The organism is Actinomadura sp. 9N215, from assembly GCF_044326345.1.
GTDB lineage: Bacteria > Actinomycetota > Actinomycetes > Streptosporangiales > Streptosporangiaceae > Spirillospora.
In genome coordinates this window covers 57,672-114,516 of sequence record NZ_JBIRBA010000027.1, presented here as the reverse complement: position 1 = coordinate 114,516, position 56,845 = coordinate 57,672, and the positions used below count along the sequence as shown (strand labels likewise).

Below are 56,845 nucleotides of genomic sequence, written 5' to 3'. Positions count from 1 at the left end.
CGCTCCGCACCACCGAGCTCAACGAGATGATCCGCCTCGCGCACGTCGCGGGACACCAGCTCGGCGTGCACGTCACCGGCGACCGCTCCCTCGACGCCGTCGTGGACGCGCTGGAGGCAGCGCAGATCCAGCACCCCCGCGACGACCCGCGGCACTACGTCATCCACGCCGACCTCCCGGGGCCGCAGAGCCTCCGCAAGCTCGCCGAGCACCGCTTCGGCGCGAACATGAACCCGGCGATCAAGTGGACGATCGTCGACATGCTGGCAGAGATGCTCGGCCCCGAACGGGCCGCCTACCAGTACCCCGTCCGCTCGGCGCTGGACGCGGGGATCCCCGTGACCGCCAGCTCCGACGCCCCCGTCACCTACCCCAACTGGCGGCAGGGCATCGCGGCGATGATGCTGCGCGAGTCGAAGGCCAGCGGCCGCGTGTACGGGCCGGAGGAGCGCGTCGGGCTGCCCGACGCCGTCCGCGCGTACACCAGCAACGCCGCCTGGCAGGACTTCGCCGAGGACTGGAAGGGCACCCTCGAACCCGGCAGGGCCGCCGACGTCACCGTCCTCGACGGCACCATCACCTCGCTCGACCCGCACGACCTCCCGGACGTCCCCGTCGCGATGACCGTCTTCGACGGCGGGGTCGTCCACAGCACCGAAGGTCTCTGACATGCGAAAAGCACATATCGCACGGATTCTCACCGCCGCCGTCGTGGCGCTGCCCATGGCCGCCTGCGGCTCCGGTTCAGGTTCCGGCTCCGACTCGGGGCCGATCAACATCGGGTCGGTGTCGACGCTGAGCGGCCCGGTCACCTTCCCCGAGGCGTCGCAGGCCGCCCGCGCCGTGTTCGACGACGTCAACGCCAACGGCGGCATCAACGGACGCAAGATCGCCTACACCGCGGCCGACGACAAGGGCGACCCGGCCAGCGCCGCCCTCGCCGCCCGCGACGTCATCCAGAACAAGAAGGCCGTGGCCCTCGCGGGCGGCGCCAGCCTGGTCGACTGCCAGGTCAACGGCCCGCTCTACGAGCAGAACAAGATCACCGACGTGCGCGGGATCGGGGTGGACCCGGGCTGCTTCAGCTCGCCGAACATCTCGCCGGTCAACACCGGCCCGTTCTTCGGCTCGACGGTGTCGCTGTACTACGCGTCCGAGACGCTGAAGCTGAACAAGATCTGCGCGTTCTTCGTCATCATCGGCAGCACCGCGAACGCCTACAAGGAGGGCGTCGACCGCTGGTCCAAGATCACCGGCAAGAAGCTGCTGATCACCGACCTGAGCCTGTCGGCGAACACCACCGACTTCACGCCCTACATCCTGCGGGCGCGGGACGCGGGCTGCGAAGCGGTCCTGTTCAACGGCGTCGAGCCCATGCTGATCGGCTGGGTGAAGGCCGCGCAGGCGCAGCGGGTCAAGGGCATCAAGTGGCTGTTCCTCGCGCCCGCCTACACCGTGGAGGCGTCGAAGGCGCTCGGTCCCGCCGGCAAGGACGTCTACGCGCTGTCGGAGTTCGAGCCGTACACCGACGAGAAGTCCACGGCCAACAAGGACTGGCGAGAGAGCATGACCCGGCACAAGCTGCCGCTCACCGCGTTCGCGCAGGGCGGGTACCTGTCCGCCCAGCACCTCGTCACGGTGCTGCGCTCGATCAAGGGCGACATCACCCGCGAGGCCGTCACCGAGGCGATGAAGAACCTCAAGCCGCTGCCCACGGAGATGACCGGCCTGCCGTTCGCGTTCGGGTCCGGCAAGGCCCACGCCTCCAACCTCGCCGCCAAGTTCGTCCAGCCGGACGGCAAGGGCGGCTGGACCGTGCTCACCGACGACTGGATCAAACTGCCCAATGGTTGAGGGAGCGATAGCGGGACTCGCCGGCGGCGGCGCGTACGCCGCGCTCGGCCTCTGCCTGACGCTGATGTTCCGGCTGGTCAGGGTCGTCAACTTCGCGCAGGTCGCGATCGGCGTGATCGGCGTCTACACGATGGCGGTCACGTCCGAGCACGGCTGGCCCTACGGGCTCGCCGCGCTCGCCGGCCTGCTCGCGGCGACCCTGACCGCCGCCGCGCTCGGCTGGGTGATGGGCAAATGGTTCGGTGAGTCGGGCCCCGACCAGCGTTCCGCGATCTCGATCGCGTTCCTGGTCAGCCTGCTCGCCGTGTCCTACCTGGCGTTCGGGACGGACCCGCGCCGCATGCCCGGCAAGTTCGGCGGCTCGCTGTTCACCGTGAACGACATCACGATCACCCAGGCGGCGGCCGTGTGCGTCGCCGGGTCGATCGTGGTGGCGGCCGGGGCGTGGCTGGTGCTGACCAGGACCGTCCTCGGGCTGCGGCTCCGCGCGCTGTCGGAGCGTCCGACGACCGCGGAGCTGCACGCCATCCCGTCCCGGCGCCTCGGCGTCGGGATGTGGGCGGTCACCGGGCTGCTGTCCGCGGCGGTGCTGCTCGTCATCGCGCCGCAGCAGACCAGCGACCAGACCTCGCTCGCCCTGATGATCATCCCCGCGGGGGCCGCCGCGCTCGTCGGCGGCTTCCGCAGCCTCGGCCTCACGGTCGCGGGCGGGCTCGGGCTCGGCGCGCTGCAGGGCGCGCTCGCGCACGTGTCCGAGCTGCAGCAGTACCGCGACACGGTGCCGTTCCTGGCGATCCTCGCCATCCTGATCTGGTCCCAGCGACGGGAGGTGTGGGATGTCGCGCGTTGATCTCACCTTGTTCAGGCAGCCGGGTGCGGCGCTGGCGGTCGTCGTGGTCGCGGCGGTCGTCGTGCCGCAGTACTGGCTGTTCCTCGCGACGTCCGCGCTGGTGTCGGCGGTCGCGCTGCTCGGCCTCGGCATCGTCGGACGCGCCGGCATGAACTCGCTGTGCCAGCTGTCGTTCGCCGCCGTCGGCGCCTGGACGGTCGCCCAGCTCAACGTCTGGAACGCCCCCGGGACGCTGATCCTCTGGACGATCGCCGGCGGCGTCGTCGCGATGCCGTTCGGCATCCTGATCGGCCTCCCGGCGCTGCGGCTGCGCGGCGTGCACCTCGCCGTCGTCACGCTCGGGTTCGCGGCCGCGGCCGCCGTCGTCGTCTCCGCGGTCAACTTCCCCGGCGTCGACACCTACCAGCAGGTGCTGCGGCCCGAGTTCATCGCCACCGACCGGCAGTACTTCGTCTACGCGGGCCTGCTGTTCGTCGTGCTCGCGCTCGGCGTCGAATGGGTCGGACGCACCCGGATGGGCGCGGCGTGGCGGGCCGTCCGGTTCTCCGAGCGCGCCACCGCCGCGGCCGGGACGAGCGTCGCCCGCGCCAAGCTGTCGGCGTTCGCGCTCAGCGCGTTCGCGGCGGGCCTCGCGGGCGGGCTGCTCGCCGGGCAGGTCGGCATGATCACCGCGCAGAACTTCGGGGTGATCGCGTCGCTGGCGCTGTTCGTCGTCGCGGTGATGGCGGGCAGCGAGTACATCTTCGGCGCCCTGTTCGGCGGCTTCCTGATCATGCTCGTGCCGGAGTTCTTCCGCCGCGCCGGGATCTCCCAGGACTGGGCGAACGTGCTGTTCGGCGTCGGGGCCGTGCAGGCGCTGTCGCAGGGCAGCAGCATCATGGAGGGGCTGGCGCGGCGGCTGCGCGCGCGGCGTCCCGCCCCGGTCCCGCCGCCGCGGGACCAGTCGGACGGCGGCACCCCGCCGCTCGGCACGAAACCGCTGCTGCGAGCGGAAGGGCTCAGCGTCCGGTTCGGGCAGGTCGCCGCGCTGCAGGACGTCGACCTCGTCGTCCCCGAAGGCACCGTCATGGGCCTCATCGGGCCGAACGGCGCGGGCAAGTCGACGCTCACCGACGCGCTGTCCGGGTTCATCAAGGACGCCGCCGGGACCGTCACGCTCGACGGCCGCAGCCTGGACGGCCTGCCCGTCCACCGCCGCGCCGCCGCCGGGCTCCGCCGCACCTTCCAGCAGGACCGCGTCCCGACCGGCCTCACCGTCGGCGCCTACCTGCGCTTCGCCGCGCACCGCACGGTCACGCGGGACGAGCTGGAGGACGTCCGCGCGTTCCTCGGCTGCGCGCCCGCCGCCGCGCACGTCCTCGACCTGGACGTCGGCAGCCGCCGCCTGCTGGAGGTGGCCGCCGCGATCCTCGCCAGGCCCAAGCTGATCGTGCTGGACGAGCCCGCCGCCGGCCTCGCGCACGCCGAGTCGCTCGCGCTCGCCGACCGGCTCATCGAGGTGCCGGCGAGGTTCGGCGCGTCCGTGCTGCTCATCGAGCACGACCTGGACATGGTCCGGCACGCCTGCGCGACGATCGTCGTCCTGGACGCGGGCGCGGTCATCGCCGCGGGACCGCCCGCCGAGGTCCTCGCGAAACCGGAAGTGGCCCGCGCCTACCTGGGAGACGAGGTGGCCCTCACATGAAAGAGCTGAAGCTGGAGGACGTGTCGGTCGGCCGGGGCGGCGCCCCGATCGTCCGGGACGTGACCCTGACCGTCACGGCCGGGGAGGTCACCGTCCTGCTCGGCCCGAACGGCGCCGGGAAGACGACCCTGCTCGAAGCCATCGCGGGCGTCCTGCCGATCACCTCAGGGAAACTGACCGGGGACGGCGACGACCTCACCGGGCTCGACCGGGTCACGCGGGCCAAGCGCGGCATCGCGCTCGTCGAGCAGGGCCGGACGGTCTTCAGCGGCCTCACCGTCGCCGAGAACCTGCGCGTCGTGCGGCGCGGCACCGGAGGCGACCGGGCCCTGGAGCTGTTCCCGGAACTGACGAAGCGCATGGACGTCCAGGCGGGCCTGCTGTCCGGCGGCGAGCAGCAGATGGTCGTGCTGGCCCGCGCCCTGTCGATGTCGCCGACCGTGCTGCTGATCGACGAGATGTCCCTCGGCCTCGCACCGGTGATCGTCAAGCGGCTGCTGCCCGCCGTCCGGGCCCTCGCGGACGCGGGCGCCGCCGTCCTGCTCGTCGAGCAGTTCGCGACGCTCGCCCTGGAGATCGGCGACACCGCGCACGTCCTGGCCGGCGGGCGGCTCACCCACAGCGGCCCGGCCGGGCCGCTGCGCAAGGCCCCGGACGTCCTGCACGCGGCCTATCTTGGTGAGCCTGCGGGCCAAGGCTAAGGGCCACAGCTAAGGAGATGGAATGCAACGGGTTCTGATCGTCACGGGCGGGGGCAGCGGGATCGGCGCCGCCGTCGCCAAGGACGCGGCCGGACGCGGCGACACGGTCGTCATCTGCGGGCGCCGCAAGGACGCGCTGGAGCGGGTCGCCGCCGAGACCGGGGCCGAGCCGCGCGTCTGCGACGTGTCCCGGCCCGAGGCCGTCACGGACCTGGTCGACGGCGTCGTCGCCGCGCACGGACGCCTCGACGGCGTCGTCGCCAACGCGGGCACCCTCCGCAACGGCGGCGTCCTCGACCTGTCGCCCGAGGACTGGGACGTCACCGTCCAGACCAACCTGACCTCGGTGTTCCTGCTGGCCAAGGCCGCGCTGCCGCACCTGATCGAGACGAAGGGCTCGATCGTCGCGGTCTCGTCGGTGGCGTCGCTGCGGGTGCCGCTCGGCTGCGCCGCGTACGCCACGTCCAAGGCCGGGCTGACCATGCTGACCCAGACGATCGCGGTCGACTACGGGCCGCGCGGCATCCGCGCCAACGTCGTGTGCCCCGGCTGGATCCGCACCGAGATGTCCGACCTGGAGATGGGCTACTTCGGCGAGCCGCACGGCCTCGGCCGGGAGGAGGCGTACGACGAGGTCACCCGGCTCGTCCCGCAGGGCAGGGCAGGGACGTCCGAGGAGGCCGCGGCGGCGGTCATGTGGCTGCTCGGCCCGGAGGCGTCGTACGTGAACGGCGCCGTGCTGAGCGTCGACGGCGGCACCGCCCTGCCCGACCCGGGCACCATCCCCTTCAACTTCCAGGTCAGGCCCCGCTAGGCCGGGCTGGGCGCGAAGCTCTCCTTGTACAGGTCGGCGAGGATGTCGTAGGAGCGCAGCCGGTCGGCGTGGTCGAAGACCTGGGTCACCACCATCATCTCGTCCACGCCAGTCCGCTCGATCAGCGCGTCCAGCTGCGTCCGGACGGTCTCCGGCCCGCCGATGACCTGGTCGGCGAGCCGCGAGTCGATCATCTGCCGGTCCAGCGCCGTGTACGGGTAGGCGGCGGTCTCCGCCGGCGACGGCAGCGGACCGGGCGCGCCCCGCCGCAGCCGCAGGAACGCGAGCGCCTGCGGCTGCGCCATCTCCCGCGCCTTCTCGTCGGTGTCGGCCGCCATGACCGACACGCCGATCATCGAGTACGGCTCGTCCAGCGCCCCCGGACGGAACGACTCCCGGTACAGGTTCAGCGCCGGGACGGTGTTCTGCGCGCTGAAATGGTGCGCGAACGCGAACGGCAGCCCGAGCAGCCCCGCCAGCCGCGCGCTGTACCCGCTGGATCCGAGCAGCCACACCGGCGGCTCGTTGCCCGCGGCCGGGGTCACCTTGCTGTCCGCGCCGAAGTAGCCGCGCAGCTCGACGACCTGCTCGGGGAAGTCGTCCACCGACAGGGCCTCGGGGGAGCGGCGCAGCGCCAGCGCGGTGGCCTGGTCGGTGCCGGGCGCGCGGCCGAGGCCGAGGTCGATGCGTCCCGGGTAGAGCGCCTCCAGCGTCCCGAACTGCTCGGCGACCACCATCGGCGCGTGGTTCGGCAGCATCACCCCGCCTGACCCGACCCGCATCGTGGCCGTCGCCGCCGCGACCTGCCCGATCAGCACGGCCGTCGCGGAGCTGGCGATGCCGGGCATCGCGTGGTGCTCGGCCAGCCAGTACCGGTGGAAGCCGAGCCGCTCGGCGTGCCGGGCCAGGTCGAGGGTGTTGCGCAGCGCCTGGCCTGACGTGGAGCCGCTGACGACGGGCGCGAGGTCCAGGACGGAGAAGGGAACGCTCATAACGAGCGTCAACCCCCGACGCCCCTGTCCTCTTCCCGTTACGCGGACAGCAGCAGGCCGGCGCCGGCCACGAGAGCGATGAGAGCCGGGACGCCGGGAACCGCGATGCACACCCACGACCAGTTCACCAGCGAGCGCGCCCGCGCGGGATCCGCGGCGAACACGGTCTCCGCCCGGGTGTAGAGCATCGCGGCGACCACGAGCAGCGGCAGGAACGCCAACATGGTGAGGACGCCGAGGACGAACGCGGCCACCTGCCCGAACCGGGTGTACGTCCCGTCCTCGCCGATGCCGATCGCGGTACCGGAGGAGGCGGGCGCGGGGACGGAGGCGGCGGAGACTGCTTCTGTCATCGGTTTACCTCCGAGGAGACCCCCGCATTCAGGCGAGGGATGAGTCGGACTCTGTGGAGCAGGGCAAGGGCGGGCGATTCGCCGTTGAGGCGAACTGCCGTCCACCCCGTAAGGGGTGGGGCCTAACAGCTAGCGCGGTAAAATGTGAGGCATGGCGCGCACAGTGAAGCGGGCGTTCAGGTACCGCTTCCACCCCACTGACGAGCAGGCGGCCGAACTGGCCCGCACGTTCGGGTGTGTGCGGTTGGTGTACAACAGGGCGCTGGAGGAGCGCACTCGCGCCTGGTACGCCGAGCGGCGCCGAGTCTCCTATGTGGAGTCCTCGGCTGCGTTGACGGCCTGGAAGAGGACCGAGGAACTGGCATTTCTGGGCGAGGTTTCGTCGGTTCCGTTGCAGCAGGCGCTGCGGCATCTGCAGGCCGCGTTCACCAACTTCTTCGCTCAGCGCGCCAAGTACCCGCGGTTCAAGGCGCGCAAGCGGTCGCGTGACTCGGCGGAGTACACCCGCTCGGCGTTCACATGGCGCGATGGGTGCCTGACGCTGGCGAAGATGTCTCTGCCGCTCAACATCGTGTGGTCGCGTCCCCTCCCACAGGGTGCCATGCCGTCCACGGTGACGGTGTCTCGCGATGGCGCAGGCCGCTGGTTTTGCTCGATCCTGTGCACCGACTCTGTGCCTCGGCTGGACCCGGTGGACCAGGTGGTGGGCGTCGACGCGGGGGTGACCTCCCTGGTGACGCTGTCGACCGGGGAGAAAGTCAACAACCCCCGGCACGAGCGCCGCGATCGGCAGCGCCTCGCCCGGGCGCAAAAGGAACTGGCCCGCAAGGCCATGGGCTCGGCGAACCGGGACCAGGCCAAGGCCCGGGTCGCGCGCATCCATGTCCGGATCGCCGACCGGCGCCGCGACTTTCTGCACAAGCTGTCCACTCGGCTCATCCGTGATAACCAAACGGTCGTGATCGAGGACCTGAACGTTCGCAACATGGTGCAGAACCACTCGCTGGCCCGCGCCATCTCTGACGCCGCGTGGCGCCAGCTGCGGACGATGCTTGAGTACAAGGCTGACTGGTACGGCCGTGAACTCGTGGTGATCGACCGATGGTTCCCCTCCACCAAGACTTGTTCGCAATGCGGAACCATCGCCGGTCACATGCCCCTCGATGTGAGGGGATGGGAGTGCGGCGCATGCGGTGCCCAACATGACCGGGACACCAACGCCGCCCGCAACATCCTGGCCGCCGGGCTGGCGGTGTCGGCCTGTGGAGCCGATGTAAGACCCAAACGGCGCAAGCCCGGCGGGCAATCGGCTGTGAAGCAGGAAACCCAACCCGTGAGGGCTGGAATCCCCCGTCTTCAGACGGGTGGAGGAAGCCAATCGAGCACACCGATCATCTAAAACCTAGCTACTAGCGAGTGATCTGGATCATACGCTTCGTGACTGTCCCGCGCGAGAGTTGACCGCCGTTTCCTGGACGGTCGGCCCAATAGGGCTCGACGCAACAGCAGGCCCAGCGGCACGGGGTAGTGGTCAGATCAGCACCTCCACCGCGTCCTTAGCCGCATGGGCGTTGAGGCACCGACGCGAGCGGGGTTCCTCGATCCGGCCGCGAGGGGCGCTGATCGCCTTCGCTTCCTCACGCGGCCGGCGTTGCGGCAACCCTGCCCGTCGCTCTGACCATCGTCGGCCCCCGGCTCTGCCGCTGGCCGCGCCGTCTGGGCCCCGGCGGTCAGGACGGTCGCGAGCGCTGCTGCTGCTGTTCGGCGCATGGGCGGGAAAGCACGGCCGCGCGCTCGGCGGCCCGCGAACCAGTAATGAAGACTCCACCAATTTGCACTGGCTTGTCGGATTCTTGGGGCGGGCTTGACCGATGGGGCGGGCGAAACGCCGTCCGGTCTGGCCTCGATATGCGGCTGGAAACCGCGCCAGAGAACGACAGTGCGTCAGAAAACGACAGAGGGAGAGCCCGTGGCCGAGTCGCCGGTCGGATCCGAGTACGCCCGCACCCGCGACATCGTCGTCGTGTTCGCCGTCCTGATGATCCTCACGGCGGTGCTGGTGATCGTCCTCGTCCAGGCGTGGCCGCCGGGGCCGCGGACCGGGCCCGACGGGCGCACCGAGATCGTGCCGGTGTCCAAGACCCTGCACCTGCCGGGCTGGTCGCCGGGCATGTCCCGCGAGACGAGCCTGTTCGTGGTCGTCATGGCCGCGGGCGCGCTCGGCGCGATCGCGCACGTCCTGCGGTCGTTCTACTGGTACGTCGGGAACCGCGCGCTGCGCCGGAGCTGGCTGATGATGTACCTGCTGCTCCCGTTCGTCGGCGCGCTGTTCGGGCTGGTCGTCTACCTCGTCGTGCGCGGCGGGCTGACGTCGCCGCTGGGCGGCCCGTCCGACGTCAACCCGTACGGCGTCGCGGCCATCGCCGCGCTCGTCGGGCAGTTCTCCCGCGAGACCGCCGAGAAGTTCCGCGCCGTGTTCGCGACGCTGCTGGCGCCCGCGCGGCCGGGTCGCGACCACGCTCCCGCGCCGGCGATCAGCGGGATGGAGCCGGTCAGCGGCCCGGCCGGAATCGCGGTCGCCATCCACGGCAGCGGGCTGGCGTCCGCGACGGCCGTCCGGTTCGGCGGGGTGCGGGCCTCGGTCATCGACGCGACGGACACGCTCGTCCGGACGACCGTCCCGGCGGGCGCCACCTCGGGACCCCTGATCGTGAACGCCCCCGGCGGCACCGCCGTCAGCCCGGAGCCGTTCACGGTGGAGTGACCCGCGCCGGGGCCTGAGTCGGGCCTTACTTCGGGTCCTGCCAGTGCTCGTGCCAGACGTCGTACGCCGCGCCCGGGAACACGCGGGGCAGCTCCGACGTGGGCAGCCGCCCGAGCTCGGCGCCCGTCCTGGACGCGCCGAACTGGCGCTCGGTCGCGTACGCGGTGCGGCGCAGGCTCTCCGGCCCGGCGACGAGGCACGTGTAGCGGGCGCCGGGGAGGTCCTCGTCCGGGATGGCGGCGCCGACCGCGAGGCTGTTGGACACCGTCACCCACGTGCCGAGCCCCGCGACCTGCCGCTCGGCGCCCTGGTCCTCCCAGCGGTGCTCCAGGATCGGCTTCGAGAAGATCGGGACGAGCAGGTGGGAGACGCCGCACGACTGCAGCTCGCGTTCCCAGCCGATCGAGCGGCCGAGGTCCTCGCAGATCAGGACGGCGAGGCGGCCGAGCGACGAGTCGAGCACGCTGATCCGCGTGCCGGGCCGCGCGTACTCCACGGCCGTGCCGGACGGCGGCGCGTCCGGCAGCCGCCACAGCCGCATCTGCTCGGCGTCCAGCGTGAAGCCGGACAGCTTGTCCTGGACGAGGAGCTCCTGCCCCGTCCAGCGGTCGAGCAGCACGGAGCGGTTGGGCGGCGGGTCCGCGTCGCCGAGCGGGCCGCTGCCGAGGAGCAGGAACCGCAGCGGGCGCTGGCCGCGGTCGCGTCCCGCGGTGTCGAACGCGACCTCCTTCCAGAGTTCCAGCAGCGCGTCCGACAGCGACGCCTCCGGCATCACGGCGAGCTGCGCGCCGGACTCGTCGAGCCGCCGGACGATCGCCTTGACGCGGCTGCGGAGGCCGGAGGAGTCCATCGGGCGGAGCCGGTACACGGTCATCCCGTGCCGCTCCTCGAACCGGATGTCGACGTCGTCGAACGTCTCCAGCACCGGCGCGCACCCGACCGCGACGGGCTCGTCCCGGCTGAAGTGCGGGTCGTTCACCGCGGGCAGGACGCGGTGGTCGATCTTGTCCCACTCGGCCTGCGGGACGCGGTGGACGCCGAAGAACTCCGCCTTGGTGCGCATCCCCAGCGGCCGCCCGGGGAACGCGCAGCGGGGGAGCAGCGCGCCGGTCGTGCCCTGCCCGTTCAGCTTCCCCTCGGTCAGGTAGTTGACCAGCACCGGCGCCAGCGCGGGCGCGCCGTGGTACGGCCCGTACGGGCTGGCGTGGGCGAGCGCGACGTCGAGCCCGAGCATGATCGTGAAGCGGCCGAGGTCGCCCAGGTCGGCGACGATCTCCGCGGTCGCGGCGGGGTCGAGGACGCCGTCGTCCAGGACGATCTCGGCGATCTCGTCGGCCTGCCGCCGGACGCGCTCGTCGGCGTACCAGCGCGTGGCCGTCCAGTCCTGGAAGACGTCGTCCGCGATCGAGTCGTAGAGCCGGACGAAGAGATCAGCTGGTTCGGCCGGGTGGTCGGCTGCGGCCAACTGATCCGTCATAAGCGCCCCCGGGGGATTGACACGCGCGGTTACGAGTGGTGGCTCGATGCTAACTCTCACCGGCGCTCGATTCAGTGTCGAACGCAACAGAGGCCGCGCGCCGGCGGAGGGATCCGCGTCACTTGACATTCACTTGGCATGCGCGGATGCTGGAGGGGTCCGGCGGTGCTCGTCGACCCTTGGAGAGTGACCATGAGCGCTGTTCCCGCCTCCGCCCGCGACCGCCGGACGGAGGTCCGGCGCCTCATCGACTCGATGGAACACGCCAAGGTCATCAGCGACGGCCACTTCAGCGCCCTCGGCATGCTGATCACCGACGCCTCGCTCAGCGCCGACGAGCCCGCCCTGGTGGAATGCCAGGACGGGCTCCAGTGGCTGCACCGCCACTACCTCGACGTCGACGTGCTGGACGGCCCGCAGCGCGAGCAGCGCGGCCGCATCCTCGGGCTGATCGACGTCGTGCACTGGGCGCTCAAGCGGCTCCCGTCCGGCCTCCAGCTCGCGCTGCAGCCCGACGGCCACGCCGCCCGCTTCCTCCTCGCCGTGTTCCACCGCCAGGGGCTGTCCAACCGGGAGCTCGCCGCGGAGCTCGGCACCGACGAGACGGAGATCAGCCGCGTCGGCCGCAGGCTGCTGTCCGCGGGCGTCGTGTGGCGCCGGAAGGAGTGGCGGCACAACGCGTGGGACCTCACGCCCCGCGGCCGCCAGTACCTGGAGACCTCCGGCCTCCTCGTCCAGGACGCGCTCGCCCAGGACGCGCCGTCCGGCCGTTCCGCCCGCCGCGCCGAGCCCGTCCGTCCCGCCGAGGCGGAGACGGGGGCCGGTTCCGGGGACGGGTCCGGCGCCGCGCCGCGCTCGCCGGACGCCGTCCCGCAGCGGCAGGACCTGGATCGTCCGCACCGGAGCCGCCCGCCCCGTCCGCCGGAACCCCCGCGCCGGGGAGCGCACGGCTAGCGCGTCGCGCCGAGCCGAACGTATCGGAGACGCGAACCAGGCCCTCGGCTTGTATGCCGAGGGCCTGGCCGCCGCCCGCACCACCGGGAACCCGCGGGCGATCGAGGCCGGCCATGGAGGACATGGCCGGCACGCTGTCCCCGACCGGCCGCCACGAGGAGGCCGTGGCCTCACCCGACATGGCGGCCCGCCGTCCGGGACGCCCGCCCGGCGTGCCCCTCCCCGAAGCGGAACGCGGCGGCGTCGACCGGATCGAGGGGCGTCTCAGACGCGGTCGGCGGCGATGAGCAGGTACTGGAAGCTGCCGCCCTTGTAGGCGTCAAGGAACGCCGACTCGATTCCGGTGGCCAGCGAGGACTTGGCGCGCAGCTCCCAGTACGGGATCGTCGCCGCGGTGAGGTCCTCCACGCTGATCGGGACCAGCCGGTTCGCCGCCATCTCCTTGAAGTACGTGCTGCGCGGGTGGATGTCGCAGATGTAGTGGGCGTTTATCTCGCTCACGGCCCGCGAAGGCAGCCCGTAGGCGTCGTTGTAGCAGCCGGTGATGCACACGTACCGGCCCCCGCGCCGCAGCAGCCGGGAGTGCTCGGCGAACAGCAGGCCCAGCTCGACGTACATGGTGCTCTCGTTGTTCCAGATGGCCTGGAAGGCGCCGGTCTCGAAACCGGTGTCGAGCATGTTCCTGTAGTGGAAGCGCACCTTGCCGTCCACGGCCAGCCGCTCGGCCTGCGCGTTGGCGAACGCGACCTGCGACTCGGAGATCGACACGCCGTCCACCCGGCAGCCGAACCGCTGGTGGGCCAGCATGCTGGAGCCGCCGCGTCCCGACCCCGCGTCCAGCAGCCGGTCGGTCGGCTGGACGCCGCCGAGATGGCTCATCAGCAGGTCGGCCTGCGCGGTCTCCAGCCGGTGCAGCTCGGCGATCGTCCGCTCCTCGCGGGTGGCGGCCGGGCCGTCGAGGACGGACCAGTCCACGGCGCCGATGCCGTAGTGGTGGTGGTAGAACCCGTCCACGTCGCCCAGCCGCAGATTGACCGGGTTCTTCTCGGCGTTCCAGTAGTCGGCGACCGAGTGCTGGTAGAGGCTGCTGAGAACCGCGGTGCCCTGGGTGGAGCCCATAGGTGGAGATCCTTTCTCGACGGGTTTCCGGGATTCCGGGATGAACGGGTCGTCACTTGTAGCGGTCGGTGGATCCGTGCCATTCGAAGCCGCCGGCCATCCAGCCCTGGACGCCGAGCAGGAACCGCTGGAGCTCGGGGGACGGCAGCGCGGCGAGCTCCTTCTGACTGGCCTCGAAGCCCCGGACGAAGTGGTTGTGCATCGCGACGGCGGTCTCGACCGCCTCGCGCAGCGGGCAGCCCTCCTCCTCGGCGATCAGCAGGACCACGTTGCAGTCGGGCAGGTCGTCGGCCGCCTCCCGCTCCGCCGAGTGCAGGTCGTTCACGATGACGGAGGCGGTGCCGGCCTGCATCACGGCGCGGTGGACGCGCGGCTCGGCGAACAGGTTCGCGTCCAGCTGGTAGCCGCCGACGATGTCGATCAGCGTCATCGAGGTGTAGAAGCTGTCGTGCTGCCGCGCGGCGAGGTAGCGCCACACCGGCGGCAGCTCGCCCAGGTGCCGCCAGGCGGCGTAGGCGGTCCAGCTCACGTACATCTGGGAGGTGATGGTGCAGATCCGCATGACCTGGGACGGGGTGGCGAGCCGCCGGCAGTGCTCGGTCGCCGAGCGCAGCGCCACCAGGACGGGGTCGGACCGCACCGCGTCCTCAAGCTGGGCGGTGTACTTGCCCGCGGAGGGCGGCGGGTCCATCGCGGACGTCACCAGCGCCAGCCGGGGCGGGAGCTCGGTCGGGCTGGCGCCGAGGTCGGTCTCGTCGGCGTAGTAGTCGTCACTGGCCCACCAGGCGGCGTTCATCTTCGCGCCGAACAGCAGCGAGTCGACGTCGTCGGACTCGGGGTGGGCCAGCACGGCGAGGCGTCCCCACCCGGTGTCGCGGAACTGGTCGAGGCGGTCGGCGTAGATCCCGACCTCGCCCGCCCAGGCGACCAGGCGGTCGTTGACCTCGCAGGCGAGGTCGTCGTCGATGCGGGCCGTCAGTGGGCAGTAGAGCGGGGGGAACGAGCCGTCGCCCCATTCCCGTTCCGCGTATCCGGGGGAGAAGTGGCCGCCCTTGCGCGTGGGGCTGGGAAGGCGGGTCGCCGGAACCGGGAGCAGCGATTCCTGCGCGGCCGGGACCGCCGCCTCGGATGTGAGCGCCGTCTCGGACGCGACCGCCGACGTCTCGGACGCGAGGGCCGCCTCGGACGTGGGCGCCGCCGCCTCGGGTGCGATTGCCGCTGCCCTGGGTGCGGCCGTCTGCGTCTCGGGCGGGAGGGTTTCCGGTGCGGGCCGGGCGGGCGCCGCCGGGCGGGCGGCCAGCGCGTCCGTGATGCGCGCCGCCGACGTGCCCAGGCCGGTCGGGCCGGACAGGAGCCGGTTCACCCGCTCCGCCAGCTGTTCGTCCATCGTCGGTCCCCTCGCTGATCAAGCTGTGGTGGCGTGTCCCTCCGGAGAGCCGTGGGGCTCCGGGGAACAGTTACTCACAGCTTTGCCACTGCTACAACCGGCTATGACCTTGCCTCATGGTGACAGGATGTAACCGCACTTCCGCGCGGCGGGAACCGCTGCTAGACGGGCACGGTGAGCAGCAGGACGGCCGCGCCCGCGCCCACGAGGCCCGCCGCCTGCGCGGCCGACAGCCGTTCGCGCAGCGCGGTGACGCCGAGCAGGACGGGCACGACCGGGTACAGCGACGACAGCACGACCGCGATGACGACGAGCTGCTCCCGGGTGGCCAGCAGGTAGCAGACGAGCGCCGCCGCCGCGAGGCCGCCGTTCGCCGCCGACCAGAGCGCGGTCCTTCCGGTGGGGATGCGGAATCCGGGCGTCCAGAGCAGGGGCGCGATCGCGAGGACGGCCGCGACCCGTCCCGCCGCGACGGGCCAGACCCCCGCACCGTCGCCGGCCTGGGCGAGGGCGAGGTACTGGATCCCGATCCCGGCGCCGGCGACCAGGCCGTTGCCGATCGCCGCGCGCACCCGGCCGTGCTCGTCCGAGTCCGACCGGGACACGAGCCACAGCGCGGGCAATACCACAGCGATGCCGGCCCAGGCGGGCATCGAGGGGCGGTCGCCCAGCACCGCGACGCCGACCACGACGGGCAGCGCGACGCCGCCGACCGCGCTGACCGGGACGACCACGCTCATGTCGCCGCGACCGATGCCGCGGTAGAGGAAGACCATCGCGAGGCCCGTCCCGACGCCCGACAGCGCGCCCCAGCCGAGGGACGACGCGTCCATGCCGTCGACGGGTACGAACAGCGCGGCGACGACGGCGCAGACCAGCCCGCCTACCTGGCCGAGGAGCGCGACGGATCTGAAGTCGGCGCGGCGCGACAGCAGTCCGCCCGCCACGTCGGCGACGCCGTAGGCGAGCGCCGATGCCAGGGCCAGGAGGACGCCGGTCACGTGCCCCCTGTCGCGTCGCGTTCGGCCTGGCCGACCGGGCACACCGCGCCGGTGACGCAGCAGTGGCGATCGCACAGGCGGCACATCACGTCCGCGTCGCCTACCTCGGAGTACAGGCGGGCCAGCAGCTTGGCCAGGAGGGCGGTGAACGTCTCGCGCTCGTCGGCGTCCAGGACGCTCAGGACGCCGTCCAGCGGGGAGCCGCGCGCGTCCAGCATGTCGCGGACGGCGTCCTCGCCCGCCGGTGTTAGGCGCACGCGGACGGTGCGGCCTTCACCGCGGCGGCGTCGTGCGAGGCCGGCGGCCTCCAGGCCGTCCACCATCCGGGCGGCGGCGGACTGGGTGAGCCGGACGCGCCGCCCCAGTTCGGTGACGCCGAGGTCGGGCGCGTCCGCCAGGACGATCAGGGCGGCGGCGCCGCTCGCGCTCACCCGTCCGGCCTCCGTGGTCCCGGCCAGGACGAGGTCGGTCACCGCCAGCGAGGCGGCGCCCAGCAGGTTCGCCAACCGTCGTTCATGCATGACTCATGCATTATAGCTCCGTGGGATGCTGGCCGGTAGCGCGCGCGTGGAAACCCGGAGGTCGCCTGATGGATCGTGAAGCCCAGCCCGCCGACGGGCGCCGCCGGATCGCCCGCACCGACGTGCTGCTCGCCGACCCGCGGCGTCGTGAAGGCGGCCGTCGTCGCGGCGCAGCGGCGGGCCAGGGCGGGCGAGATCCCGCCGGACGCGGTGGCCGACGCGGCGGTGGAGGCGCTGCCGCCGACCGCGGCCGGACTGCGTCCGGTGATCAACGCGACCGGCGTCCTGCTGCACACCAACCTCGGGCGGGCCCCGCTGTCGGACGCCGCGCGGGACGCCGTGGCGGTGGCGTCCGGCGCCACCGACGTCGAGCTCGACCTGGAGACCGGCCGGCGGGCGCGGCGCGGACGGTCGGCGCTGGCCGCGCTGCTGGAGCGGGTGCCGCGCGCGGAGGCGGCGCACGTCGTCAACAACGGCGCGGCGGCGCTCGTGCTGGCCGCCACCGCGCTCGCCGCCGGCCGCGAGATCGTGATCAGCCGCGGCGAGATGGTGGAGATCGGGGACGGCTTCCGCATCCCCGAGCTGCTCGCCGCGACGGGCGCGCGGCTGCGCGAGGTCGGCACGACCAACCGGACATCGCCGGACGACTACGCCGCGGCCGTCGGGGACGAGACGGGCTTCATCCTCAAGGTCCACCCGTCGAACTTCCGCATGACCGGCTTCACGCGCGGGGCCGACGTCGCCGAGCTGACCGGCCTCGGCGTCCCGGTCGTCGCCGACATCGGCTCCGGCCTCCTCGCGCCCGAGCCGCTGCTGCCGGACGAGCCCGACGCCGCGTCCATGCTCAAGGCCGGGGCGCAGCTCGTCACGGCCAGCGGCGACAAGCTGCTCGGCGGGCCGCAGTGCGGGATCGTCCTCGGCGACGGAGAGCTGGTGCGGCGGCTCTCCCGGCATCCGCTGGCCCGCGCGCTGCGGGTCGGCAAGATGACGCTCGCGGCGCTGGAGGCCACCGTCCGCGGCCCGCGCGCCCCGGCCGAGGAGGCCCTCCACGCGGACGCGGACGCCCTGCGCGAGCGCGCCGAGCGCCTGGCCGCCCGGCTGCGGGACGCGGGCCTGGACGCGCGCGCCGTCGAGAGCGAGGCGGCGGTCGGCGGCGGGGGAGCGCCCGGCGTCGTCCTGCCGAGCGCGGCCGTGTCGCTGCCCGAGCCGTACGCGGCGCGGCTGCGGCGGGGCGCGCCCGCCGTGATGGGACGGGTCGAGGACGGCCGCTGCCTCCTCGACCTCCGCTCCGTGCCGCCGGACCAGGACGACGACGTCGCCGAAGCCGTCCGCCGCGTCGCCCGCTAGGGCGCGGGAGCCTCCGCTAGACCTCGGTGCCTGTCTGGTCGGTGATGCCGGCGCGTTCGCGGTACTCGCGGACGAACGCGTCGGCGGCGGGGCCGCGCGGGCGCCTGCCCGGCCGGATGTCGCACGACAGGGCCTTCGCCTCCTGGATGTGGGTGTTCGGGTCCAGGGAGAGGTGCAGCAGCTCGTTCGCGGCGTCGCCGCGGCTGTAGCCGTTCGGGCCCCAGTGGTACGGCAGGCCGACCTGGTGCAGCGTGCGGCCGTCCACGGTGAGGGGCGACATCCGGTCGGTCACCAGGACCCGCACCTCGACGACGGCGCGCGGGCTGACGATCGTCGCCCAGCCGCCGTGCTCCAGCCCCCGCAGCGCCGCCAGCTCAGGTGACACCTCGCAGAAGAACTCCGGCTGCAACTCGGCCAGGTACGGCTGCCAGCGCGACATGCCGCCCGCCGTGTGGTGCTCGGTGAGCCGGTACGTCGTCGCGACGAACGGGTACACGTCCGCGCCCGGCTCGCCGTCGCTCGGCCCGTACCGGTTGTCGGGATGCGGCGCCGGCAGATGCCGGACGGGGTTGCGCTGCTGCCCGTACAGCGGGTTCGAGAACGGCGACTCCTGCGGCTCGTAGTGCGCGGGGAGCGGGCCGTCCGTCAGCCCGGCCGGGACGTAGAGCCAGGCCTTGCCGTCCGCCTGCATGATGAACGGGTCGTCGCCGGCGAGCGCGTCCGGGCCGGTCGCGTCGGGCGGCGGCCGGTGGCCGGGCGGACGGTCGGCGATGAAGTCGGGCACGTCGTGGCCCGTCCATTTGCCCTGGTCGGCGTCCCACCAGACGAGGGCCTTGCGTTCGCTCCACGGGTTTCCGTCCGGGTCGGCGGACGCGCGGTTGTAGATGATGCGGCGGTTCGCGGGCCACGCCCAGCCCCATTCGGGCGCCACCCAGTTCTGCTCGCGGCCGGGCTTGCGGCGGGCGGGCTGGTTGACGCCGTCCGCGTAGCAGCCGCAGTAGATCCAGCAGCCGCACCTTGTGGAGCCGTCGTCCTTGAGCTGCGTGTACGACGACAGCGGCGCGCCGTCCCCGTCGAAGCCGTTGATCTCCGCGAGCACCGCTTCGGCGTCCGGCTCGTCCAGGGGGCCTTCGGTCGGGTAGTCCCAGGTCAGGTCGAGCACCGGACGGTCCATCTCGTCGGACGACCCGGCCAGCTTCTCCCTGATGATCCGGCCCAGGTGGTACATGAACCACAGGTCGCTGCGCGCGTCCCCGGCGGGCTCGACGGCCTTGTGGTGCCACTGGAGCATCCGCTGCGTGTTGGTGAAGCTGCCGTCCTTCTCGGTGTGCGCGGCGGCGGGCAGGAAGAACACCTCGGTGCCGATGTCCTCGGTGCGCAGCTCGCCCGTCTCGATCTCCGCGCCGTTCTGCCACCACGTCGCCGACTCGATCAGCGAGAAGTCGCGGACGACGAGCCAGTCCAGGTTCGCCATCCCCAGCCGCTGGATCTTGGCGTTCGCGGACCCGACTGCCGGGTTCTCGCCCATCAGGAAGTAGCCCTTGCAGACCCCGTCGATCTGCGCCATCGCCGTCTCGTACGTGCTGTGCGAGCCCGTCAGACGCGGCAGGTAGTCGAAGCAGTAGTCGTTGTCCTCCGTCGCCGCGTCGCCCCAGTACGACTTCAGCAGGCTGACCATGTAGGCGCGCATGTTGCCCCAGAAGCCCTTGTGCGCCGACTCGGCCTGGACGAACGCGTCCAGGTCCTCGTTGGTGTGCGCGTGCGGCATCGGGATGTAGCCGGGCAGGAGGTTGAACAGCGTCGGGATGTCCGTCGAGCCCTGGATGGACGCGTGGCCGCGCAGCGCCAGGATGCCGCCGCCCGGACGCCCGATGTTGCCGAGCAGCGCCTGCAGGATCGCGGCCGTCCGGATGTACTGGACGCCGACGGTGTGCTGCGTCCAGCCGACCGCGTAGGCGAACGCCGTCGTCCGGTCGCGGCCGGAGTTCTCCGTGACCATTTCGCAGACCGTCTGGAACTGGTCGCGCGGGACGCCGCAGACCCGCTCGACCATTTCCGGGGTGTACCGCGCGAAATGGCGCTTGAGCACCTGGAACACGCACTTCGGATGCTCCAGATCCGGGTCGCGCTCCGGGACGCCCTCGCCGATCGCCGCGCCGCCGGACCCGTGCGCCTCGCCGCGTCCCGCCTCCGACACGGCCTCGACGCGCTCGTCCCACTGCATGTCCCGTTCCCCGGCCGCGGACTGGACGTTCATTCCCGCGTACTGCCACGTGCTGTGGTCATAACTGCGGGTTTCGCGATTCAGGCCGGAGAAGACGCCGTCCAGGTCTTCGGTGTCGCGGAACTCGTCGGAGACGATCACCGGCGCGTTCGTGTACGCGAGCACGTAGTCGCGGAAGTACTTCTCGTTCTGCAAGACGTAATTGACGATCCCGCCCAGGAAAGCGATGTCACTGCCCGCGCGCAGGGGGACGTGAACGTCCGCGAGCGCGCTCGTGCGCGTGAACCGCGGATCGACATGGATCAGCTTCGCCCCGCGCGCCTTCGCCTCCATCACCCACTGGAACCCGACCGGATGGCACTCGGCCATGTTCGAGCCCTGGACGACGATGCAGTCCGCGTTCTGCAGATCCTGCTGGAAGGTGGTCGCGCCGCCGCGTCCGAACGAGGTCCCCAGACCGGGAACGGTGGACGAGTGTCAAACACGCGCCTGATTCTCGATCTGCACCGCGCCGAGCGCGGTGAACAGCTTCTTGATCAGGTAGTTCTCCTCGTTGTCGAGGGTGGCGCCGCCGAGGCTCGCGATGCCCAGGGTCCGGCGGACCCGGACGCCCTCGTCCTCCCACTGCCAGCCGCTCCGGCGCGCCTCGATCACCCGGTCCGCGATCATCTCCATCGCCTCGCCGAGGCCGAGCCGCTCCCACCGGGTGCCGTGCGGCCGCCGGTAGAGCACGCGGTACTCGCGGGCCGACCCGGTGGTCAGCTGGAGGCTGGCCGAGCCCTTCGGGCACAGCCGCCCCCGGCTGACCGGTGAGTCCGGGTCGCCCTCGATCTGGGTGACCTCGCCGTCCTGGACGTACACGTCCTGCCCGCAGCCGACCGCGCAGTACGGGCAGACGGACTTCACGACCCGGTCGGCGGCGCTCACCCGCGCCTCGATCCGCTCGGTCGCCGCGCTCTTCGCCGCGGCGCCCCGGCCGAGCGGGTCGTCGCCGGTGAACTGGCGGTAGACGGGCCATGATCCGATCCACGTGCGAACGCCCACGTCACACCACCCCTCACCCTCGGCGCGCCGGTGCACCTACCCGGCGCCCGCCCCCCAAAACACTCCTGTCCTGGACGCGCGGACCAGATGGCGGCACCGCGGGCGAACCAGACGAGGTCACCGTGCGTACGAGCCAGTGGGGTGGTCCGGGCGGGACCCCAGACACCGGGACTGTGCATGGACAGGGACCGTAGGGCGGATGACGCGGCCGGCCATTTGCTGCGGCTCCTCGAAGCGCTCGAATGCGACTGCGCCGAGTGCGCCGGGACCGGCAGGACACGGAACGCGCAATGGCGGGAATGGCACCAGCGCGCCACGGAACTGATCGCCGTGGCCGAGGCCGCGCACCGCGCGTACGAGTTACGTCCCGCCCAGGTCCCCGACACCATTCCGGACGGGATCGGCGGCCCCGCCGTCGTCGCCGTCGTGGAGCGTGCCATCGAGGATCACATGAAGGCCCGTCCCGCCGAGCCGGAGGAGACCGCCTGCGACGCCTGCCGGGGCACCGGCAGGCAGCTCACCCCCGCCGGCCACGTTTTCGTCGACCTTCTGGCGCGCCATGGTTTCGTCCGCCGGCAATGACCGGAGCCGGTAGCGTCGGTCCATGACGATCGCCAGAGTGTGGCGCGCGACCGCCACCGCGGAAGGCGCGGCGGCCTACCGCGAACATTTCACCGGCTCGGTATTGCCGGCGCTTCGCGGCCTCGGCGGCCAGCGGGGCGCCTATTTGTTCCAGCGGGAATCGGACGGCCGGGTCGAACTGGAAGTCATGACCCTCTGGGATTCGCTTTCCGCCATTCGGGCCTTCGCCGGAGACGACCTGACGACGGCCGTCGTCGAGCCGGACGCGCGCGCCGTGCTCCTGGATTTCGACGAGACGGTCAGTCACCGGACGGTCGTCGTCGACACCGTCAACCCCCGGCCGTAGACGACAGTCGCGGGGGGCCGAGCGCGGCTCGCGTCGCCGGCGTCCTTCGCGGCGATGGAGAGGTCAGGGGGAAGGGGCCTTGGCGGCGAGGCCGTCGAGGAGGACGTCGAGGGCCTGGGCGGCCTGGTCGGCGGCCTGGGGACGGTCGGGGGCCGAGATGACGACCTCGCCCGCCCTGCGGACGGCGCCGTAGAGCGCGGCCGCCATCACCTCCGGCTGGAAGGACCGGACCTCGCCGGTCGCGGTGGCCTCCTTGAGCTGGGCGTGGAGCAGCGCGTAGGAGCTGCCGCGGTCGGCCTGGCCGGGGAAGATCTCGGGGGCGTCGATCAGGATGATCCGGGCGAAGTCGTCCTCGACGCACAGGTCGAGGAACAGCCGGATGCCGGCCCGGATCCGCGCGAGGGGCGAGTCGAGCGCGAACAGGGCGTCGCGGCGGTCGTGGAACGCCTCGTCCACCAGCTCGAAGACGGCGGCGAAGATCTCGCGCTTGCCGCCGGGGAAGTAGTGGTAGAGGGCGCCGCGCGCCATGCCGGCCCGGTCGAGGATCGCGGACACCGTGGTGGCCTCGTAGCCCTGCTCGGTGAAGCACCGCCGGGCCGCCTCCAGGAGGCCCGCCCGCGATGCCTCCGCCTGTTCCTTGCGCCGCACAGCGCCAGGATAGCCCCACCCCGTTCGTTGACCGACTGTCGGTCAGTGTTCTAGCCTGCTCCCATGCTGTCCGTCGAGGACCTCTGGTTCGGTTACCCGGGCGGGACGCCAGTCCTGCGCGGAGCCTCACTGCGGCTGGAACCCGGGCTGGCCGTGGGCCTGCTCGGCGCCAACGGCAGCGGGAAGTCCACGCTGCTCGGCGCCGTCACCGACTCGATCGAGGGGAAGCGGGAGGGCCTGATCAAGGCCGACCCGGACGCGGCGGGGCCCATCGGCTACGCCACCCAGGACGTCGCCCTCTACCAGCACCTGACCGTCGCCGAGAACCTGACGCACGCGGCCCGGCTCGCGACGCGCCGATGGCGGATCGCGGACCTCGTGGAGCAGGCGGTCGACGACTTCGACCTCGACGCGCTCCGGGACCGGCCCGCCCGGTTCCTGTCGGGCGGGCAGCGGCGGCTGGTGCACCTGGCGTGCGCGTTCGTCCACCGTCCGGCGGTCCGGTTGCTCGACGAGCCAACGACCGCCCTCGACTTCGAGACCCGGCAGAAGCTCATCGGCCTGGTCGGCGAATGGCGCGCGCAGGACGTCGCGATCCTGGTGACCGCGCACTACCCGGAGGACGTCGAGGAGCTGTGCTCGTCCATCACCGTCCTCAGCGACGGCCGGACGTACGACCTCGGCCCGCTCGGCGGCTACCTCGCCCGGCAGCGGCGCCTCGGGTACGTCGAGCACGTGACCGACGACGGCGCCGTCAAGCTGACCGAGCTGCACAGCCCGCTCGGCTCCATCGACGACCTCCAGCGCGCCGCCGCCGAGGCCGGCATCGGCGGCGCCGACGCGCTGCACTCCGTCCAGGTCAAGGCGCCCTCGCTGCGCGACCTGCTGCGGCGCGACCCGTCGCTGCGCGCCGCCGTCGCGGAGGACCCCCGGTGATCGCCGTCATCGGCAGCTTCGCGCAGATCGAGTACCGCGCGCTCGTCCGGGCCAAGTTCCCGTTCGTGTGGTTCGTGCTGCTGCCGGCCGTGTCCAGCGCCATCCTCGGGCCGGCGGTCGCCGGGCTCAGCCAGGCCGGCGCGACCGGACGCGTCACCGTCGGATTCGGCGTCATGTTCTCCTACATGACGGTCAACTACGTCGGACGGGCGCTCTACCGCGAGTTCGACTCCCACACATGGCGGCGCACCGCCACGGCCGCGCCGCGGAAGGTCGCGTACCTGCTCGGGAAGTGCCTCCCGGTGCTCACCATCGGGATCGGCCAGCTCACCGTGTTCGCGGTCTTCGCCGTCACCGTGCTCGACCTGCCGCTGCGGGCGGGCGCCTGGACCGGGACGGCCCAGCTCGTCCTCGTCCTGGTGCCGTTCACGATCACGGGCGTGGCGACCGGCGCGCTCCTCTACACGATGATCAGGCGGGCCGAGCTGTTCTTCTCGCTGACGTACCTGATCCTCATGGTCCTCGGGGCGCTGGGCGGCGCGATCGTCGCCTCGCCGCAGCTCCCGGAATGGTCGCAGACCGCCGGCTACGCGACCCCGCACTACTGGGCGATGCGGGCCGTCGACGAGGCGACCCTCGGGGCCGGACGGTGGAGCGTCGTGCTGGAGAGCTCGGCGCTGCTCGTCCTGTTCGGGGGGGTGTTCACCGCCGTCGCCGTCGCCCGGCTCGATCCGCGCAAGGAACGCTACTCCATCTGAACGCTACTCCGTCTAGACGACGCTCCCGGAAGAGAGGCCAATGTTCGAGCGGCTGGGAAGGTGGGTGCACCGCCACCGGAGACTCGTGCTCGGCTGCGCCCTCGGGGCGGTGCTGTTCGCGGGCGTGTGGGGGACCCGCGTCTTCCCGGCCCTGGCCGGCGGCGGCTTCGACGCCCCGCACAGCGACAGCGTCCGCGCCGCCGAGGCGATCGCGGACCGGCTCGGCCGCGATGACGCCGACGTGCTCGTCCTGTACCGCAGCGACCGCGTCACCGTCGACGATCCCGGGTTCCGGGGCGCGGTCGTCTCCGCCGTCGGCGCGCTGCCGCCGGACGCCGTCCAGCGCGCGGTCACCTACTGGAACAGCGGCTCCGCCGACCTGGTGAGCGCCGACCGCCGCGCGACCTACGCGGCGATCACGCTGCGCGGGGACGAGGAGCGGCGCGAGGAGTTGTTCGAGCGGATCGAGGCCGGCCTGCGCGTGCCCGGCCTCGACACCCGGATCGGCGGGCTGGAGGCCATCGACCGCGACATCAACGACCAGGTCGCCGAGGACATCGCGCGCTCGGAGCTGCTGTCGGCGCCGGTGCTGCTGGTGCTGCTCGTCCTGATCTTCCGGGGCCTCGTCTCGGCCGCGCTGCCGCTGGTCATCGGGGCGACCGCGATCCTCGGCGCGTTCAGCGCGCTGCACGCGCTCACCTACGTGACGTCCGTCTCGGTGTACTCCGTGCAGATCGTCACCATCCTCGGGCTCGGCCTCGCGATCGACTACGCGCTCTTCATGGTCAGCCGGTTCCGGGAGGAACTGGGCAGAGGTCTGTCGGTCGAGGAGGCCGTGGCCCGCACCTCGGCGACCGCGGGGCGGACGATCGCGGTCTCCGGGGTCACGGTGGCGATCTCGCTGTCCGGCCTGCTCATCTTCCCGGAGGGGTTCCTCAGGTCGATGGGCTTCGGCGGCCTGGCGGCGGTGCTGATCGCCGTCCTCGCCGCGGTCGTCGTGCTGCCCGCGCTGCTCGGGACGCTCGGACATCGGGTCGACGCGCTCGCCGTCCGCCTCCCGTTCGCCGCCCGCCGCGGGCGCGTCCGCGTCCGCGGGGCGCGGAAGGCCGCTGCCGGTGACGGTGACGGTGACGGTGTTGGCGACGGTGCCAGGGACGGCATCGAGGACGGCAGGTGGTACCGGCTCGCGCGGGGCGTGATGCGCCGGCCGGTGCTGTTCGCCGTGGCCATCACCGCCGTGCTGATCGCGCTCGGGCTGCCGTTCCTGCGCGTCGAGTTCGGCGGCGTCGACTACCGGGCGCTCCCCGCATCGACCGAGAGCAGGCAGGTCGCCGAGCGCATCGACCGCGACTTCGGCGGCGGCGCGTCCTCCCCGATCCAGGCGGTCGTCACGCTCCCCGGAGACGCCGCCGCCCCGGCCGGGAAGGCCGCGCTCGCCGCGTACACCGCGTCGATCGCCGGTCTGCCGGACGTCCGGGAGGCTGAGGTCAGCGGGGCGGCCGGCGACACGGCCCGGATCACCGTCGAGTACCGGAGCGACCAGCTGTCGGCGCGCTCGCGGGATCTGGTGCGGCAGGTCCGGGCGGTGGAGCCGCCGCCGGGAGCCGTCGTGCTGGTCGGGGGCAAACCGGCGGAGCTCGCCGACATGCTGGACGATCTCGGCGCCCGGCTGCCCTGGATGCTGCTGATCATCGCCGGGGTGACGTTCGTGCTGCTCTTCCTGGCGTTCGGGGCGCCGCTGCTGCCCGTGAAGGCGCTGGCGCTGAACGTGGTCTCGCTCGGCGCGTCCTTCGGCGCGGTCGTCTGGATCTTCCAGGACGGCCACCTGTCCGGGCTCCTGGACTTCACGGCGACGGGGACGCTCGACGCGACGCAGCCGATCCTCGTGCTGGCCATCGTCTTCGGCCTGTCCATGGATTACGAGGTGTTCCTGCTGTCGCGGATCCGCGAGCGGTACCTCGCCACCGGCGACCCGGAGGACGCCGTCGCGACCGGTCTCCAGCACACCGGGAAGATCATCACCGGCGCCGCGCTGCTGCTCATCGTCGTGATCGCGGCCTTCTCGGCGTCCGGGATCGCGTTCGTGAAGCTGATCGGCATCGCCATGATCATCGCGGTGCTGCTCGACGCGACCGTCGTCCGGGCGCTGCTGGTGCCCGCGACGATGGGGCTCCTCGGCCGGGCCGCGTGGTGGACGCCCCGCCGGCTCCGCCGGGTGCGCCTTCCGATGGAGGACGCGTCCCCGCCCGCGGCGCTCTCGTCAGCGGCCCGCTCCGCTGACGAGACGTCCGCGGGGTCGTCCGCGCCCGCCGCGCCGCCGCCCGCGCCGCCGCCGCCCGCGCCGTCGCGCAACGCCAATCCGTGACGGGCGCTTAAGGGCCCCGCCCTGTCACCGTGCGGCTGCATTCCGCGCCGGGCGGCTCAATTCGCCGACTGTTGACGAGTATCGAATTTTCTGTTGATGTCGAAATGCGGGCTTGGACCGGGAAGATTTCGGGCAGAATAATCATGGTGCCGCGATCTGTGCGGCCGCCGTCCCGGGCATGTGGTTGCCATAGTGGGCCACTTTTCGGCCGGTAATTACGGCGACAATCGGCCTGCTGTTTTCCGGAGGCTCGGCGAAACACCTGGACAGCGCCCTGAATATTCTTCACATTCGGGTGGGCGTGACTTCTTTTTGGTCATCGGACCAAGTCCGAAACGAGTGAAAGTCAAAATCTTGGCAGGATGTGGTCAACCCAAATCTTGACGCAAAGTTCCGGAGAAGTTAGCTTGCCAGACACGAAGAGTTGCAGGCGGTCGGAGCCAGGGGGCCCGAGATGATCGAATCGAGTACCGGAGCGCGCACTCCGCACGAACCTTTCGTGGCGCGGACGCCGGCCGAGGAAAGGCTCTACCGAAAGCAGCGCCTCGCCGTGGCTTTTCGTGTCTTCGCGCACTACGGGTTCGACGAAGGCGCCGCCGGATACATCACGGTACGCGACCCCGAACGCACCGACTGCTTCTGGGTGAACCCATTCCCGATGAGCTTCAGGCTGGTCCGCGTCCGCGACCTTCAGCTGGTCGACTCGGACGGGAACGTGCTGGTCGGCGACTGGCCGGTGAGCCGCTCCGCCCTCATGATCCACTCGCAGGTGCACGCGGCGCGCAGCGATGTCCTGTGCGTCGCCCACGCCCACTCGATGTACGGAAAGACGTTCGCCTCATTGCATCGCCCGCTCCGTCCGATCACGCAGGACGCGTGCATATTCTTCGAGGACCACGGCGTCGGCACCGACGAAGCCGGACGCGTCGCGAACAACGAAGAAGTGGGCAAGCGGATCACCGAGGCTATCGGCGACAACAAAGCCGCGCTCGTCGGCAACCACGGAATCTTCACCGTCGGCCAATCCGTCGACGAGGCGGCCTTCTGGTTCATCAGCATGGAGCATTCGTGCCAGGCGGAGTTGACCGCCTCGGTCGCGGGGGTGCCCGAACTGATCCCGCCGGAGACCGCCCGGATCATTCGCGGTCACGTCGGATTCCCACTGGCCGGCTGGTACAGCGCACAGCCCATATTCGACTACATCATCGCCACTCAGCCGGATTGCCTCGACGAGGGCTGACGGCCGCGGCGACGGCGCCGGGACTCCAGGGGGACGCGATCAGGGGAATTGCGTCGAGTCCCGACCGGAACACTAAGGGGGCATCGTGTCCACCAATATGGTCATGACGGGGAACCGCTCGTTAGGTGCGGTCGACCCGTCCGAGGCCGACCGTTTCAGTTCCAGGCTCACCATGAGCCCGCGCAAATGGGAGTTATACCGGGACGAACCCTGCTTCAAGGTCGCCTGCTGCAGGCTGCTCGCCGAAGTGGGCCCCGCGGTCGTGGACTCGCTGCAGCGCTACGCGATCCTGGCGGTCAAGCCGGAGGGCTGGATCGACGGGGTGTTCCCGCGCGTCGCCGCCTTCCTGCCCCGGCACGGGTTCGAGATCGTCGGCATGTTCCGCAGCCGGCTCACGCCCATCATGATCCGCGAGATCTGGCGCTACCAGTGGAACATCGCCCCGGTCGAGCGGATCGAGCTGAGCGAGCTGCTCCTGTCGCTCGGCCCCCTGTACGGCTTCCTGCTCCGCGACACCGCCCCGGTGGACGGCACGCCCGCGTCGGTGCGGCTGGCGAGGCTCAAGGGCCCGGCGATGCCGGCGCGGCAGCGGCCCGGCCAGCTGCGCCGCGAGCTCGGCGCGCCCTGCCGCCTCGTGACGTACGTCCACATCCCGGACGAGCCCGCCGACATCATCCGTGACCTGTCCGTCATGCTCGACCGGGCCGAGATGGTCCGGCTGCTCGCGCGGACCCTGGACGGGCCGCCCGCACCGCTGCGGATCGATCCGGCCCGGCTGTCCGACGTCGCCCGGGTCGACGACTCGCTGCCCGCGGGCGGCCCGGTCGGCGCGCCCGGCGACTCGCTGTGGCGCCGCGCCCTCCTCATGAAGGCGGCCTTCGCCGCCCACCTGCCCGCCGACCACCTGCCCGCCGACCACGGGGACGGCGGCGGGGCCGTCCGGCTTCCGCGCGACCTGTGGACGGCGATGCTCGACCTCTGCGCGGACGTCTCGGAGCTGCCCACGCCCGGCGAGAAGCGCGTCGAGCCCCTCGCCGACATCCGGCCCGAGCCGCCGGACGAACTCAGACCAGAGCCTCTGGCCGGCAGCAGGCCCGAGACCGGCGCGGCGAGCCCGCGCCAGGACGGGGGAGAGTCATGAGCGGGTCCGTGCACCACGGCGACCCGAGCCGTCCGGGACGGGACGCGGGCCCCGGAGGGTGGGGCGAGGTCCTCGCCGCCGGCTGGCCCGCCGCGCCCGCGCCGCCCGAGCTGCCACCGCCGGACGCGGGGCTGACCGCCGCCGAACGGATCCTGGCGGCGGCGGCCGGCGACCCGGCCGTCCTGCCGATCCCCGAGGAGTTCGGCGGGGGCGGCGGCGACCTCCTTCAGGCGGCGTCGGTCCAGCGGAACATGGCGCTCGCCGACCCCTCGATCGCGGTCGCGCTGAACATGCACATGCTGTCGGTGGGCCTGATGACCGACCATTGGCGGCGGGAACGCGACACGTCCTGGATGCTGCTGGAGGCCATCGCCACCGGGCACGAGCTGGTCGCGTCCGCGTTCGCCGAGCCGGGCGGCAGCCCGAACATCCTGCGCAGCACGACGCGCGCTGAGCGGACGGACGGCGGCTTCCGGCTGACGGGCGTGAAGTTCCCCTGCTCGCTGTCCACGACGGCGAAGCTCTTCTGCCTCTCCGCCCAGGTGGTCGGGGAGGACGTGACGATCGTCGCGCTCTGCCCCGCGCAGGCTCCGGGGCTGAAGGTCACCGGGGGATGGCCGTCGCTCGGGATGGGCGCGTCCGACACGGCGCGGGTGGAGCTGACGGACGTCGAGATCGACCGGCGCCTGGTCTTCCACGAGGCCCCGGCGGGAACGATCGACGACGTCGTGGTCGGCGGGCTGGTCTGGTTCGCCGTGCTGATCAGCGCGACGTACCACGGGGTCATGAGCGGCCTGGTCGAGCTCGCCGCCGCCGCGCCGCCGCGCCTGCCGGAGCGGGTGCGGGAGGCCGCGCTGACGGCGGCCGCGGGCGAGCTGCGCGCGTTCGGCTCGTCCGCCCAGGGCCTGGGGCACGCCTGGACGAGCGGCCTCGTCGCCGGTGACGCGGCGCTCGTCTCGGCGGCGGCGCTGCGGCTCCAGCTCAGCGCGGTCACCGACCGGGTCCTCGCGGAGCTGCGGCCGGTGCTCGGCGCCGCCGCGTACACCGCGGGCGCCCCCGCGTCGGCGCGGGTCCTGGACGCGCTGGCCGCGCACCACCACCCGCCCTCCCTGCCGCTGTGCGAGTCGCTGATCGCCGCCGCCGGCGGCGGTCGCCCGCTGTCGCTGGACCTGCGCTCATGAACATGACACCGGCGGTGGCGCCGGCCGGACCCCCGACCACCGCGCCCTTCGATCCGCTGCTCGCCGAGCGCCACCACCTGTCGCCCGGGCTCGCCCTGGCGCACCGGATGGCGGGCGGCGGCGCCTGGGAGCGGGAGGCCGACGGCGCCTGGGTGACGCTCTCGGACGGGCGGCGCCTGCTCGACCTCGGCAGCTACGGCGTCACGCTGCTCGGACACCGGCATCCGGCCGTGACAGCCGCCGTCGCCGCGCAGCTCGGCCGGCTGCCCACCAGCACCCGGTCGCTGGCGAACGAGGTGACGCCGCGTCTCGCGTCCCGCCTGGTCGAGGCGCTCGGCGACGGACCGTTGCGCCGCTGCTGGTTTGGCTGCAACGGCGCGGACGCCGTCGACCTCGCGCTGAAGCTCGCGCGGGCCGCGACGGGCCGGCCGCGGGTCGTCGCGGCCGTGGGCGCGTTCCACGGCAAGACGCTGGGCGCGCTGAGCGCCACCTGGTACGACCGGTACCGCCGCCCGTTCACCGACCATCTTGCGGCGACGACGCACGTCGACGCCGCCGACCTCGCCGCGCTCGACCGGGAGCTCGCCGCGGGCGACGTCGCCGCGCTGATCCTGGAGCCCGTGCAGGGGGAGGGCGGCGTCCGTCCGGTCCCGGCGGAGGTCCTCGTCGGGTGGGGCGAGCTGGCCCGGCGGCACGGCTGCCACTTCATCGCCGACGAGGTGCAGACCGGGTTCCGCAGGTGCGGCGGCATGTCCGTCGCGCTGGACGCCGGCGCGCCGGTGTCTGCCGTCCTGCTCGGGAAGGCGCTCGGCGGCGGCGTCGCGCCGATCTCCGCCGTGGTCGGCACCGACGACCTGTTCGCGCCGCTCCTGCGCGACCCGTTCCTGCACTCGACGACGTTCGGCGGTCATCCGCTCGCGGCCGCGGCAGCGCTCGCCGCGCTGGACGTCGTGGAAGGGCTGCCCGACCGGGCGCCCGCCTTCGCGGCGATGCTGGCGCGGCTCCGCCGCGCCCACCCGGAGCTGATCGCGGACGTGCGCGGCCGCGGGCATCTCTGGGGCGTCGAGCTGCGCGACGCGCAGCTCGCGGGCGCGCTGCTGGTCGAGCTGGCGTCGGCCGGCGTGATCGTGTCGCCGTGCCTCGGCCAGCCGGAGGTGATCCGGCTGCTGCCTCCGGCGATCCTCTCCGGCGCCGACCTGGACATCGCGGAGGCGCGGCTCGGCGCGGCGCTTCAGGCCACCCACCGCACCGCGCCGAGCCCTGGAGGGCAGCACCGATGACGCAGCCGACGATCCCGCCCGCGCCGCGTCCGGCGCCCCGGCCGCACGCCGTGGCGCCCGAGATCGCGCTCAAGGCCGTGGACGCCCGCGTCGAGGACGTCCTCGACGCCGTGGCGCTGTACGACGGCGAGCCGTACCTGGTCGGCTCGCTGGCCGCCGGGCTCGGCGACCACCGGTCCGACATCGACGTGCACGTGGTGTCCGGCGGCGACCGGCCGGCCGCGCTCGACGGCCCGGTGCTGGCCTTCACCCCCGCCGGGACCTGCGTCGACGTCCGGTACCTGGACCGGTGCACGATCGACCGGGTGGTCGGCGGCCGGCGTCCGGGCCATGGCGCGCGCCCCGCGGGCCGCGGCGACGCGTGGCTGCTCAGCCGGTGGCTCAACGCGGTGCCGCTGCGCGCCGGGGCGCCGCCGCTGCTGGACGGCGGGCAGCGCGCCCAGGCGGTCGGCCTGATCACCACGTCGCTGCTGGCGGACCTGACCGCGCTGACGGCCTTCGCGGCGCTCGCGGAACGGGCGGGCGCCGACCGCGCCTGGTACCTGTGCCGCCGCGCCGGGACCGCCGCCTGGGAGCTGGCCGCCGTCCTGTCCGGCCAATACCACCTCGGCGAACGATGGCTGCCGGCGCGCTCGGCCGCCCCTGAGGTGGCCGCGCTCGCCCGCGACGCCGGGGCCGCCCGCCGGGCCGCCGACCTGGACGGGGTGCTGCGGCGGCTGGGCGTCGACCCGGCCGCGGCGCCCGGCCGCGTCGGGCTCCGGGTCAGTCCGGAGGCCGAGCGGTGGACGCTGGCGGGCGAGCCGTTCCTGCTGGTCGCGGGCCGCCGCCTCGTCCCGGCGGTGCCGTCGGTGCCCGCGACGGTCGCCGACGCCCTGGACGGCGACGCGGCGGCGGTGTTCGCCGGGCTCGTCAACGGCGCGCTGCGCTGGACGGTCGACGTCGGCGGCCTCACGCCCCGGCTGGAGCCGACCCCATGAGCACCGAGCGGGACGCGAGCATGAGCACCGAGCGGGACGCCCACTGGTACGCGGCGGAGGGGATCGCCGCGGCGGTCGCGCACGCGATGCTCGTCCAGCCCGGACGGGACGACGTCACGGCGGCGATCGAGCGGGACGACTGGCCGCGCGCGCTGGCCGCGGCGGGCGAGTGCCTGCGGTGGATCGCGCTGTGCCGGGAGGTCCTCGGCGGCGGGAGCGCCGCGCGGACGGGCCTGGAGGTCGACCTCCTGATCGCGGGAGGCGCCCGCCCCGGCCCACCGGCCGCACCGGCCGCGCCGGCCGAAGCGGGCAAACCGCCCGCGCCGGACCGGGCGGATCCGGCGGACCCGCTGGAGGCGATCCGGTCCATGACGCCGAGCACGGTCGTGACCCGGGCGGACGCCGAGCGGGCCGCCGCCGCCGTGGCCGCCGCGGACGCCGGGCTCCGCGCCGAGCTGCCGCTCCGGATGCCCGTCCGGCGCACCCCGACCGGCAATCAGCCGGCGGCGGAGACCGTCTCGCAGCTCGAACGGCTCAGGCACCGGCTCGGCCTCCCGCTCTTCGACTGGGAGGCATGGATCGGATGAACGCGATGCAGCTACGGACGAACGCGATGCACCTACAGACGAACGCGAAGGGGCAAGGAGGGCGGCATGCCGCAGGTTCAGGTTGAGCTCAGCATCGCCGCGGACGTCGACGCGGTCTGGCAGGCCGTCCACGCCGTCGAGGCGTATCCGCGGTACATGGAAAGCGTGCGAAGCGTCGAGGTCGTCGCCGACGACGGGACGTCCCGGACGACGGCGTGGTCGGTCCTGCTGAAGGGGTCGGTCCTCGAATGGACGGAGGCCGAGCGCGTCGACGAGAAGCGCCGCCGGATCGAGTTCAACCAGCTCGACGGGGACCTCGACCGGTTCGACGGCCACTGGCAGGTCACGTCCGAGCCGGGGGGCGGCACCCGGGTGGAGCTGGACATCGCCTTCGAGATCGGCATCCCGCTGCTCGCGCAGATGCTCGACCCGGTGGCGGTGCGCGCGATCCGCGACAACAGCGTGCAGATGCTCCGCGGGCTGGAACGCAGGGCGGTCACCGGATGACGCGCGTACTGCTCACGGGGGCGACGGGGGTGCTCGGCTCGGAGTTGCTCGGGTCGCTGCGCCGCCGCCGCGGTGTCGAGGTCGTGGCCGTCAGCCGGCGGGGGGCGCCGGGCGACGGCGTGCTGCGCTGGCGGATGGGAGCCGAGCCGCCCCCGGACGAGTTGCCGCGCCGGTTCGACGCGGTCGTCCACGCGGCCGCGACGACACGCTGGAACCAGGATCCGGAGGAGGCGTGGGCGGGCAACGTCCAGAGCACCGAGGCGGTCCTGGAGCTGGTCGGCGACGACACCCATCTGGTGCACGTGTCGACGGCGTTCGCGATCGGCCTGCGCGGCGACACGTCGTCGGCGCGGCTGTCCGACTACCGCAACTCCTACGAATGGTCCAAGGCCGCGACGGAGCGGCTGGTCGCGGAGCACTCCCGGTGCACCGTCGTCCGCCCGCCGCTGATCATCGGCCGCCGGACGGACGGCCACATCGCCCGCTTCTCCGGCCTCTACACCTTCGCCCGCGCCTGCGTGACGGGCCTGGCGCCCGCGATGGTGGGCGAGCCGAAGGGGACGGTCGAGATGGTGCCCGTGGACGACGTCGCGGGCGCCGTCCTCGCCGCCCTGGACGCCGGTCCCGCGGAGGCCCCGGCCGGGCCGGTCGTGCTCGGCACCGGCACCGCCGCGCTGACCACCGAGGACCTGGTCCAGGCCTCCTTCACGGCGATCAACGGATGGCGGGCGCGGCACGGGGCGTCGCGGCTGGCGCCGCCGCCGATCATCTCGGCGGAGCGCTGGGACCGGTTCTTCCTGCCCTTCGCCCGGACGACGCTCACCGGCCGGCAGCTGCGGGTCATCGAGCTGCTGAGCGAGTTCGTCCCGTACGTGTCGATGGCGGAGGCGCCGGAGCCGACCGTGCTCCTGCCCGCCGTCCATGACGCCCTGGCCCTCTCACTGTCCTTCTGGGCCGACGCGAATCCGCGGGCCGCGTCGGCCGAGCCGCGCCCGTGGGCCGCCTGACGCGTCCGGACCGGGGGCCGCGGACGATCCAGCGAGTTCCGAACGAGGAGACGACGACATGGGGACGAGACCTACCACGCGGCTGCGCCGCGCCGTCATGGCCGGGGGTGAGCTCCCGGTCGCCCTGGTCGGGGTGCACAACGCGCTGGTCAGCCGGCTGGCGGAGCGCGCGGGCTTCGACGGCGGGTGGGCGAGCAGCCTGGAGGTGTCCGCCGTGCACGGGCTGCCCGACCGGAACCTGCTCGGGTTCGCCGAGATGCTGGCCGCGTCCCGGTCCATCGCGGCGGCGTCGGACCTGCCGCTCGTGGTGGACGCCGACAACGGCTACGGCACGGTGGAGACGTGGATCCGGGCCGTCCGGGACTTCAGCGGCAGCGGCATCGCCGGGGTCTGCGTCGAGGACAGCGCCTTCCCCAAGCGCAACAGCTTCCTCGGCGGCGGCCCGCGCGACCTGGAGGACGTCGAGAGCTTCGCCGAGAAGATCGCCGAGGCGCGGCGCGCCACGCTCGACCCCGACTTCCTGGTGATCGCGCGGACGGAGGCGCTCATCGCGCAGGAGGGCATGGACGCGGCGCTGGCCCGCGCCGTCCGCTACGCCGACGCGGGCGCGGACCTCGTCCTGCTGCACACGCGGCAGAAGGACGGCGGTGAGGCGCTGGAGGTGGCCCGGCGGTGGACGCATCCGGCGCCGCTGGTGAGCATCCCGACGGCGTACCCGCACATCTCGCTGCGCGCGCTCGGCCGGCTCGGCTACCGCATGGCGATCTACGCGAACCAGCTGCTGCGCGCCACGGTGTCGACACTCGACCAGACCCTGGCGGCGCTCCGCAGCGGCGAGGGCCTCACCCAGCTGGAGCGCCGCATCGCCCCGATGGCGGAGCTCCTGGACCTCAGCGAGGACTTCCGCCGCACGGGCCCGCCGGGACAACCCGCCGACCAGCCAGCGCAGGCGGCGGACCGGCCAGTGCAGGCGGCGGACCGGCCAGTGCAGGCGGCGGACCGGCCAGTGGAGGCGGCGGGCCGGACGGGACAGCCGGTATGAAGGCGCTGATCTGCGGGGACGCGGTCCGCGCCGCGCTGCGCCCGGTGAGCCTGCGCCCCGAGGAGGTCATCGACGTGCTCGGGAGCTGCCTGGAGGGCGACGAGGTGTACCTGGTCGGGTCGCTCGCGGCCGGGCTGGGGAACGCGGGCAGCGACGTCGACCTGCACGTCTTCGTCCAGGAACGGGCCGAGGGCGTGGTCCCGATGCTGTTCTTCGCCGACCGGACACGGCTGGACCTGGTGCACTACGAGTCGGGCACCCCGGCCGCCGCGCTCGCGCGGACGCCCGTCCAGGACGTCGCCCTGCTCGGCGGACGATGCGCGCTCGGCCCCGTCCCGCCGATGACGGACATGAAGCGCCTCAGCCGGTGGGCGACCGCCGTCCCCCTGTACGAGGGCGCGCCGCCGATCTTCACCGCGGAGGAGACCGCGCGGATCGCGGCGGCGCTCGTCCGCCTCGCCGTCGACATCGCGGTGCGGGCCGCGGCCCTCGCGGTCGTCATGGCGGCCGCGAAGGCCCCTCTCGCCGGCCTGGCCTGGTCACGGGCCGCCGAACGCGCGGTCGAGGCCGCCGTCCGGGCCCGCGGAGAGATCTTCGTCGGCGACAAGTGGCTGCCCGCCAAGGCACGCCGCTGCGGCTTCCCGCCGGCGCTCCTCGCCGACGCGCGCCGCGTCACGACGGCCGCCGACTTCGCCCGCTACGCCGACCGGCTCGGCCTGCGCATCGGCGACCCGGCCGCGCTGGTGCGGCTCACCCCCGCCGAGGCGCCCGACTTCACGTTCGGCGACACCACGTTCCAGCTCGTCGGCGAGCACCTCCTGCACCGGCTGAAGCTCCCCTCCGACTCCCTCGACGACGCGCTGGAAGCGGTGGACGCGGCCGCCCTCGCCGAGGCGATCACCTACGGCGCCGTCGCCCTCGCCGCCGACCCGGCGGCCGTCGACGGGAGGCTGGCATGACCGCCATCGACGCGCGCTGGTTCGCCGACAAGGCGACCGCCGCCTCCTGGAGCCACGCCCTGCTCGTCCAGCCGGGTCTGGAGGACGCGGAGGCCGCCGCCGACGCCGAGGACTGGGCCACCTGCCTGCTCGCCTGCCTGCTGACCGCCGAACGGCTGGCGTTCTGCGAACTCGTCCTCGACGGCCGGGCGGCGTCCCCCCGCGAGGCCGAACTGCTGCTGGCGCTAGGCACGGCCCCGACGCCCGTCACCGACGGGCTCCGCGACCTCCAGCGGCTCCGCGCCGAAGCCGCCCCCGACATCGACCGCGCGACCGCGGAGGCGGCGCTCGCCTGCCTGGCCACCGCGGACGAGCACGTCCGCGACCGCATCCCGATCGACGTGCTGCCGATGCGCACCCCGGAGGGCTTCTACCCGTCGCTGCGCGTGGCCGCGACGCTGGAGCAGCTGCGGAAGTCCGTGGGGCTCGGCCCGTTCCAGTGGGATTGGTGGACGAACCTGTCGTGAACGCCCCCACCCGCCCCGCGCCCACGGCCGCCGCCACGGTCGTCGCGGCCCTGGAGCACGCCGGGATCCGGCGCGCCGTCGGCGTCCCCGACTCCCAGCTCGCCGCCGTCCTGGACGCCATGTCCGAGCGGATGCCGGTGACGTTCACCGCCCGCGAGGACGTGGCCGTCGCGATGGCGGTCGGCGCGGACCTGGCCGGCGAACGCTACGCGGTTTTCATGAAGAACGCCGGCCTGGGCACGTCCCTGGACGCGATCGTCTCCCTCGCCGTCGGCGCCAACGTCCCCCTCACCCTCGTCATCGGCTGGGCAGGTGCCGGAACGGACAAGCTGCCCCACCACACAGTGATGGGCGACCGAACGGTGCCCCTGCTGACCGCGGTCGGCATCGAACACGACATAGTGCCCCAGGACGGCGCCGACCCGTCCCGATGCCGGACGAGGGCAGCCGAATGCCGCACAAAGCGCCGCCCCTACGCCCTTCTGGTGAAGCCGTGACCCGCCACGTCTCCCGAGCGGCCCTCGCCTCCACCGTGCTCGCCTGGACGGCCGACACCGGCCGCCCCCTCGTCGTGGGAAACGGCTTCCTGTCCCGCGAGGTCGTGGCCGCCGGGGACGGCGACCATGTCGTCCACCTGCTGGCCGGGATGGGACTGGCCCCGGCCGTGGCCGCGGGCATGACGCTCGCCGGCCGTCCCGCCGCCGCGCTCGAAGGCGACGGCAACCACCTCATGGGCCTGTCGGGCACCGCGACGATCGGACTCGCCGGCATCCCGCTGACCCACATCGTGCACTGGAACGGCGGATGGGAGAGCACCGGGGGCCAGCGCGTCGTCGACCTCGGCCGCGCACACGACATCGGCGCGACCTTCGGCTACGCCACCACGGAGACCGTGGACGACCCCGCCGCCCTGCGGGAAGCCCTGACGAGCGCGGCGAACACGGACGGCCCGACCCTCATTCACGTCATCGGCGCCATGGGCGACCCGCCCGCCCCCCGGTCCGCGCTCACCATGACCGATTTCACCGCCCGCTTCCGCCACTGGACGAAGACACCCGGCTGAGACCGCGGCGTCCTGACGGGAAATCGGCATATGCGGCCGGACCTTCACCGCGCGTAATCGAGGCGCCCGCCCGCGCCGGCCGGACGGCCGTTTCCGGCCATTCCCGAACGCGCATCATGCCTGCTCATCGCCCTTGCGCAATGCCGGAACGCCGGTTGGAACGATGCTTGTCAAAGAGTCGGTATTGACGCCCGATGATCGATGATCAAGGTGCCCGAAGCACCTCTTACCTCTCAATTTAAGTGTATCGAAAAGTTGAAAACCATTGATTGACACTACTTAACTATTGAGGTTACCCTTCATTTAGATTCCGGGTCTACCGCCATTGAAGGCGTCCGTTCATGCCAGCCATCAGGCCCCGCCTCCTCGGCCGCCGAAGGAACAGCGGCGCCTACTTCCGAGCAGAGGAATCGCATGCGTAAAGGGATCGCCATTTCTGCCGCCACCGCCGCCGCCGCGCTCGCCATGAGCGCGGTGTCCGTCAGCCCCGCCGCCGCGTCCGACCAATTCCTCGACCACGGCCCCGACGGAGTGACCATCGACATCGTGACCGTGAACGGCAGCGGATGTCCGCCCGGCACCGCCGCGATCGCCCTGTCGGAGCGCAACGAGGCGTTCACGGCCACCTACAGCAAGTACATCGCCCAGACGGGTGGCTCGTCCGCGCCCACCGACGACCGCAAGAACTGCCAGATCAACCTGAAAGTGCACGTCCCCCAAGGCTTCACCTATGCCGTCTCGTCGACGGACTACCGCGGCTACGCCTCATTGCAGTCCGGCGCGAGCGCCACCCAGCTCGCCGGCTACTACTTCCAGGGGAATCCGGACACCCGGGAGTTCTCGCATTCCATACCCGGCCCTTATAAGAAGAACTTCACGCACACCGACATCGTGGAGGTGACCCAGCTCGTATGGTCGCCCTGCGGTGAGCAGCGGAACTTCAACATCAACACGCAAGTGCTGGTGGACTCGGGGACTTCGGACCCGGCGAAGGTCAGCTACATCGGCATGGACTCCACCGACGGCAGCCTCAAGACGACCTACCACTATTCCTGGAAGCGCTGCCCCTAACCCGGCCACCCACCTGGAAAACACCCACACTCCGCCTGGAAGAAGCGCCCGGACACCGATCCAGTCCGACCGGGCCCTGCCCTCCCCAACAGGGCACGGCCCGGTCTCATCTCATTCCAGCCAATGCACTCTTCCAGTCGGCTTCGCGACATCGCGCGCAGAACTCGATTGGCCCCGTAACGCCGGTGAGCCAGCATGGAACGCATGCACACCCGACGGCGTCGGCGACCTGCTTCATGACCTGTGCGTCCGCCTCGGATTCTGTCTGGACCTGACGGTCCAGGCACAGGCTTTTAAGAAGGCCAGCGCTCCCTATTCCTCAATCCGGTGACCCGCACCGAGCCGTTCAAGTCCGCTCGAGTCGGCGACAAGGGCAGGCCAAGCCATCGGGCACGGCAGCGGAACCGAGCACGAGAAACCATAAGGCCCAGGCAAGGAAAGACTTCCTGCCTGGGCCCTTTCGGTGGGAGCGGGCGACGGGAATCGAACCCGTGTAGCCAGTTTGGAAGAGGCGATCGGAGTCAGCAAGAGGGTGGCAGCTCCTTCGGCAGGAGAGCCCCCAGGCGACCTGACCAGTCTCGGCCTGGAGTTGTCGAGGCCGGCAAAGGTTCTGGGCAACAACGCTTCTCGTTAGCCCCCCGGGGGGGGGCGCATCTTCATGCGGCTGTCGATGGCGTTCTTCAAGAAGAATGCGTGTGATGCGACCTATGGGTGTCGGTTCATGCGTGAATCCACCAGAACCGCAACGTATTCACAGACCTGCGGATGAGGGTCGGTGGCCTGGGCGGGAACGGGTCCTGCCTACTGAGAACTTGGAATCCTTGTACAAGGCGTTGACTGGTCGTATATGTCTTGGCAGGTCCTTGGAACATGCGTGGCATCTGCCCGGCGGTTCGACGGGTGCGGCCGTCCTGGTGAGGGGGTTGCATGAAAACGGCGACGGAGCCGCTGCTGGAGACGATGCTGCGCCGATTGACGCAAGATCTCGCTCCAGACGCGCTGGTGTTGTGCACCGACGGAGGCGATCGGCCCGACCTCATCGGGTACGTGTGGGGTCTGGGCGAGATCCAACGTAGCCACGTCTACGACGGGCTGGGGAGGGCTTACAGGAGCGCCGAAGGCATCCCCACCATGGAGCGGTTCGCCGCCGCAGTGGAACAAGCCGAACAGGAGGCACGCGGCCGGAACGCCCGGGACCGCATCCGGCCCCTGACCGACTTCGGGCTGTTCCCCGACGAACCATCGGACACCTTTCTGGCCTCCTGGAGCGGCGGAGCGGTCGTCGACCTGAGCCGGCTCAAACTGGAGACCGTGCAACTCGCGGCCGGAGCCTTCCTGCTCCGGAAGATCTACCGGGAGATGTTCCGCTGGGGACAGGCGGACGTCCTGCGGCTGGCCGTCGTCTTGGACGAGGCCCACCGCCTGGCCAAGGACGTCACCCTGCCGAAGCTGATGAAGGAGGGACGCAAGTACGGCGTCCCCGTGGTGGTCGCCAGCCAGGGCACAGCGGACTTTCACAGGGACGTCCTCGGCAATGCCGGCACCAAGGTCATCTTCCGCACGAACTATCCGGAATCCAAGACCACCGCCGGCTTCTTGCGCGGACGTGACGGTCAGGACCTGAGCCAGCAGATCGAGCAGCTCGGAGTCGGCAGTGCGTACGTGTCCACTCCAGACCACGTGCGGGCCCGCAAGGTGTACATGCACCGCTGAAGTTTTCGAGGAGACGGCTGAGCCTCTGCACGAGAGGCCATGGTCCATGATCCCTTGCCGAAGAGGTCCTGTCTTTATCCTCGCGCCAGACGGTGTCGCGGCGCAGGCGTGCCAGAGGCGGCCGGGAGCACGAGCGCAGCGGTCAGGATGAGCGGCGGCTTGGTCGACATGAGGGCCTGCCGGTCGAGCAGTTCCAGGCGTCCGCGGAGCCGATGGTCAAGTTCGAGCGCCTTGCGGCGGAGGCTTTCGGACGATTCCTTGGGCTTCTCGCCGATATGTTCCTTCTTGGCCGCGACAGTGGCGTCGAAGATGAGCCGGTCGCGTTCGTCTGCGAGTCGCCTGGTGACGAGCTGGCGGGCCTTGCCGAGTTCGGCTGACCGTCGAGACCGGACCTCGGAGAGATACTCCGGCAACCGGTGGGAGATGATCCAGCTCGTGGCCTTGTCCTCGGCGTCCGCCAGCCACGGCAGCGCCCTTGCGGCGGTTACCGCCGGTGTGTCGGGGGCCGCGGCATGGTCCAGGTGCGGTGCCGCCTCGGCGGGGGTGACGGCGCCGTTGCTGTCGACGTAGGCGTAGCCGAAGCGCCGGGCGATGGACGCGCCGGTGGCATCGGCCACTTCCTCGATGACACCGACGAGAAGGTGCGGTTGCTTGAGTGCCGAGGACACCAGGACCGTACCGGCGTTGAGGGCTCCCCCGAGCCGGCGGAGGGCCTCGTCCATGACCGCGTCATGGAGCGGGTGCCCAGGGGCAAGTAGATCCGCGTGCGCCGGATCGTCGGACGGGACGAGCGAAAGGTCGAATGTGACCCGGTCGTAGCGGCCGGCGATTGGGGCGTGGTTGCCTGCCCGAATGTGGGCCGGCACGTTGGCGATCTCGTACTGCCCCTGTCCGCGGTGGACGATACGGCCTCCGAGTCGGGTGAACGCCGTCTTGAAGGCCGTTTCGATGTCGTGAGGCTGGAGCCTGCGGGTGCGGGCGTCGCTCATCGCGGCGAGCAGTGCGGCGAGGTCGGCCTCGGTGAAATGCTCGGACGCCAGCGCCCGTTCGTCGAGCAGCTCCTTGAGGCCGTCGCCGACCGAGTCATCGATGACCTCGTGCATCCTGGCCCGCACATCGGGGCGTTCGCCGTACTGGATGGCGTCCATGAGGAGACTGCGGAGCGGGGTCTCCGTGAAAGCCTCGCCGAGGACGTCGAAAACCTTGCCGCCGTACGCCTTGCGCTGCTCCTCGATCTTGAGCAGGAGCCGGGTGAAGACCTCCCCCTCGCGGGTGTTGGAGGCCACGAGGTTCCACAGCCGGCAGACCTCTTCCTGACCGATGCGATGGATGCGGCCGAACCGCTGCTCGATGCGGTTGGGATTCCAGGGAAGGTCGTAATTGACCATCAGATGAGCGGCCTGAAGGTTCAGCCCCTCCCCGGCGGCATCGGTGGCGACGAGGACCTGGCAGGCGGGGTTCTTCGTGAACTCCTCAGTGATCTGGCGGCGCTCGACTCGGCGCACCCCGCCGTGAATGGCCTTGACGGCACCGGGTGCGACGATCAGTGACGCGATTCGCGACGTCAGATAGTCGAGGGTGTCGCGATGCTCGGTGAAGATGATGAACTTTCGCGGCCGGCCGCTGGAGTCTGTGGTCAGCGCGTTGTCCCGGAGGATCGTGGACAGTTCGGCCCACTTGCGATCGGTACCGAGGTCGCGTACCCGCCGCGCGACCTCGGTCAGTTCGGCGAGTTCAAGCAGCTCGGCGTTGAGTTCCTCGACCGTCTGCGCGACGGTGGCGGCGTCGAGGAGTTCGTCTTCGAATTCCTCGATCTCTTCGGCATTGAAGTCGTCGGCGTCCAGGCCCTCCAGATCAAGTCTCGGCTCGGCTTCCCTGTAGGTGCCGTTGAGGATCTCCTGCTTCTTGCGCTCCAGCCGCCGCGACCTGCGTACGAGGCTTTTGTAGATGGCCTCGGGGCTGGAGGCGAGCCGTCGCTGGAGGATCGTGAGCGCGAAGCCGACGGTGTTCCTTCGCTTGTCGCCGATTCGCTCGGCCCGGTTCATTCCCTCGCGGACGTAGGCGGTGACCCGCTCGTAGAGGTCGTACTCCAACGCGGTCAACTCGTAGGGGACGGTCTCCGCGATCCGCTCGGGGAAGAGCTTCCTGCCTTCGAAGGTGAGCAGGTCCTCCTTGAGCATGCGGCGCATGATCCCGCTGGTGTCGGCGGTGACCTTGCTCCTGCCCTCGAACCTGTCCCGGTCCAGCAGGGTGAGGAGGAGCTGGAAGTCCTCCTCCTTCCCCGGATGCGGGGTCGCGGTCATCAGCAGCAGGTGACGGGTGATCTCACCGAGCAACTCGCCGAGTTGGAAGCGCTTGGTCTTCTCCAGCTTGCCGCCGAAGTAGTGGGCCCCCATGCGGTGCGCCTCATCCACGATCACCAGGTCCCACTCCGTCTCCTTGAGCTGATCCTTCAGCCGCTCGTTGCGGGAGAGCTGGTCCATCCGCGCGATCAGCAGCGGGTTGCTCTCGAAGACGTTGAAGTTGACGTTGGCCTCGATGAGCTGGTTGGTCAGCAGGTCGAACCGGAGGCCGAACTTGAAGAACAGCTCGTCCTGCCATTGTTCGACCAGCCCGCCCGGTGCGACGATCAAGCACTTTTTCACGTCATCGCGCAGGATCAATTCCTTGACGTAGAGCCCGGCCATGATCGTTTTTCCGGCGCCCGGGTCGTCGGCGAGAAGGAACCGCAGCGGTGTGCGCGGCAGCAGTTCGCCGTAGACGGCTCGGATCTGGTGTGGCAGCGGCCGTACGTCGCTGGTGGCGACCGCGAGCATCGGGTCGAACAGGCCTGCCAGGGTGATGCGCTGAGCCTCCGCCGCCAGCTTGAAATCCGATGCGGGGGCGTCGAAGGCGCGGCTGCCGGACCGCGCAATGCGGATCTTGTCCTCGTCCGCACGGAAGACCACCTGCTGGCCGAGAGAGCCGGCCGTCGTCTTGTAGGTCAACTCGATCGCGTTTGCGCCATGCCGCTGCACGGCAATGATGGTGAGCACCTCGGCGGGGACGAGTCCCTCTATGCGCAATCCCGGTTCGAGCTCCTCGAGCCGCATTTGACGACCTCCTGATCCACGGCCCATCACCGACGGTCTGAGATCCAACAATTCGCTTTCCCGGCCCGGTGTCGGTGCTTGGAGCTAATCTTCGCAGAAACCCGACCGACTATTGGGGCCCATGGAACGCAACGAACGACAGCAACTCCGCATCATCACCGATGAGGTCACCGGTTGGGTCGAGCAGGCCCGATCCGTGCTCGCGCAACGTGCCGAGGTCGCCAGAGTCGCCGACGGCGCCGCCGAGTCGCTTCGCCGTGCCGTCGTCGACCTTCGACAGGCCGGGACGGTCGACTGGCGCGCGATGCCGCTGCGGCCTGGCGATGGCCGGCTCCTGGGTGAGATCGCCAGGCAGGCGCACCAACCCTCTCCGGCACCTGGAGAGGACCGCGCGCTTGGACATCTCACCGGGGAGGTCGCGAAAGCACTTCACGAGGTCAAGTCGGTGAGTGGCGCTCGACGGTTCTTCAGCGGCCGCACCAAGCGCGATGCCGGACTGGCCGCCGCGGGGTTCCTCTCCGAATTCCGTGGGTGGGGCGTCTCGGCCGGAATCCCGCAGCTTCTGCATCGCCTCTCCAGCAACGACGACAGGACGCCCGAGGTCAGTGTCGCCGACGCACTCGCCGGCTGGGTCGGTCTGAATGGGCGGGTCGCCGATCTGGGGACGGCGCCGCAGGTCATCTCCAGCGCCGTGGTCACCGAGCTTCCTCGCTCGATCAGGGCGATCGAGAAGGCGCTGCGGGACGAGGCGCACTTCCGTGCCGCCGCTGTGTCCGCGGGGCAGGCCGTGCGGACGTCCGAGACCCGGCTGATGCTGGCGGACATGCCGGTGGAGCGCCTCAAAGAGGCCACCCGCGACCGGCTCCGCGTCGGCCCCCTGACCAACGCGGGGATCACCACGGTCCAAGCTGTGCTCGACTACGGGGCCGGGCTCGAATACCTGTCCGGAATCGGCGCCACGACAGCCACCCGGATGCGTGGCGCCGCCCAGATGCTGTGGCAGACGACCTACGACGAGATGCCGGTCCGCATCGAAATCAAGAAGCGCACCGCCGAGACGACCGAATTGCTTCGTTGTCTTGGGGCATGGGACGCCATGCGCAGGACGAAGGGCGCTACGACGGACCTGGCGCGTGCCCAGGCGCTGGCCCCGCTTGCGCACACCCTTGACAAGAAGGTGAGCCACCTCGTCGTGTTCGCCGTCGGCTCACAGGTCTCGGAGTTCCAGGAAGCGGTCGAGGCGGTCCACCGCCGTGCCCGGTTGGTCGATGGCGCGAGCGGAACCACGGCGTCCGGTGACCCTTGGGACGACTTCCTCAGCCGGCCCGCCGACTATTTCGCGATGCTCTCCGAGCTGGGCTTCCTCACTGAGGATGAGCAGAAGACCCACGGTGACCTGCCCGATGACATCGTCGAGGCAGTCCGGCGGCTCCAGCTTGATACCGAATACCTGTCCGCGTCACTGCGCGGTTACCAGAGCTTCGGCGCACGCTTCGCGCTCGTCCAGCGCAAGGTGATCATCGGCGACGAGATGGGTTTGGGCAAGACCGTGGAGGCTCTCGCCGTCCTCGCTCATCTGCGCGCCAACGGTGACCACCACTCGGTGGTGGTCTGCCCGGCGGCCGTGGTGACCAACTGGGTTCGCGAGATCGCTTCCAAGTCGTCCCTGCGGCCCCACCGTGTGCACGGGCCGGGTCGCGAGGCCGCGGCGCGGAACTGGGTCCGCAACGGCGGAGTCGCGGTCACCACCTTCGAGACGCTCGGCTGGTTCGAGGACCGCGTTCACTCGGTGCGCGACCTCGGCTGCGCCGTCGTGGACGAGGCCCACTACATCAAGAACCCGGCCGCGCTCCGAACCCGGCGGACGAGGCGGCTCGTGGACGCCGTGGATCGGGCGATCCTGCTCACCGGCACCCCTCTGGAGAATCGCATCGACGAGTTCCGCGACCTGGTGGGCTATCTGCGCCCTGACCTGATCGTCGACGCCGGCGAACTCTCACCCCGGCGCTTCCGCCGGCAGGTGGCGCCCGCGTACCTGCGGCGCAACCAGGAGGACGTGCTGACGGAGCTGCCCGAGCTCGTCGAGGTCGAGGAGTGGCTGCCGATGTCACGCGAGGACTCCCTCGCCTACCGGCGCGGTGTGGCAGAAGGGAACTTCATGGCGATGCGACAGGCAGCGATGTTGCAGGGCATGAGATCCGAGAAGGTCCAGCGGCTCGTCGAGATCGTCGGGGAGGCCGAGGACAACGGGCGCCGGGTGATCGTCTTCTCGCACTTCCGCGAGGTGCTCGCCCAGGTGGCCCGGACGTTGCCCAGGAACGTGTTCGGACCTCTGACCGGCTCGGTGCCCGCCGCGGCGAGGCAAGCGATGGTCGACCAGTTCTCCGCGGCCCGGCACGGCGCCGTGCTCGTCGCCCAGATCGTGGCCGGCGGCGTCGGCCTCAACATCCAGGCGGCCTCGGTGGTGGTCATCTGCGAGCCCCAGCTCAAGCCGACCACCGAATGGCAGGCCATCGCGCGTGCGCACCGCATGGGCCAGCTCGAATCCGTGCAGGTCCACCGGCTCCTGTCCGAGGAGGGAGCCGACCTGCGAGTCACCGAGATACTCGCCCGCAAGCGGGAGTTGTTCGACGAATTCGCCCGCATCAGCGAGACCGCCGGCAGCGCACCCGAGGCTCTGGACATCTCCGAAGCCGACCTCGCCCGCGATGTCGTCGCCGCCGAGCGTGAGCGACTCTTCTCCCAGGGCTCCGCGAGTCCGCCCGAGGGCGAAGAAGCGGTCTGACCAGATTCGTTGAGCGGGATAGTGGTCGGGTTGCGGCATCCCGAACCGCAATCGTCGGCACGTAGTGCGGTAAGGGTGCTTGAATGGACGAGCAGTCCGGTCGGGGGGCCGAAGACGCTTTGGGAGGCCGACACTGGCGCTCGACCATAACAATCACCAGGGGAAGTTCGGTGAGGCGTTCGTACGGACGGTGGCGGCGGCGTCCGGACTTCTCGTCTTGGAAAGTGACCTCGATTACGACGGCGTGGATTTCTCCTTCAAGTACCCACGGGCGAGAGGGACGGAGTATCTGCCGCAGATCGATGTCCAGGTCAAGTCGTGGCGCGACCCCACCGGAGCGGGGGACGCCTGGGCCTACTCCATGAAGGTCAAGCATTTCAATCAGCTGGCCGGGACCTTCGACATCCCCAGGTTCCTGTTCCTGGTCGTGGTACCGGCGGATGTCCGGGCATACACTCAGGCCGATGACCAGTGCCTCAGGGCTTATCAGGCCTGCTACTGGTCCTCCTTCAGCGGCGTCCAGCCCACCTGGGAGGTCCCTGGGGACCAGAAGGTCAAGGTCGAGGTTCCGAAACGGAACCTGCTCACCACCGAATCGCTGCTGGGGCTCATGATCAGGCCGGTCACGCCGCTGGAGGCCTCATGACCGTCGACGGGGATCTGCGCGAGACGCTCTCCGCCCTCCCGCCGGACGACGTGCGGGCCTACCTCTCCAACAATGGCTGGGCGCCCTACGACCGGATCGGGTCGTCGCGTCTGTGGGCCGTCAGCGAAGGGGAGAGCGACTTCGAGGCGATCGTTCCGCAGGACCGGGAGGCGCGGGACTACGAACTACGCATGATCAACCTTCTTCAGGTCCTCACCGAGGCCGAGGGCAGGTCACGCGGGCAGATCCTCCGGGATCTGACTACCGTCAACGTCGACCGCAACCACGTCCGGACCCAGCCGTCGGCTCCGTCGGGGAGCATTTCGGTCGCGGACGGGGCGGCCGCGTACGAGGGCGTCAGGGAACTGCTCATCGCCGGCGCCTATGCGGTACTGAGTGAGCCCGCCATCCGCCTTCCGCGGCGCAAGCTCGCCCAGGTCGAGGACTTTCCGAAGAAGGCGAGGCTCGGACCCGCGGAGGCGGGCAGCTACATCATTTCGATCGAGGTGCCGCTGGAGGACGACGACGGCACGCTGTTCAGCGTCGCCCAGCCCTTCGGCCGCCGGGTCATGCTGCGGCTCTACAGCGCGATCCAGGCGGCCCGCGTGGCGTCGAACGAGGCGCTGGAGACGTCCGAACTCGATCCCTTCGCCGATCGGGTCGGCGAAGGGATCTCGGCGCATCTGTGCAGGGCGCTCGGCCGGTTCGGCGGCACGGAGCAGGACCATCCCTTCGAGATGAGGTTCGCCTGGGCGCTGCGGACCCCGACCGGCATCGCGACTCCGCCCGTCCGCTTCGACGCGTCCATGGCCTCGGTCCTCGCCCAGGCCGGTGAGGATCTCGGAGCGGGCGACCGGATCGATCGTGACGCCGTGGTCGTGGGGACGGTCTGGCGGACCCAGCGGGTACGACCGACCGACGACGGCTGGATCATCGTCCGCGGCGCCAACACCAGGAGCGAGGACCGTCAGCGGCGGCTGGTCAGGGTGCCCCTGCCACCGGACGACTTCAACAAGGCTCTGCAAGCGAGCCGGGACGGCCGCCTGGTCAGGATCGTCGGGACCTTGGCCCGTACGGGCAAGCGCACGGAGTTCACGTCCGTCCGCGACTTCTCCATCATCGACGCGGACTAGCGCGGGACCGGTTCCAGAGGGCCCTGGCCGGGGCGCATCAGGCCGCGGAAGTGCCCGGCCATCCGGCGCACCGCCGCCGGGTCGCGCACGATCACGCCCAGCTCGATGTTGTCGCCCAGCGCCCGGTCGGTGAGGTTGGCGCTGCCCAGGAAGGCGACCCGGTCGTCCGCCGCGACGAGTTTGGCGTGCAGGGCCGCGGCCGACCCGTCAGCTGCCGGACGGTGACGCGCGGGCCAGGTCCAGAATGTGGCCGAGTCGCGCAGCGCGGTGAAGGCCGTGGCCGCACCCGTCCCCCTGAGCGCTCCGCCTTCCCGGCGGGGACTCTCCAGCACGAGGTCGATGCGCACGCCCCGCGTTGCGGCGTCCTTGAGCTCGCGCACGACCTCGCTCACGCCGAAGGCGGCGAAGCTCACGACGAGCAGGGCCGATCTGCTGTCCCTGACGATCCCGGTGACGACGGCGGCGGTGAGCCTGACCGCCGGACGGTCGCCGAGGGGCCCGCTCACGACGACGTCGGTCTGGTGTCCGGCATGCCGGGCGTGCAGGACGGCCCCGGTCTCCAGCGCCAGGGCGACGGCTTCACCCGAGGGTCGCGGCACGGCCTCGCGCCACGCCTTGGTGAGCCGGGCGGCGGCGACACCGGCGGCGAATCCGGGACCGGCCTCGATGAGCCGTGCTTCGAGATCGGCGCCGGGTGCCCGGCGCCCGTGCAGGACATGCGCCCACGCCTCGATGTGCCCCGGCGGCAGTTCCGCTGCCAGCCGGGCGATGACGCGGGCCAGCTCCGGGGTCACCGGGCCAGAAAGCCGACGTCGGCGTCGACCACCGTGTCGACGAGCAGCGCACGGTCGAGGTAGTGGTTGCCGTGCTCGCATGACGTCTCGGCCGCGAACAGGCACGCGTGGCAGGCCGCGCCGAACAGGCGGCCGTGCGGGCGCGGGTCGTGCTGCGCGCAGAGCGGATCGGAACTGCACAGGCGGGCCGCGTCGAGCGCCTGGCCGATGAGGTCGCCGAGCCGGTCGCGGCGGCCCAGCGAGACGAGGCCGCCGAACGTTCCCTCGCTGTCGGGCGCCGCGGTGTAGAGCAGGATGCCGGCCATGGGGCGGTCCCCGGAGCGGGCGTAGATCCGTTCGGCGATGCCCGAGGCGTTGTAGCCGCATTCCAGCGCGAACTGCCGGATGAGCACATGCGCGAAGGTGTGCAGCAGGACGTAGCGCATGCCGGGCCAGTCGCCCGGGGACATCTGCCGTTGCGTGCGCCAGCGCTCATGCCCGATCCGCAGGATGCGCTGCCGACCGAGGACCTCCGGCCGCTGCTCCCACGCGGCGATCCTGTCCTCCTGGAAGCGCAGGAGAATGCCCTCACCACGCGTCTCGGCGCAGGGCACCCAGGTCGGAGCTTCCCGGGACAGCCGGACGCGCCGGTTCGTGTCGGTCGCCTGGACGTCCCATTCCGGTGCGTCGATGCGGGTGAAGCCGTAGAGCGCGGACACCCGCCTCAGCCGGGGCGCGAGAACGACCTCGTGCAGCCAGGAGCGTGCCGTCGTCGGCGCCTTCTCCTTACGGATGGTGAAGTCGGGGAGATCGACCGGGTCGGGGCGGGTCAGCGCCTCCCATTCGGGGGTGTCGAGGTCGCGCTCGTCGGCGGGCTCGTCTTCGGTCTCGGCGGCTCTCCTGCGCATCGCCTGGAGGACCTTGTCGGCGCCGAATGCTTCGAGGTCCTGCCAGCACGTGAGCTGGGTGACCAGCCCCTTTGCGTTTTCGTCCGGGAGGGGCACCAGGAGGCTGAGCTGCGGCCAGTTCTCGATGATCTTCTGTGAGAGCTCGTCGTCCGCGCGGGGGAGCGTGAATGCCTGGAGCTGCATCGCGAACCAGGAGTTGGTCGCGCCGAGGCCGAGGGTGCGGGTCCGTTCTCCGCACTCGCCGAACGACGCCAGGTGGGGGTCGCGTCCCCGGCAGGCGGGCAGCCTGCGCCACGCCTCCGGGCCCAGGGCCGGCGCCATCGACCGGCCGCCGGACCTGTCGTCCCGGCACGAGCAGCTCACGAACACGTTCGCGGCCTCGCCGGTCGTGCCGCGCTCCTGGAGCTTGAGGGTGTGCTGCCCGCCCTCTGGGACGGCCCCGCCGTGCACGTAGAACATCCAGGGGAAGTCGTCGAGGTGCCCGCGCTCGCAGGCAAGGACGAACCGTGCCGGCACGACGACGGGACGGTTCCCGCCGCGCCCGCGGCACTCGTGGATGTACCTGATCCGCTCCGGCGAGTAGGAGTGCGGCAGCAGCTTGAACAGCCCGCTCTCCACAGGGGCGAGCGTGTTGCAGGCCGAGCAGCGCAGCCAGCGGGGGAACAGGCGCACGGGGACCCCGACGCGGCTCCACTCGGCGAACGGGTCGCTGGTCTCCGGGATGTGCGGCGGGGTGCGCAGGGCTTCGACCTGGTCGCCCAGTTCCCTGCGCACCGCGGCGAGGAGCCGGTCCTCGCGCACCGGGGTCGACCTGGCCAGGTCCCAGTCGTCGAGCCCGCCGATGACGACCGACAGGTTCGGCAGGTCGGCGACCGCGCCGACCCCGAAGGTGTGCAGGAGCTGGTTGGGCCGCAACTCGCCGACCCGTAGCGGTTGGATCGTCATCCGGTCGCTCCGTCCTCGTCGTCGTCGCCCGGCTCCACGGGCACGTGCGGGGGCTCGTCGACGATCGAGAGCCCGTCGTCCTCGGGGAGCAGCAGCAGCCTGATGCCGGGCTCCACGTCGCGCAGCGAGGTGGGGCACGTCATCGGCCTCCACTTGCCCTCCTCCGGGCGGCGGAGCAGCCCCGCGATGTCGCCTCCCGTGCCGTGGGGCCCGTCGTAGGCGAGCCTGCGGCCAGGGATGAGGCGTTCCCGGTGCCACTGGTCGAGGCGCGCGTCGAGCAGGTGCTCGACGGCCCGTCCGACGGCGTTGTCGCCGGTGACGTCGGTGGCACGCCGCCGCACCGACCGCACCACGTGGTCGGCGAGGCTGTTGTTGCGGTCGAAGGTCGCGGCCTTCAGGTTGCCGTTGTAGGGCAGTTCCAGGCCGCGGACCAGCGACATCAGGACCCCGGTCAGCCCGCGGTCCACGGCCCGCTCGGCGAACGGCGTGACCGACAGCGCCTCCACATGCTGGTAGATCGTCTGGTGGAAGTGCTCGAACGCCTCGTAGTGGGAGAGGTCCCGGGGGCGGGCCCAGTTGAAGACGGTCAGGACCAGTCCGGGCGCGGCCCGCCCGACGCGGCTCGTCGCCTGGATGTACTCGGCGGTCGACTTCGGCTGGTTCGCCACCGCCATCACCCCGAGCCGTGACACGTCCACCCCGACCGCGATCATGTTGGTGGCCAGCAGCACGTCGATGGGGCGGCGCTCGCCCTTCGGCCGGTTCCCGCGGAACGGCACCTGGAGATGGTCGAGCACCTCGGGGATCTGCTGGGACGACAGCCGTGAGGTGAGTTCCTGGGGGAGCGGGTCATGGCGTTTGGCCAGGCCGCGCTCGTCGGCGCGCATCAGCCGGGTGGACACGTCGTCCTCGACCAGCCGCCGCATCCCCGCGAGGTCGCGGAGGCTGTTGAAGTAGCCGACGAGGGTCATGTACGGGTCGGTGACCTCGTTCTCGCCGTACTTGGTGTGCAGCGCCTGCGCGGCGCCCAGCACCGCGACGTACACGCGGATGAGCGTGGACTTCAGCCGCGTGCCGTGCGCGCAGATGCCGACGTAGCGCCGGCCGGGCGCGTAACCGGGCGCACCGGCGGCGGTCGGGCGCTGCCGGGCGAAGAAGCCGTCGCCGATGTCGACGCCGGGCGGCGGGAACAGTTCGGTGCGCCGGTCGAACAGGGCGCTGATCTGCTTCTCGGCGCGGCGGATCGTCGCCGTGGACGCGATGACCTTCGGCCTGACCCGCCGGCCCCCGCCCCGGTCCCAGGTCGCGAGCTTGTCGACCGCGGTCTCGTACAGGCCGACCATCGAGCCGAGCGGCCCCGAGATCAGGTGAAGCTCGTCCTGGATGATCAGGTCGGGCGGGCGCAGCCGCCCCACCGGGACGATCCGCGCGGCGGGCGCGTCGCCCTTCTCCGGGTGGGGGGCCGTCGTCCCGGACAGCTCCCAGTCGGTGTTCTGGAGGTCCTCGGTGACGTAGCCGTGCCGTTCGCACCGGTGCGCGACACGGCCGAACAGCGTGACGGTCTCGCCCTTCCAGGCGAGCTGCGCGAACTTGTCGACGGTGCCGATGATCAGGCTCGGCAGCAGCCGGTAGACCTCCTCGTCGACCACCACGATCGGGATGCCCTCGGGGCCCGCGGCGGCCCCGAACGGGCAGAACACGTCCGGGCAGACGACCGTCGTGCGGCGCCGGACGGTGTCGACGTGGACGTCCTGCCCGGGTTCGATCCGGGTGCCGCACCACGGGCAGCTCGTGAGCTGGTGGGGCGAGCCGTGGCTCACCACCGGCCGCCTGCTGTTGCCCCTGTGCTGCTTCAGCCATTCGGCGGCCTGGTCGGTGCGGTTCGGTGTCACCCGGGCGCCGACCCACAGGCCGATCCGGAACGGCTCACCGCCCCACGCCGCCTCGTCGTCGCGCCGGAGCTTCTCGCACGCGCAGATCAGCGCCGTGGCCCGCTGGAACTGCTGGATGGTCAGCAGCCGCAGCGTGTACCGCATGAGGACGGCGACGCCGGCGCGCGGGTCGAGACCGCCCAGCGGGGCCTGGAGCCGCCGGATCGCCAGCGTGAACGCCGTCAGCCCGAGATACGCCTCGGTCTTGCCGCCGCCGGTGGGGAACCACAGCAGGTCGGCCAGGGCCGTGTGGCCGTCGGCCCGCTCGTCGTGGGCGGGGTCGGCCAGCGAGGGCAGGTTCAGCAGGACGAACGCCAGCTGGAACGGCCGCCAGCTCCGGTTCTTCGGCACGTCGACGGCCGCGACCGCCTCGTCGAGCGGCCGGTCGGGATCCTTGGTCCGGATGTCGGCGGCCATCGTGTGGACCCGCTGGAGATGCATCGCCCGGTTGGCGAACGCGAAGGCGCGACGGACGGCCGGGTCGTCCAGCAGCGCGATGCCCGCCTCGATCCGGTCGGCGGCACGCGATGCCTTGCGGAGCGTCTCATCGACCTCCGCGCCGTACCCGGCCAGGTGCCGCGCGGGATCGGAGAGACCGGCACGCTGCCGGTCGATCCAGTTGCGGTATCCAGTGACCAGCGGCATCAGCGCAACCCGCAGGCCATCGCCCGGGGCGCTCGCCAGGCCCGCGAGGTCGCTCATGTCCAGCACGAGGTCGGCGAGCTCGGGCAGGTCGCCGTCGGTGCGCACGTCCGGGACGCCGGTGGCGGGCACCTCGTGGTCCGGCACGGCCACCGTGTCGACCCGGACGGCGCGCATCGGGTCGTCCGGCGACTGCGCGACCTCCACACCGGTGCCGTGGCCGATGGCGAACTCGGGAGTGAACCGGTAGGCCATCAGCAGGCGCTTCTGCTCGGCCTTATCGGCCTTGTCGCCACCGCTGATGATGGTGGGCCGGGGCAGGAAGACCGCCGCGCCGCCGGGACCCGTCACGCTCATGCGGACCTGGAACATCCAGGCGGAGTCGGCGAGCTGGGCCGGTCTGGCCTTGCCGTTGACGAGGAACACCGAGACGAGCCAGTTGCCGTCGAGCAGCCGGGCCCGCCCGCTCACCACGACCTCCGGATGCGCGCCGGTGAGCTGTTCCGGCCTGAGGATCCCCTCCTGGAGTTTCAGGGAGGCGGACCCGTGCTCGGGAACACGGCGCCACACCAGGCCCGGCGACTCCTCGTCCTCGGGATGGACGCGCTCGTGGTAGGCCCAGCTCGCGTTGACCACGAGTTCCTGGACGTCGCCGGAGACGTAGACGGTGCAGCCGAGCGACGACGGGGCCAGGCTGACCATGTTCGGCGCGTTGCGGTCGCGGTCGTCCTCGCCGTGGTCGCCACCGGCCCCGTCGGCCTTCTCGTCCTGCTCGTCGGGCTCGATCACCTCGCCGTCGGGCGCGAGCCGTCCGAGGATGTAGCGGTCGGTGGGCCGCTCCGTGAACTCCTCACGGTCCCCGGCGAGCGGCCCGTGCAGATCCTTCAGGACGAGCCCGAGCAACTCGTCGCGGATCTCGGCGGGCCGGGGCACCCGCAGCACCGTGTCGTCACTCACGGCGTCACAGTAGCGCCGACCGCTGACACCCCGCCGTCATCGACCGTGAAACGCACGGTCGGCCTGAGCCGATCAGCCCAGGTCGTGCCGTCCCGCCTTGATCACGTTGGTGAACACCGCCCAGGTGGAGGCGTCAAAGGTCAGCATGGGCCCATCCGGATTCTTCGAATCACGAACGGCGACCGAGGGACTCAACGCCGCCACTTCCACACATTGACCACCGGTGCCACTGCTGCGACTGCTCTTGCGCCAGAGGGGGGCCACCTCAACACACTCGCCTCCGCTGCTGCCGCTGTAGCTGCTCGTACGCCACGGCCCGAACGTCTGGCCCGACCTGCTCATAAGCTCTCCACAACTTTGTGCAGCAGTTCCAGGGACTGATCTGCGGACAGAGCAGCTCCCCTGATCAGGTTGAAGGCTAGCGTGTGCCCGCGAACCTCACGAGGGTCCTCCATGAACTGCCCGGACGTGTGCCCTTCTACGTAGACGACCTCTGGGTCCTGCTCGAAGCCGAGGATGGTGAAGGCTCCCATGTTTCCTTGGTACGCGCCCTTGCTGATCGGAACGATCTGCAAGGTGACCCGTGGATCGTCCGCAAGGCCAATCAAGTGATCAAGCTGCTCTTTCATGACAGCAAGGCCACCGGTGGGGCGGCGTAGAACGCCTTCGTCGATGACGGCGGAAATCTGTGCCAGCCCCGGGCGCTGGAAGATCTCCTGGCGGGCAAGCCGTGTTGCGAGCAACTCTTCTGCCTCCTCGGGGCTGCGACCCACCTTGAGGACCTCACGGGCGTAGGCCGGTGTCTGGAAGAGACCGTGCAGCACCATCGCTGCAAAGATGTTCAGCATCGACGCTTTCGCCTCCCGGCGTACGTATCCGGGGAAGCCAGGCAGGCCGACGGGTTGCTTACCCTCCCTTTTGATCTCGACCCAGATGGTGTGGAAGGTGCGGGCCGGGGTCTTGAAGAAGGTGTCGAGGTCGTCGGACGTCGCCTCGGACGGAGGCTTCTCGCAGATCTCCAGCTTCTCGATCCATCCGGGTGAGCATCCGAGCGCTTCGGCGAGCTTGGCTCGTGACAGAGACGCCGCCTCCCGGTAGGAGCGCAGCAGGGCGGCGTAAGCCCTGATCAGAGGATCGCGCGTGAAGTCACCGGCATCAGCGGACATTGGGGGCGCCCCTTTCCTAACGACCTGGGACGCGGTGGTGGGGCGACCGGCTCAGGTGGGGGGTGGGTGGGGTGACATCGGTCTGTAGTCCGATCGTAACTCGCTGCACAAGGCTGGGCGCGTCAATCCGACGAACGATCGAGGCGAGGCCATCCGAAAATGAACACGGAAGCATTCAACGACGATCAGATGCTCAGCCAGCTCCGCGCAGACTTCACGGGCCACCGGATCTGGCGATCGGTCCGGTGGGACGGGCTCCTCGGCGGCTGGGTGGCGACCCTGCACGACCCGGCAGCGGGCGTGGACCCCACCGTCTTCAAGGACACGGCGACGGACCTGCGCGAGACCCTCGTCCGAGAGCGCGACAGGGCGGTCACCAAGAACCCCCGCACGTCATGATTCGGAGACAGCGTCAGCGTCGTTTCTGGGCGCGACAGCCGAACAGCGACCGGGCGAAGTCAGCGTCCGCGCCCAAAGCGGTCTACCGATTCCCGCTGATGCCCCTGGTGGCGGCGGAGACGTACCTGAGCGACCTTGCCTTTGTTCTCGAAGGTCGAGGGTGGACGACGCTCCCGCAGTTCGACCTGACCCCGAAGCTCCTTCGTGTCATCGACGTACGGGTACCGCGCGCTGGTGAGACCGTCATGCTCATCCGGGCCCCGAACGTGCCGTCGGCTGAGCCTGTCCCGTGGTTCAAGTCCTCGACGGGCGTGCTCTTCGCGCCGTGTACGGCTCCGGCGGAAGCGGCCGAGCGGATCCATTACCTTCTCGTTCCGCGGGTCACCCTCGCCCTGCGGGAACGCCGTGATCGACAATCGCGGAGACCGCCACTCTGAGCCGTCAGAACAACGCGTCGGGCGGCGCGAAGAGCC

General features: G+C 71.4%; 52 protein-coding genes (2 of these 52 only partly in view). 35 read left to right on the top strand and 17 right to left on the bottom strand.

Translation table 11 applies throughout. The features are described 5' to 3' along the window. The 6 genes in view from ACH34T_RS34825 to ACH34T_RS34800 are tightly spaced (at most 22 nt apart) and all read left to right on the top strand, a layout consistent with a single transcriptional unit that may run on beyond the window. Positions 1-668 carry the 3' end of an amidohydrolase gene (locus tag ACH34T_RS34825; protein ID WP_396025221.1) on the top strand. Its footprint begins 1,042 nt before the window's first position, so the window shows 668 of its 1,710 coding nt (coding positions 1,043-1,710); the start codon falls outside the window, past its left edge; its stop codon occupies positions 666-668. Position 669: 1 nt separating this feature from the next. Beyond that, on the top strand, positions 670-1,854 hold the full coding sequence (locus tag ACH34T_RS34820; protein WP_396025220.1) for an ABC transporter substrate-binding protein: 1,185 nt from the start codon (positions 670-672) through the stop codon (positions 1,852-1,854). Continuing rightward, positions 1,847-2,704: a branched-chain amino acid ABC transporter permease gene (locus ACH34T_RS34815; RefSeq protein WP_396025219.1), complete on the top strand. Its 858-nt coding sequence runs from the start codon at positions 1,847-1,849 to the stop codon at positions 2,702-2,704. Before ACH34T_RS34820 ends, ACH34T_RS34815 begins: the two co-directional genes overlap by 8 nt. Continuing rightward, a complete protein-coding gene (locus tag ACH34T_RS34810) occupies positions 2,691-4,388 on the top strand; it encodes an ATP-binding cassette domain-containing protein (RefSeq protein ID WP_396025218.1) in 1,698 nt (565 codons plus the stop codon). The genes ACH34T_RS34815 and ACH34T_RS34810 overlap by 14 nt, the downstream gene beginning before the upstream one ends. Then, entirely contained in the window at positions 4,385-5,089 is a 705-nt protein-coding gene (locus ACH34T_RS34805; RefSeq protein WP_396025217.1) for an ABC transporter ATP-binding protein, read from the top strand. Before ACH34T_RS34810 ends, ACH34T_RS34805 begins: the two co-directional genes overlap by 4 nt. Positions 5,090-5,111: 22 nt before the next feature. Then, the gene (locus ACH34T_RS34800) at positions 5,112-5,903 is read left to right on the top strand and encodes an SDR family NAD(P)-dependent oxidoreductase (RefSeq protein ID WP_396025216.1); all 792 of its coding nucleotides are present in this window, start codon (positions 5,112-5,114) and stop codon (positions 5,901-5,903) included. Here ACH34T_RS34800 and ACH34T_RS34795 read toward each other — a convergent pair. Both ACH34T_RS34795 and ACH34T_RS34790 read right to left on the bottom strand, forming a co-directional pair. Beyond that, on the bottom strand, positions 5,900-6,895 hold the full coding sequence (locus ACH34T_RS34795) for an LLM class flavin-dependent oxidoreductase (RefSeq protein WP_396025215.1): 996 nt from the start codon (positions 6,893-6,895) through the stop codon (positions 5,900-5,902). The two genes, ACH34T_RS34800 and ACH34T_RS34795, sit on opposite strands and share 4 nt — an antisense overlap. Before the next feature lie 38 nt (positions 6,896-6,933). Beyond that, positions 6,934-7,248 (bottom strand): hypothetical protein, encoded by a 315-nt coding sequence (locus tag ACH34T_RS34790; RefSeq protein ID WP_396025214.1) that lies wholly within the window; start codon positions 7,246-7,248, stop codon positions 6,934-6,936. 151 nt (positions 7,249-7,399) lie between these two features. Here ACH34T_RS34790 and ACH34T_RS34785 point away from each other — a divergent pair, with 151 nt between their 5' ends. Beyond that, a complete protein-coding gene (locus ACH34T_RS34785; RefSeq protein ID WP_396025213.1) occupies positions 7,400-8,647 on the top strand; it encodes an RNA-guided endonuclease InsQ/TnpB family protein in 1,248 nt (415 codons plus the stop codon). A gap of 570 nt (positions 8,648-9,217) precedes the next feature. Beyond that, positions 9,218-10,012 (top strand): IPT/TIG domain-containing protein, encoded by a 795-nt coding sequence (locus ACH34T_RS34780; RefSeq protein ID WP_396025212.1) that lies wholly within the window; start codon positions 9,218-9,220, stop codon positions 10,010-10,012. A 25-nt stretch (positions 10,013-10,037) separates the two neighbouring features. On the opposite strand, the gene ACH34T_RS34775 is transcribed toward ACH34T_RS34780, so the two are convergent. Next, positions 10,038-11,489 (bottom strand): hypothetical protein, encoded by a 1,452-nt coding sequence (locus tag ACH34T_RS34775; RefSeq protein ID WP_396025211.1) that lies wholly within the window; start codon positions 11,487-11,489, stop codon positions 10,038-10,040. 192 nt (positions 11,490-11,681) lie between these two features. Here ACH34T_RS34775 and ACH34T_RS34770 point away from each other — a divergent pair, with 192 nt between their 5' ends. Both ACH34T_RS34770 and ACH34T_RS34765 read left to right on the top strand, forming a co-directional pair. Next, positions 11,682-12,443, top strand: coding sequence for a hypothetical protein (locus ACH34T_RS34770; RefSeq protein ID WP_396025210.1), 762 nt, complete (start codon positions 11,682-11,684; stop codon positions 12,441-12,443). Positions 12,444-12,556: 113 nt separating this feature from the next. Further along, complete coding sequence (locus tag ACH34T_RS34765) at positions 12,557-12,730, top strand: hypothetical protein (protein WP_396025209.1); 174 nt, start codon at positions 12,557-12,559, stop codon at positions 12,728-12,730. On the opposite strand, the gene ACH34T_RS34760 is transcribed toward ACH34T_RS34765, so the two are convergent. The 4 genes from ACH34T_RS34760 to ACH34T_RS34745 form a co-directional block, all read right to left on the bottom strand. Next, entirely contained in the window at positions 12,708-13,562 is an 855-nt protein-coding gene (locus ACH34T_RS34760) for a geranyl diphosphate 2-C-methyltransferase (RefSeq protein ID WP_396025208.1), read from the bottom strand. The genes ACH34T_RS34765 and ACH34T_RS34760 overlap by 23 nt on opposite strands. A 52-nt stretch (positions 13,563-13,614) precedes the next feature. Next, entirely contained in the window at positions 13,615-14,949 is a 1,335-nt protein-coding gene (locus ACH34T_RS34755; protein ID WP_396025207.1) for a family 2 encapsulin nanocompartment cargo protein terpene cyclase, read from the bottom strand. Between the two features lie 161 nt (positions 14,950-15,110). Then, complete coding sequence (locus tag ACH34T_RS34750) at positions 15,111-15,950, bottom strand: EamA family transporter (RefSeq protein WP_396025206.1); 840 nt, start codon at positions 15,948-15,950, stop codon at positions 15,111-15,113. Beyond that, positions 15,947-16,471: a MarR family winged helix-turn-helix transcriptional regulator gene (locus ACH34T_RS34745; protein WP_396025205.1), complete on the bottom strand. Its 525-nt coding sequence runs from the start codon at positions 16,469-16,471 to the stop codon at positions 15,947-15,949. The genes ACH34T_RS34750 and ACH34T_RS34745 overlap by 4 nt, the downstream gene beginning before the upstream one ends. 75 nt (positions 16,472-16,546) lie before the next feature. Between ACH34T_RS34745 and selA the strand changes: the two genes are divergently transcribed. Beyond that, complete coding sequence (gene selA / locus ACH34T_RS34740; RefSeq protein WP_396025204.1) at positions 16,547-17,818, top strand: L-seryl-tRNA(Sec) selenium transferase; 1,272 nt, start codon at positions 16,547-16,549, stop codon at positions 17,816-17,818. A 16-nt stretch (positions 17,819-17,834) separates the two neighbouring features. On the opposite strand, the gene fdh is transcribed toward selA, so the two are convergent. Further along, positions 17,835-21,086, bottom strand: a complete 3,252-nt coding sequence (gene fdh, locus ACH34T_RS34735) for a formate dehydrogenase (RefSeq protein WP_396025203.1) — start codon at positions 21,084-21,086, stop codon at positions 17,835-17,837. Positions 21,087-21,263: 177 nt separating this feature from the next. On the opposite strand from fdh, the gene ACH34T_RS34730 reads away from it, so the two are divergent. Both ACH34T_RS34730 and ACH34T_RS34725 read left to right on the top strand, forming a co-directional pair. Then, positions 21,264-21,668 (top strand): hypothetical protein, encoded by a 405-nt coding sequence (locus ACH34T_RS34730; protein WP_396025202.1) that lies wholly within the window; start codon positions 21,264-21,266, stop codon positions 21,666-21,668. A gap of 22 nt (positions 21,669-21,690) precedes the next feature. Further along, positions 21,691-22,014, top strand: coding sequence for a hypothetical protein (locus ACH34T_RS34725; RefSeq protein WP_396025201.1), 324 nt, complete (start codon positions 21,691-21,693; stop codon positions 22,012-22,014). Positions 22,015-22,077: 63 nt separating this feature from the next. Here the strand turns inward: ACH34T_RS34725 and ACH34T_RS34720 are convergent, their stop codons facing one another. After that, entirely contained in the window at positions 22,078-22,662 is a 585-nt protein-coding gene (locus tag ACH34T_RS34720; RefSeq protein WP_396025200.1) for a TetR/AcrR family transcriptional regulator, read from the bottom strand. A 63-nt stretch (positions 22,663-22,725) separates the two neighbouring features. Here ACH34T_RS34720 and ACH34T_RS34715 point away from each other — a divergent pair, with 63 nt between their 5' ends. The 18 genes from ACH34T_RS34715 (at position 22,726) to ACH34T_RS34630 (ending at position 40,995) form a co-directional block, all read left to right on the top strand. Continuing rightward, on the top strand, positions 22,726-23,598 hold the full coding sequence (locus tag ACH34T_RS34715; protein ID WP_396025199.1) for an ATP-binding cassette domain-containing protein: 873 nt from the start codon (positions 22,726-22,728) through the stop codon (positions 23,596-23,598). Next, positions 23,595-24,356 (top strand): ABC transporter permease, encoded by a 762-nt coding sequence (locus ACH34T_RS34710; protein ID WP_396025198.1) that lies wholly within the window; start codon positions 23,595-23,597, stop codon positions 24,354-24,356. Before ACH34T_RS34715 ends, ACH34T_RS34710 begins: the two co-directional genes overlap by 4 nt. Before the next feature lie 40 nt (positions 24,357-24,396). Next, complete coding sequence (locus ACH34T_RS34705) at positions 24,397-26,721, top strand: MMPL family transporter (RefSeq protein WP_396025197.1); 2,325 nt, start codon at positions 24,397-24,399, stop codon at positions 26,719-26,721. Positions 26,722-27,175: 454 nt separating this feature from the next. Continuing rightward, positions 27,176-27,961: a class II aldolase/adducin family protein gene (locus ACH34T_RS34700; RefSeq protein WP_396025196.1), complete on the top strand. Its 786-nt coding sequence runs from the start codon at positions 27,176-27,178 to the stop codon at positions 27,959-27,961. A gap of 85 nt (positions 27,962-28,046) precedes the next feature. After that, positions 28,047-29,102: a hypothetical protein gene (locus tag ACH34T_RS34695; protein ID WP_396025195.1), complete on the top strand. Its 1,056-nt coding sequence runs from the start codon at positions 28,047-28,049 to the stop codon at positions 29,100-29,102. After that, entirely contained in the window at positions 29,099-30,283 is a 1,185-nt protein-coding gene (locus ACH34T_RS34690) for a hypothetical protein (protein WP_396025194.1), read from the top strand. Before ACH34T_RS34695 ends, ACH34T_RS34690 begins: the two co-directional genes overlap by 4 nt. Then, complete coding sequence (locus ACH34T_RS34685; protein ID WP_396025193.1) at positions 30,280-31,563, top strand: aspartate aminotransferase family protein; 1,284 nt, start codon at positions 30,280-30,282, stop codon at positions 31,561-31,563. Before ACH34T_RS34690 ends, ACH34T_RS34685 begins: the two co-directional genes overlap by 4 nt. Further along, on the top strand, positions 31,560-32,540 hold the full coding sequence (locus ACH34T_RS34680; RefSeq protein WP_396025192.1) for a hypothetical protein: 981 nt from the start codon (positions 31,560-31,562) through the stop codon (positions 32,538-32,540). The genes ACH34T_RS34685 and ACH34T_RS34680 overlap by 4 nt, the downstream gene beginning before the upstream one ends. Continuing rightward, positions 32,537-33,127 (top strand): hypothetical protein, encoded by a 591-nt coding sequence (locus ACH34T_RS34675; protein WP_396025191.1) that lies wholly within the window; start codon positions 32,537-32,539, stop codon positions 33,125-33,127. The genes ACH34T_RS34680 and ACH34T_RS34675 overlap by 4 nt, the downstream gene beginning before the upstream one ends. 66 nt (positions 33,128-33,193) lie before the next feature. Further along, a complete protein-coding gene (locus tag ACH34T_RS34670; protein WP_396025190.1) occupies positions 33,194-33,634 on the top strand; it encodes a type II toxin-antitoxin system RatA family toxin in 441 nt (146 codons plus the stop codon). After that, a complete protein-coding gene (locus ACH34T_RS34665; protein WP_396025189.1) occupies positions 33,631-34,641 on the top strand; it encodes an SDR family oxidoreductase in 1,011 nt (336 codons plus the stop codon). The genes ACH34T_RS34670 and ACH34T_RS34665 overlap by 4 nt, the downstream gene beginning before the upstream one ends. Positions 34,642-34,699: 58 nt before the next feature. Next, complete coding sequence (locus ACH34T_RS34660) at positions 34,700-35,683, top strand: isocitrate lyase/phosphoenolpyruvate mutase family protein (RefSeq protein WP_396025188.1); 984 nt, start codon at positions 34,700-34,702, stop codon at positions 35,681-35,683. Beyond that, the gene (locus ACH34T_RS34655) at positions 35,680-36,642 is read left to right on the top strand and encodes a nucleotidyltransferase domain-containing protein (protein WP_396025187.1); all 963 of its coding nucleotides are present in this window, start codon (positions 35,680-35,682) and stop codon (positions 36,640-36,642) included. Before ACH34T_RS34660 ends, ACH34T_RS34655 begins: the two co-directional genes overlap by 4 nt. Beyond that, on the top strand, positions 36,639-37,148 hold the full coding sequence (locus ACH34T_RS34650) for a hypothetical protein (RefSeq protein ID WP_396025186.1): 510 nt from the start codon (positions 36,639-36,641) through the stop codon (positions 37,146-37,148). Before ACH34T_RS34655 ends, ACH34T_RS34650 begins: the two co-directional genes overlap by 4 nt. Next, a complete protein-coding gene (locus ACH34T_RS34645) occupies positions 37,130-37,645 on the top strand; it encodes a thiamine pyrophosphate-binding protein (RefSeq protein ID WP_396025185.1) in 516 nt (171 codons plus the stop codon). The genes ACH34T_RS34650 and ACH34T_RS34645 overlap by 19 nt, the downstream gene beginning before the upstream one ends. Continuing rightward, positions 37,642-38,211, top strand: coding sequence for a thiamine pyrophosphate-dependent enzyme (locus ACH34T_RS34640; protein WP_396025184.1), 570 nt, complete (start codon positions 37,642-37,644; stop codon positions 38,209-38,211). The genes ACH34T_RS34645 and ACH34T_RS34640 overlap by 4 nt, the downstream gene beginning before the upstream one ends. Positions 38,212-38,625: 414 nt before the next feature. Further along, positions 38,626-39,282 (top strand): DUF4360 domain-containing protein, encoded by a 657-nt coding sequence (locus ACH34T_RS34635; RefSeq protein ID WP_396025183.1) that lies wholly within the window; start codon positions 38,626-38,628, stop codon positions 39,280-39,282. Positions 39,283-40,209: 927 nt separating this feature from the next. Then, positions 40,210-40,995, top strand: a complete 786-nt coding sequence (locus tag ACH34T_RS34630; protein WP_396025182.1) for an ATP-binding protein — start codon at positions 40,210-40,212, stop codon at positions 40,993-40,995. 74 nt (positions 40,996-41,069) lie between these two features. On the opposite strand, the gene ACH34T_RS34625 is transcribed toward ACH34T_RS34630, so the two are convergent. Beyond that, positions 41,070-44,087: a DEAD/DEAH box helicase gene (locus ACH34T_RS34625; RefSeq protein ID WP_396025181.1), complete on the bottom strand. Its 3,018-nt coding sequence runs from the start codon at positions 44,085-44,087 to the stop codon at positions 41,070-41,072. A 109-nt stretch (positions 44,088-44,196) separates the two neighbouring features. Continuing rightward, on the bottom strand, positions 44,197-44,448 hold the full coding sequence (locus ACH34T_RS34620; protein ID WP_396025180.1) for a hypothetical protein: 252 nt from the start codon (positions 44,446-44,448) through the stop codon (positions 44,197-44,199). 84 nt (positions 44,449-44,532) lie between these two features. Between ACH34T_RS34620 and ACH34T_RS34615 the strand changes: the two genes are divergently transcribed. The 3 genes from ACH34T_RS34615 (at position 44,533) to ACH34T_RS34605 (ending at position 48,651) form a co-directional block, all read left to right on the top strand. After that, positions 44,533-46,872: a DEAD/DEAH box helicase gene (locus tag ACH34T_RS34615; protein WP_396025179.1), complete on the top strand. Its 2,340-nt coding sequence runs from the start codon at positions 44,533-44,535 to the stop codon at positions 46,870-46,872. Positions 46,873-46,951: 79 nt separating this feature from the next. Beyond that, complete coding sequence (locus tag ACH34T_RS34610; protein ID WP_396025178.1) at positions 46,952-47,518, top strand: DUF4365 domain-containing protein; 567 nt, start codon at positions 46,952-46,954, stop codon at positions 47,516-47,518. After that, positions 47,515-48,651: a hypothetical protein gene (locus tag ACH34T_RS34605; RefSeq protein WP_396025177.1), complete on the top strand. Its 1,137-nt coding sequence runs from the start codon at positions 47,515-47,517 to the stop codon at positions 48,649-48,651. Before ACH34T_RS34610 ends, ACH34T_RS34605 begins: the two co-directional genes overlap by 4 nt. On the opposite strand, the gene drmC is transcribed toward ACH34T_RS34605, so the two are convergent. The 5 genes from drmC to ACH34T_RS34580 form a co-directional block, all read right to left on the bottom strand. After that, positions 48,648-49,445: a DISARM system phospholipase D-like protein DrmC gene (gene drmC / locus ACH34T_RS34600; protein WP_396025176.1), complete on the bottom strand. Its 798-nt coding sequence runs from the start codon at positions 49,443-49,445 to the stop codon at positions 48,648-48,650. The two genes, ACH34T_RS34605 and drmC, sit on opposite strands and share 4 nt — an antisense overlap. Then, positions 49,442-51,277, bottom strand: coding sequence for a DrmB family protein (drmB, locus tag ACH34T_RS34595; protein WP_396025175.1), 1,836 nt, complete (start codon positions 51,275-51,277; stop codon positions 49,442-49,444). Before drmB ends, drmC begins: the two co-directional genes overlap by 4 nt. Then, positions 51,274-54,807: a DISARM system helicase DrmA gene (drmA, locus tag ACH34T_RS34590; protein ID WP_396025174.1), complete on the bottom strand. Its 3,534-nt coding sequence runs from the start codon at positions 54,805-54,807 to the stop codon at positions 51,274-51,276. The genes drmB and drmA overlap by 4 nt, the downstream gene beginning before the upstream one ends. Positions 54,808-54,879: 72 nt before the next feature. Next, positions 54,880-55,149 (bottom strand): DUF397 domain-containing protein, encoded by a 270-nt coding sequence (locus tag ACH34T_RS34585; protein ID WP_396025173.1) that lies wholly within the window; start codon positions 55,147-55,149, stop codon positions 54,880-54,882. Next, positions 55,146-55,973: a Scr1 family TA system antitoxin-like transcriptional regulator gene (locus tag ACH34T_RS34580; protein WP_396025172.1), complete on the bottom strand. Its 828-nt coding sequence runs from the start codon at positions 55,971-55,973 to the stop codon at positions 55,146-55,148. Before ACH34T_RS34580 ends, ACH34T_RS34585 begins: the two co-directional genes overlap by 4 nt. 159 nt (positions 55,974-56,132) lie before the next feature. Between ACH34T_RS34580 and ACH34T_RS34575 the strand changes: the two genes are divergently transcribed. Beyond that, entirely contained in the window at positions 56,133-56,372 is a 240-nt protein-coding gene (locus ACH34T_RS34575) for a hypothetical protein (protein WP_396025171.1), read from the top strand. Between the two features lie 441 nt (positions 56,373-56,813). Here ACH34T_RS34575 and ACH34T_RS34570 read toward each other — a convergent pair whose 3' ends face one another. Then, positions 56,814-56,845, bottom strand: the final stretch of a protein-coding gene (locus ACH34T_RS34570) for an Eco57I restriction-modification methylase domain-containing protein (RefSeq protein ID WP_396025239.1). It continues 4,225 nt past the right edge of the window; 32 of the gene's 4,257 nt are visible here — the last part of the coding sequence; its start codon lies beyond the right edge, outside the window — the gene reads right to left on this strand; its stop codon occupies positions 56,814-56,816.

Bases quoted from the DNA above. Each gene is read 5' to 3' on its own strand.
- ACH34T_RS34820 (WP_396025220.1), top strand. From the start codon at position 670: ATGCGAAAAGCACATATCGCACGGATTCTCACCGCCGCCGTCGTGGCG.
- ACH34T_RS34815 (WP_396025219.1), top strand. From the start codon at position 1,847: ATGGTTGAGGGAGCGATAGCGGGACTCGCCGGCGGCGGCGCGTACGCC.
- ACH34T_RS34810 (WP_396025218.1), top strand. From the start codon at position 2,691: ATGTCGCGCGTTGATCTCACCTTGTTCAGGCAGCCGGGTGCGGCGCTG.
- ACH34T_RS34805 (WP_396025217.1), top strand. From the start codon at position 4,385: ATGAAAGAGCTGAAGCTGGAGGACGTGTCGGTCGGCCGGGGCGGCGCC.
- ACH34T_RS34800 (WP_396025216.1), top strand. From the start codon at position 5,112: ATGCAACGGGTTCTGATCGTCACGGGCGGGGGCAGCGGGATCGGCGCC.
- ACH34T_RS34795 (WP_396025215.1), bottom strand. From the start codon at position 6,895: ATGAGCGTTCCCTTCTCCGTCCTGGACCTCGCGCCCGTCGTCAGCGGC.
- ACH34T_RS34790 (WP_396025214.1), bottom strand. From the start codon at position 7,248: ATGACAGAAGCAGTCTCCGCCGCCTCCGTCCCCGCGCCCGCCTCCTCC.
- ACH34T_RS34785 (WP_396025213.1), top strand. From the start codon at position 7,400: ATGGCGCGCACAGTGAAGCGGGCGTTCAGGTACCGCTTCCACCCCACT.
- ACH34T_RS34775 (WP_396025211.1), bottom strand. From the start codon at position 11,489: ATGACGGATCAGTTGGCCGCAGCCGACCACCCGGCCGAACCAGCTGAT.
- ACH34T_RS34770 (WP_396025210.1), top strand. From the start codon at position 11,682: ATGAGCGCTGTTCCCGCCTCCGCCCGCGACCGCCGGACGGAGGTCCGG.
- ACH34T_RS34765 (WP_396025209.1), top strand. From the start codon at position 12,557: ATGGAGGACATGGCCGGCACGCTGTCCCCGACCGGCCGCCACGAGGAG.
- ACH34T_RS34760 (WP_396025208.1), bottom strand. From the start codon at position 13,562: ATGGGCTCCACCCAGGGCACCGCGGTTCTCAGCAGCCTCTACCAGCAC.
- ACH34T_RS34755 (WP_396025207.1), bottom strand. From the start codon at position 14,949: ATGGACGAACAGCTGGCGGAGCGGGTGAACCGGCTCCTGTCCGGCCCG.
- ACH34T_RS34745 (WP_396025205.1), bottom strand. From the start codon at position 16,471: ATGCATGAACGACGGTTGGCGAACCTGCTGGGCGCCGCCTCGCTGGCG.
- ACH34T_RS34730 (WP_396025202.1), top strand. From the start codon at position 21,264: ATGGACAGGGACCGTAGGGCGGATGACGCGGCCGGCCATTTGCTGCGG.
- ACH34T_RS34725 (WP_396025201.1), top strand. From the start codon at position 21,691: ATGACGATCGCCAGAGTGTGGCGCGCGACCGCCACCGCGGAAGGCGCG.
- ACH34T_RS34715 (WP_396025199.1), top strand. From the start codon at position 22,726: ATGCTGTCCGTCGAGGACCTCTGGTTCGGTTACCCGGGCGGGACGCCA.
- ACH34T_RS34705 (WP_396025197.1), top strand. From the start codon at position 24,397: ATGTTCGAGCGGCTGGGAAGGTGGGTGCACCGCCACCGGAGACTCGTG.
- ACH34T_RS34700 (WP_396025196.1), top strand. From the start codon at position 27,176: ATGATCGAATCGAGTACCGGAGCGCGCACTCCGCACGAACCTTTCGTG.
- ACH34T_RS34690 (WP_396025194.1), top strand. From the start codon at position 29,099: ATGAGCGGGTCCGTGCACCACGGCGACCCGAGCCGTCCGGGACGGGAC.
- ACH34T_RS34685 (WP_396025193.1), top strand. From the start codon at position 30,280: ATGAACATGACACCGGCGGTGGCGCCGGCCGGACCCCCGACCACCGCG.
- ACH34T_RS34680 (WP_396025192.1), top strand. From the start codon at position 31,560: ATGACGCAGCCGACGATCCCGCCCGCGCCGCGTCCGGCGCCCCGGCCG.
- ACH34T_RS34675 (WP_396025191.1), top strand. From the start codon at position 32,537: ATGAGCACCGAGCGGGACGCGAGCATGAGCACCGAGCGGGACGCCCAC.
- ACH34T_RS34670 (WP_396025190.1), top strand. From the start codon at position 33,194: ATGCCGCAGGTTCAGGTTGAGCTCAGCATCGCCGCGGACGTCGACGCG.
- ACH34T_RS34665 (WP_396025189.1), top strand. From the start codon at position 33,631: ATGACGCGCGTACTGCTCACGGGGGCGACGGGGGTGCTCGGCTCGGAG.
- ACH34T_RS34660 (WP_396025188.1), top strand. From the start codon at position 34,700: ATGGGGACGAGACCTACCACGCGGCTGCGCCGCGCCGTCATGGCCGGG.
- ACH34T_RS34655 (WP_396025187.1), top strand. From the start codon at position 35,680: ATGAAGGCGCTGATCTGCGGGGACGCGGTCCGCGCCGCGCTGCGCCCG.
- ACH34T_RS34650 (WP_396025186.1), top strand. From the start codon at position 36,639: ATGACCGCCATCGACGCGCGCTGGTTCGCCGACAAGGCGACCGCCGCC.
- ACH34T_RS34635 (WP_396025183.1), top strand. From the start codon at position 38,626: ATGCGTAAAGGGATCGCCATTTCTGCCGCCACCGCCGCCGCCGCGCTC.
- ACH34T_RS34630 (WP_396025182.1), top strand. From the start codon at position 40,210: ATGAAAACGGCGACGGAGCCGCTGCTGGAGACGATGCTGCGCCGATTG.
- ACH34T_RS34625 (WP_396025181.1), bottom strand. From the start codon at position 44,087: ATGCGGCTCGAGGAGCTCGAACCGGGATTGCGCATAGAGGGACTCGTC.
- ACH34T_RS34605 (WP_396025177.1), top strand. From the start codon at position 47,515: ATGACCGTCGACGGGGATCTGCGCGAGACGCTCTCCGCCCTCCCGCCG.
- drmB (WP_396025175.1), bottom strand. From the start codon at position 51,277: ATGACGATCCAACCGCTACGGGTCGGCGAGTTGCGGCCCAACCAGCTC.
- ACH34T_RS34585 (WP_396025173.1), bottom strand. From the start codon at position 55,149: ATGAGCAGGTCGGGCCAGACGTTCGGGCCGTGGCGTACGAGCAGCTAC.
- ACH34T_RS34580 (WP_396025172.1), bottom strand. From the start codon at position 55,973: ATGTCCGCTGATGCCGGTGACTTCACGCGCGATCCTCTGATCAGGGCT.
- ACH34T_RS34575 (WP_396025171.1), top strand. From the start codon at position 56,133: ATGAACACGGAAGCATTCAACGACGATCAGATGCTCAGCCAGCTCCGC.